The sequence below is a fragment of the Flavobacterium sp. ENC genome, assembly GCF_020991415.1.
In the GTDB taxonomy this organism is placed as follows: Bacteria; Bacteroidota; Bacteroidia; order Flavobacteriales; family Flavobacteriaceae; genus Flavobacterium.
Genome location: NZ_JAJMOY010000008.1, coordinates 1 through 57671 on the forward strand (window position 1 = coordinate 1; position 57671 = coordinate 57671).

General features: G+C 36.2%; 50 protein-coding genes (1 of these 50 running past the window's edge). 16 read left to right on the plus strand and 34 right to left on the minus strand.

Going from position 1 to position 57671, the window contains the following annotated elements; translation table 11 throughout:
* Window positions 1-650: 650 nt before the first annotated feature.
* Entirely contained in the window at window positions 651-1886 is a 1236-nt protein-coding gene (locus tag LPB89_RS17990) for an ABC transporter permease (protein WP_230703073.1), read from the minus strand.
* A gap of 120 nt (window positions 1887-2006) precedes the next feature.
* Entirely contained in the window at window positions 2007-2501 is a 495-nt protein-coding gene (locus LPB89_RS17995) for a YkgJ family cysteine cluster protein (RefSeq protein WP_230703074.1), read from the minus strand.
* Between the two features lie 74 nt (window positions 2502-2575).
* On the opposite strand from LPB89_RS17995, the gene LPB89_RS18000 reads away from it, so the two are divergent.
* Together LPB89_RS18000 and LPB89_RS18005 are read left to right on the plus strand one after the other, a co-directional pair.
* Complete coding sequence (locus LPB89_RS18000; RefSeq protein WP_230703075.1) at window positions 2576-3289, plus strand: bifunctional 2-polyprenyl-6-hydroxyphenol methylase/3-demethylubiquinol 3-O-methyltransferase UbiG; 714 nt, start codon at window positions 2576-2578, stop codon at window positions 3287-3289.
* Window positions 3290-3305: 16 nt separating this feature from the next.
* Window positions 3306-3851, plus strand: coding sequence for a YfiT family bacillithiol transferase (locus LPB89_RS18005; protein WP_230703076.1), 546 nt, complete (start codon window positions 3306-3308; stop codon window positions 3849-3851).
* Window positions 3852-3933: 82 nt separating this feature from the next.
* Here LPB89_RS18005 and LPB89_RS18010 read toward each other — a convergent pair whose 3' ends face one another.
* The 8 genes from LPB89_RS18010 to LPB89_RS18045 form a co-directional block, all read right to left on the minus strand.
* A complete protein-coding gene (locus tag LPB89_RS18010; protein WP_127340431.1) occupies window positions 3934-4566 on the minus strand; it encodes a 7-carboxy-7-deazaguanine synthase QueE in 633 nt (210 codons plus the stop codon).
* Between the two features lie 106 nt (window positions 4567-4672).
* Window positions 4673-6343, minus strand: coding sequence for a tetratricopeptide repeat protein (locus LPB89_RS18015; RefSeq protein WP_230703077.1), 1671 nt, complete (start codon window positions 6341-6343; stop codon window positions 4673-4675).
* A gap of 16 nt (window positions 6344-6359) precedes the next feature.
* Window positions 6360-7283: a PstS family phosphate ABC transporter substrate-binding protein gene (locus LPB89_RS18020; RefSeq protein WP_230703078.1), complete on the minus strand. Its 924-nt coding sequence runs from the start codon at window positions 7281-7283 to the stop codon at window positions 6360-6362.
* 2 nt (window positions 7284-7285) lie between these two features.
* Complete coding sequence (locus LPB89_RS18025; protein WP_230703079.1) at window positions 7286-7516, minus strand: hypothetical protein; 231 nt, start codon at window positions 7514-7516, stop codon at window positions 7286-7288.
* Window positions 7516-8316 carry an energy transducer TonB gene (locus tag LPB89_RS18030; RefSeq protein ID WP_230703080.1) on the minus strand — a complete coding sequence of 267 codons (801 nt, stop codon included), beginning with the start codon at window positions 8314-8316 and terminating at the stop codon, window positions 7516-7518. Before LPB89_RS18030 ends, LPB89_RS18025 begins: the two co-directional genes overlap by 1 nt.
* A gap of 30 nt (window positions 8317-8346) precedes the next feature.
* Window positions 8347-8910, minus strand: a complete 564-nt coding sequence (locus LPB89_RS18035) for a biopolymer transporter ExbD (RefSeq protein WP_230703081.1) — start codon at window positions 8908-8910, stop codon at window positions 8347-8349.
* A gap of 19 nt (window positions 8911-8929) precedes the next feature.
* Window positions 8930-9556 carry a biopolymer transporter ExbD gene (locus tag LPB89_RS18040; RefSeq protein WP_230703082.1) on the minus strand — a complete coding sequence of 209 codons (627 nt, stop codon included), beginning with the start codon at window positions 9554-9556 and terminating at the stop codon, window positions 8930-8932.
* 56 nt (window positions 9557-9612) lie between these two features.
* Window positions 9613-10437, minus strand: coding sequence for a MotA/TolQ/ExbB proton channel family protein (locus LPB89_RS18045; RefSeq protein ID WP_154341446.1), 825 nt, complete (start codon window positions 10435-10437; stop codon window positions 9613-9615).
* A 379-nt stretch (window positions 10438-10816) separates the two neighbouring features.
* Between LPB89_RS18045 and LPB89_RS18050 the strand changes: the two genes are divergently transcribed.
* Window positions 10817-12334: a helicase HerA-like domain-containing protein gene (locus tag LPB89_RS18050; protein ID WP_230703083.1), complete on the plus strand. Its 1518-nt coding sequence runs from the start codon at window positions 10817-10819 to the stop codon at window positions 12332-12334.
* Between the two features lie 53 nt (window positions 12335-12387).
* Here the strand turns inward: LPB89_RS18050 and LPB89_RS18055 are convergent, their stop codons facing one another.
* Window positions 12388-13728, minus strand: a complete 1341-nt coding sequence (locus LPB89_RS18055) for an NAD(P)/FAD-dependent oxidoreductase (RefSeq protein WP_230703084.1) — start codon at window positions 13726-13728, stop codon at window positions 12388-12390.
* Between the two features lie 403 nt (window positions 13729-14131).
* Between LPB89_RS18055 and LPB89_RS18060 the strand changes: the two genes are divergently transcribed.
* The 8 genes from LPB89_RS18060 to LPB89_RS18095 all read left to right on the plus strand — a co-directional run bounded on the left by LPB89_RS18060 (window position 14132) and on the right by LPB89_RS18095 (window position 21717).
* A complete protein-coding gene (locus LPB89_RS18060; protein ID WP_230703085.1) occupies window positions 14132-14725 on the plus strand; it encodes a GNAT family N-acetyltransferase in 594 nt (197 codons plus the stop codon).
* 99 nt (window positions 14726-14824) lie between these two features.
* Window positions 14825-15655, plus strand: a complete 831-nt coding sequence (locus LPB89_RS18065) for an alpha/beta fold hydrolase (protein WP_230703086.1) — start codon at window positions 14825-14827, stop codon at window positions 15653-15655.
* Between the two features lie 335 nt (window positions 15656-15990).
* Complete coding sequence (locus LPB89_RS18070; protein WP_230703087.1) at window positions 15991-16797, plus strand: AraC family transcriptional regulator; 807 nt, start codon at window positions 15991-15993, stop codon at window positions 16795-16797.
* 68 nt (window positions 16798-16865) lie between these two features.
* Complete coding sequence (locus LPB89_RS18075) at window positions 16866-18395, plus strand: beta-lactamase family protein (protein WP_230703088.1); 1530 nt, start codon at window positions 16866-16868, stop codon at window positions 18393-18395.
* Between the two features lie 31 nt (window positions 18396-18426).
* Window positions 18427-18900: a DUF4440 domain-containing protein gene (locus LPB89_RS18080; RefSeq protein WP_230703089.1), complete on the plus strand. Its 474-nt coding sequence runs from the start codon at window positions 18427-18429 to the stop codon at window positions 18898-18900.
* 141 nt (window positions 18901-19041) lie between these two features.
* Complete coding sequence (locus tag LPB89_RS18085) at window positions 19042-20508, plus strand: serine hydrolase (protein ID WP_230703090.1); 1467 nt, start codon at window positions 19042-19044, stop codon at window positions 20506-20508.
* A 117-nt stretch (window positions 20509-20625) separates the two neighbouring features.
* Window positions 20626-21042: a DUF6157 family protein gene (locus LPB89_RS18090; protein WP_230703091.1), complete on the plus strand. Its 417-nt coding sequence runs from the start codon at window positions 20626-20628 to the stop codon at window positions 21040-21042.
* 222 nt (window positions 21043-21264) lie between these two features.
* On the plus strand, window positions 21265-21717 hold the full coding sequence (locus LPB89_RS18095) for a hypothetical protein (protein WP_230703092.1): 453 nt from the start codon (window positions 21265-21267) through the stop codon (window positions 21715-21717).
* Window positions 21718-21843: 126 nt separating this feature from the next.
* Here the strand turns inward: LPB89_RS18095 and LPB89_RS18100 are convergent, their stop codons facing one another.
* Window positions 21844-24231 carry a penicillin acylase family protein gene (locus LPB89_RS18100; protein WP_230703093.1) on the minus strand — a complete coding sequence of 796 codons (2388 nt, stop codon included), beginning with the start codon at window positions 24229-24231 and terminating at the stop codon, window positions 21844-21846.
* A 114-nt stretch (window positions 24232-24345) separates the two neighbouring features.
* Between LPB89_RS18100 and LPB89_RS18105 the strand changes: the two genes are divergently transcribed.
* Both LPB89_RS18105 and LPB89_RS18110 read left to right on the plus strand, forming a co-directional pair.
* A complete protein-coding gene (locus tag LPB89_RS18105; RefSeq protein WP_230703094.1) occupies window positions 24346-25902 on the plus strand; it encodes a hypothetical protein in 1557 nt (518 codons plus the stop codon).
* Between the two features lie 86 nt (window positions 25903-25988).
* The gene (locus LPB89_RS18110; RefSeq protein WP_230703095.1) at window positions 25989-27794 is read left to right on the plus strand and encodes a hypothetical protein; all 1806 of its coding nucleotides are present in this window, start codon (window positions 25989-25991) and stop codon (window positions 27792-27794) included.
* Window positions 27795-27848: 54 nt separating this feature from the next.
* Here LPB89_RS18110 and LPB89_RS18115 read toward each other — a convergent pair whose 3' ends face one another.
* The 19 genes from LPB89_RS18115 to LPB89_RS18205 all read right to left on the minus strand — a co-directional run bounded on the left by LPB89_RS18115 (window position 27849) and on the right by LPB89_RS18205 (window position 54230).
* Complete coding sequence (locus tag LPB89_RS18115) at window positions 27849-28289, minus strand: glycine zipper family protein (RefSeq protein ID WP_230703096.1); 441 nt, start codon at window positions 28287-28289, stop codon at window positions 27849-27851.
* A gap of 98 nt (window positions 28290-28387) precedes the next feature.
* Window positions 28388-29665, minus strand: a complete 1278-nt coding sequence (gene kynU / locus LPB89_RS18120; RefSeq protein WP_230703097.1) for a kynureninase — start codon at window positions 29663-29665, stop codon at window positions 28388-28390.
* 297 nt (window positions 29666-29962) lie between these two features.
* Complete coding sequence (queA, locus tag LPB89_RS18125) at window positions 29963-31012, minus strand: tRNA preQ1(34) S-adenosylmethionine ribosyltransferase-isomerase QueA (RefSeq protein WP_127340447.1); 1050 nt, start codon at window positions 31010-31012, stop codon at window positions 29963-29965.
* Between the two features lie 391 nt (window positions 31013-31403).
* Window positions 31404-32627 carry a 3-phosphoshikimate 1-carboxyvinyltransferase gene (gene aroA / locus LPB89_RS18130; protein WP_230703098.1) on the minus strand — a complete coding sequence of 408 codons (1224 nt, stop codon included), beginning with the start codon at window positions 32625-32627 and terminating at the stop codon, window positions 31404-31406.
* Between the two features lie 134 nt (window positions 32628-32761).
* Window positions 32762-33088: a nucleotide pyrophosphohydrolase gene (locus tag LPB89_RS18135; protein WP_127340449.1), complete on the minus strand. Its 327-nt coding sequence runs from the start codon at window positions 33086-33088 to the stop codon at window positions 32762-32764.
* 2 nt (window positions 33089-33090) lie between these two features.
* A complete protein-coding gene (locus LPB89_RS18140; protein ID WP_230703099.1) occupies window positions 33091-35082 on the minus strand; it encodes a DUF3857 domain-containing protein in 1992 nt (663 codons plus the stop codon).
* A complete protein-coding gene (locus LPB89_RS18145) occupies window positions 35083-37098 on the minus strand; it encodes a DUF3857 domain-containing protein (RefSeq protein ID WP_230703100.1) in 2016 nt (671 codons plus the stop codon).
* A gap of 8 nt (window positions 37099-37106) precedes the next feature.
* A complete protein-coding gene (locus tag LPB89_RS18150) occupies window positions 37107-39014 on the minus strand; it encodes a DUF3857 domain-containing protein (protein ID WP_230703101.1) in 1908 nt (635 codons plus the stop codon).
* Window positions 39015-39077: 63 nt separating this feature from the next.
* Window positions 39078-39530: a D-aminoacyl-tRNA deacylase gene (gene dtd, locus LPB89_RS18155; protein WP_230703102.1), complete on the minus strand. Its 453-nt coding sequence runs from the start codon at window positions 39528-39530 to the stop codon at window positions 39078-39080.
* A gap of 34 nt (window positions 39531-39564) precedes the next feature.
* Window positions 39565-39927, minus strand: a complete 363-nt coding sequence (locus tag LPB89_RS18160) for a four helix bundle protein (RefSeq protein ID WP_230703103.1) — start codon at window positions 39925-39927, stop codon at window positions 39565-39567.
* 44 nt (window positions 39928-39971) lie between these two features.
* A complete protein-coding gene (rsgA, locus tag LPB89_RS18165; protein WP_154341469.1) occupies window positions 39972-40949 on the minus strand; it encodes a ribosome small subunit-dependent GTPase A in 978 nt (325 codons plus the stop codon).
* 141 nt (window positions 40950-41090) lie between these two features.
* Window positions 41091-44393, minus strand: a complete 3303-nt coding sequence (locus tag LPB89_RS18170; RefSeq protein ID WP_230703104.1) for a VIT domain-containing protein — start codon at window positions 44391-44393, stop codon at window positions 41091-41093.
* Window positions 44394-44806: 413 nt separating this feature from the next.
* Window positions 44807-45889 carry a bifunctional 3-deoxy-7-phosphoheptulonate synthase/chorismate mutase type II gene (locus tag LPB89_RS18175; RefSeq protein WP_127340456.1) on the minus strand — a complete coding sequence of 361 codons (1083 nt, stop codon included), beginning with the start codon at window positions 45887-45889 and terminating at the stop codon, window positions 44807-44809.
* 18 nt (window positions 45890-45907) lie between these two features.
* On the minus strand, window positions 45908-46765 hold the full coding sequence (locus LPB89_RS18180) for a prephenate dehydrogenase (RefSeq protein ID WP_230703105.1): 858 nt from the start codon (window positions 46763-46765) through the stop codon (window positions 45908-45910).
* A 229-nt stretch (window positions 46766-46994) separates the two neighbouring features.
* Complete coding sequence (locus LPB89_RS18185; protein WP_230703106.1) at window positions 46995-48140, minus strand: pyridoxal phosphate-dependent aminotransferase; 1146 nt, start codon at window positions 48138-48140, stop codon at window positions 46995-46997.
* 191 nt (window positions 48141-48331) lie between these two features.
* Complete coding sequence (locus tag LPB89_RS18190; protein WP_230703107.1) at window positions 48332-49159, minus strand: prephenate dehydratase; 828 nt, start codon at window positions 49157-49159, stop codon at window positions 48332-48334.
* Between the two features lie 506 nt (window positions 49160-49665).
* Window positions 49666-52068 (minus strand): ribonucleoside-diphosphate reductase subunit alpha, encoded by a 2403-nt coding sequence (locus LPB89_RS18195; RefSeq protein WP_230703108.1) that lies wholly within the window; start codon window positions 52066-52068, stop codon window positions 49666-49668.
* 266 nt (window positions 52069-52334) lie between these two features.
* A complete protein-coding gene (locus LPB89_RS18200; protein ID WP_154341476.1) occupies window positions 52335-53324 on the minus strand; it encodes a ribonucleotide-diphosphate reductase subunit beta in 990 nt (329 codons plus the stop codon).
* A gap of 336 nt (window positions 53325-53660) precedes the next feature.
* On the minus strand, window positions 53661-54230 hold the full coding sequence (locus tag LPB89_RS18205) for a DUF3109 family protein (RefSeq protein ID WP_230703109.1): 570 nt from the start codon (window positions 54228-54230) through the stop codon (window positions 53661-53663).
* Between the two features lie 376 nt (window positions 54231-54606).
* On the opposite strand from LPB89_RS18205, the gene LPB89_RS18210 reads away from it, so the two are divergent.
* From LPB89_RS18210 to LPB89_RS18220, 3 genes are all read left to right on the plus strand, one after another.
* Entirely contained in the window at window positions 54607-55185 is a 579-nt protein-coding gene (locus LPB89_RS18210) for a MarC family protein (protein WP_230703110.1), read from the plus strand.
* 106 nt (window positions 55186-55291) lie between these two features.
* Window positions 55292-55492 carry a hypothetical protein gene (locus LPB89_RS18215; protein ID WP_047778985.1) on the plus strand — a complete coding sequence of 67 codons (201 nt, stop codon included), beginning with the start codon at window positions 55292-55294 and terminating at the stop codon, window positions 55490-55492.
* A 1-nt stretch (window position 55493) separates the two neighbouring features.
* The gene (locus tag LPB89_RS18220) at window positions 55494-56099 is read left to right on the plus strand and encodes an FAD-dependent oxidoreductase (RefSeq protein WP_230703111.1); all 606 of its coding nucleotides are present in this window, start codon (window positions 55494-55496) and stop codon (window positions 56097-56099) included.
* Between the two features lie 305 nt (window positions 56100-56404).
* Here the strand turns inward: LPB89_RS18220 and LPB89_RS18225 are convergent, their stop codons facing one another.
* The 3 genes from LPB89_RS18225 to LPB89_RS18235 all read right to left on the minus strand — a co-directional run.
* The gene (locus LPB89_RS18225) at window positions 56405-56716 is read right to left on the minus strand and encodes a hypothetical protein (RefSeq protein WP_230703112.1); all 312 of its coding nucleotides are present in this window, start codon (window positions 56714-56716) and stop codon (window positions 56405-56407) included.
* 93 nt (window positions 56717-56809) lie between these two features.
* On the minus strand, window positions 56810-57175 hold the full coding sequence (locus tag LPB89_RS18230) for a nuclear transport factor 2 family protein (protein WP_230703113.1): 366 nt from the start codon (window positions 57173-57175) through the stop codon (window positions 56810-56812).
* Between the two features lie 16 nt (window positions 57176-57191).
* Window positions 57192-57671 carry the end of a S41 family peptidase gene (locus tag LPB89_RS18235; RefSeq protein WP_230703114.1) on the minus strand. 1098 nt of this gene lie beyond the right edge of the window, so 480 of the gene's 1578 nt are visible here — the last part of the coding sequence; its start codon lies beyond the right edge, outside the window — the gene reads right to left on this strand; it ends in the stop codon at window positions 57192-57194.

The following is a 57671-nucleotide window of genomic DNA, read 5'->3' on the forward strand; positions in this document are numbered from 1 at the left end:
TTACTGATAACAGAGTTTTTACAAATTAAACAATTTTTCATTTTGTGGGAAAATTCAGGGTGTCATTGCGCTTTTCCTATTTTAAGCTATTAACAACATACCATTTTAAAGACTTTATATCTTAAAGAGTCTTTTATCCTTCTTTTACACAGATTCAATGCCTGTACTTTGTTTTGGGTTTGCAGCGGTTTTTTATTGCTGGCCTGCTCTGCAGGACTTAAATTCAGTATATCATGGCAGTTCATGCAGATTTATTAATTCACGCAAAGACGCAAAGGCGCTAAGTTTCTTTTCTTACCTATACATGAAGTAAATCAATTTTAAAAACTACTGCCCTGGCCCCGATGGAAGTGGAAACCTTTTGCTTTTAGGTGGTTTGCAGAAAAGACACCTTTAAATTCGGTACTCTCATTGGTTCACGCAAAGACGCAGAGGCGCTAAGTTTCTCTTGTTACCTAATATCTCTTTTGAAAAATACTGCCCTAGCCCCGATGGAAGTGGAAATAGCTCCTAATTAAATTCCAAATCTTTAAATTCCAAAGGCTTTGGCTATGCTTAGGTGGACAGGATAATTACCTTATACCTATCAAAAACAAACCCGACAGGTTTTGGAAAACTGTCGGGTTGTAGATTGAAATCTGAATATTCAATTAATCAAAACGAATGGCTTTGACCGGTGATATCTTAGTGATTATATAAGACGGAATGAGAAGCACTACAAAACAGACTGTAATGGTTAGTAAATTTAACAGGACTACATAAACCCAATTAATATACACTGGCGCCTGATTGACATAGTAATTTTCAGGATTGAGCTGAATAACTCCAAAATACTGTTGCACTAATAATAATGAGATTCCGATTAGGTTACCCCAGAAAAGCCCTCGTATAATGAGATAAAATGCATTATACAGGAATATCTTTCTCACCGCCCAGTTGTTTGCCCCTAACGCTTTTAATATTCCGATCATTTGTGTCCGTTCTAAAATGAGCACTAACAGGGCTACTACCATATTAATTGTTGCGACTATAATCATGATTGCAAGAATGACAATAATATTAAAATCGAAAAGCTGCAGCCAGTCAAAAATATAGCTGTATTTCTCTATCATTGTTTTAGTATCTAAACTGGACGATGTTTGCTCATAGATTTTATCGCCTGTTTCTTTAATTTTATCGAAATCTTTTACAAATACTTCGAAAGCCCCAACCTGATTCGGATTCCATTTATTAATTTTCTGAATGTGGCGTATATCTCCTATTATATACGTTGCATCAAAACTCTGGAAACCGGAATTGAAAATTCCAGTTATTTTGAAACGACGGCTGTTCGGCATCTTACCTTGCTCCTCTTTGATAAAAAAGGTATTGAAATTATCCCCAACTTTAAGACCTAAGCGATCAGCCAGAAATCTGGAGATTATCACTTCTTCGTTGATACCTTTAGCATAATCCGGTAATTTACCCTCTACCAAATACTCTTTTATCTTATTCCAATCGTAATCCAGACCAACTCCTTTGAAAATTATACCCTCGAAAGAACTTTCTGTCCTAATGATTCCGGCCTTACTTGCGATTGCCTGTACGTGGGTAACTTCAGGAACGGATTTGAAATTCGGATAAAAATCCTGTTTTTTAGAAATGGGAATTAATGTTACTTCGGAATTATTGTTATCATAATTCGAAATAACAATCTGACCGTTGAAAGCAGAAACCTTTTCACGAATTTTTTGCTGCAAACCAATACCTGTAGCAACAGACACCAACATCATAATGATACCAATAGCTATAGCCGAAATGGCAATTTTTATAATTGGAGCTGAAATACTGCTTTTAAAATCCCTAGCAGTAATAAGTCGTTTAGCAATAAAATATTCTAGATTCAATTTCAGTTATCGTTTATTAGTGTTTTCCTTTTCGCCTGAGTCAAAAATACATTTAAAAATGCAAACATGAATTGTTCCGGAAAACAATTAAACTATATTTTAACGCAGTGAAGGGTTTATTTACAATGGAAGTCGTTTCTTCATCTCTTCAACTATATTATATGCTGCCGGGCAAATTGCAACATTTTTTAAAGTCAGATCTGAAATCTGATGAAACTTTTTACGATCGGTATGCGGAAATTCCCTGCATGCTTTTGGACGCACATCATAAATCATACAATAATTTTCACTATCTAAAAAAGTACAGGGAACACTTTTCAATACATAATCTTTATCTTCGTCAACCTGAAGGTATTGCTCGATAAACTGCTGTGGTTTTTGTCTGAAAGATTTCGAAATTCTTTCGATATCAGCCAGCGTAAATAATGGACCAGTCGTTTTGCAACAATTGGCACATTCCAGACAGTCCGTTTTCTTAAACTCTTTATCATGCAATTCCTGCATAACATAGTCTAAGTTTTTAGGCTGTTTCTTTTTAAGCTTATCAAAATACTTTTTGTTTTCGATATGCTTATCTTTGGCTAACTTATTTAAGTTATTTAAAATTTGTTTCAAGTTTAAAATTTGAAGTTGATGTGCAAAATTAAACAACTTTAAACTTGAAACCTTAAACTTTGAACTAAATTAAAATGAAAGATCTTTTTGGAAAGGCAATGTTCGACTTTCAAACCAATAATTCGCCTGAAAACATTATTACCGAAACTTCGATTTCTGAGGAAGACGAAATGAGTGTTGATTATTTATTTCGCTCTTATAATGAAATGCCAAAAATAGAACAAAAGGCACTACAACTGGCAAACGGAAAAATTCTGGATGTAGGATGCGGAGCCGGAAGCCACAGTTTGTCTCTACAAAACGACCGTAATCTGAATGTTACTTCTATTGATATTTCTGAAAAAGCGATTGCAACATGTAAACTCAGAGGCGTAAAAAACGCTAGGGTTCAAAACCTGCTCGATCTCGAAGAAGAAAAATTTGATACCATTGTATTATTGATGAATGGTGTTGGTATTTTTGGCAAGATGGAAAACTGCAATAACTATTTGTCAAAATTAAAATCGCTCTTAAATCCAGGCGGGCAGATTCTGCTAGACAGCTCGGACATTATTTATATGTTTGATGAAGATGAAGATGAAGATGGTGGAAAATGGATTCCGTCCAGCGGTGATTATTATGGCGAACTTGTTTTTACTATTTCTTATAAAGGAGAAAAAGAAGAACCTTTCAACTGGCTTTACTTAGATTACAATACGCTTCAAAATGCCGCTGTTGCGAATGGTTTAAAATGTGAACTTATTTTAGAAGGCGAGCATTATGATTATTTAGCCAGACTTTGTATTTAATATTAGATTTTAATTTATGGAAAATTCAGATTTAGAAAAATTAAAGTATCCGATAGGAAAATTCATTGCTCCTTCAGCCTATTCAAAAGAATATCTTTCAGGAAAAATTGAAGAAATTGCACAATTCCCGGAAAAACTAAAACACGAAACAATTTATTTATCAGACGAACAACTTGACACACCCTATCGTCCGGGCGGATGGACGGTAAGACAGGTAATTCATCATTGCGCCGAAAGTCATATGAATTGTTTTATAAGGATAAAATGGGCGTTGACAGAAAACAATCCTGTAATAAAAGCTTACGATGAAGTTTTATGGGCTGCGTTACCTGATAATTTAGAAATGCCGATACAACCTACTTTATCTTTATTGGAAGGATTACACTTTAGATTGGCCTATCTTCTAAAAAGTTTATCTGAAACTGAACTTGACAGAAGCTTTATACATCCTGAAAACAATTCTGAAATAAAAATAAAACAAATGATAGCCACTTATGCCTGGCATGGAAAGCATCATTTGGCTCATATCACCACTTTGAAAAAAAATAAAAACTGGAAATAAACAGAAACCGTTTCATTTTTACACACTGTGTATACACAAATACAAAAGCACTTCAATTGAAGTGCTTTTTTGTTTTATAAGATTACGGAATATTCAAATATTTATGTGTCTGAAGTGAAACCCTCCATTTTGGATTATTCATTACATAATCTACAATTAGTGGGGTCATTTCTTCTTTTTTACTCCATTCCGGCTGAAGGAATAAAATAGCATTGTCATTTACCAGTTCAGCCTGTTCCTCTGCGAATATAAAATCATGTTTATTATAGATAATCACTTTTAACTCATGGGCGTTATCGTATACGGTTTGAGTTGGCAATTTATTCTTTTTAGGAGAAAGACAAATCCAATCCCAGGTTCCGGACAATGGATATGCACCAGAAGTTTCAATATGAACTTTTAAATTTCTGTCTTTCAATTGCTGCGTCAACAAAGTCATGTCCCATGTTAAAGGCTCTCCACCCGTAATTACAACAGTATCTGCGTAGGCCGAAGCATTTTTCACAATTAAATCAACACTTGTTGGCGGGTGCAATTCTGCATTCCAGCTTTCTTTCACATCACACCAATGACAACCCACATCACATCCTCCAATTCTTATAAAGTAAGCAGCAGTTCCTGTATGAAAACCTTCTCCCTGAATCGTATAAAACTCTTCCATCAAAGGCAGCATAGCACCTTTATTCACCTCTAATTGTATTTCTTTAGCTAACATTATTTTATTTTAAAGTGCAAAGATAGTCATTTAAATACGGAACATAAAAAAACCGATAGTTCAAAGCGAACTATCGGTTTTTTATTTACTATAATAAAAGCTTAGATTATTTTAAAGCTTTTACAGATTGCGCAGCGTAAGTGTTTGCAGGATCTAAAGCTAAAGTCTTATTGAAATATTCAACTGCTTTAACTTTATCAGTATTAGCATAACTGGCACCAATGCTATTGTAAGCTTCCACTATTTTCTTAACTGTTGCAGGTTTTGCCAATTCTTCAGCACCTTTTGCAGTTGTTTTAGTTACATACTCTTCGTAATTCTTAATGATTAAATCATCTTTTTCAAGCAAGTTATTGATTCTTCCTTTGTATAAGTACGCTTCATCATAAGTAGGAGAAGCAACCAAAACTCTGTCGAAAGCAGCTTCTGCCTTTCCTAATGCTTCAGCATTGGGAGCAGTACCTGCAGGTTTATTTACATTTGCGTAGTAAAGTGAAATACCATAATAAACATTATCATCTAAATAATTTTTAGATTCACTGTTATTAACAGCAAGTTCAAAAATAGTTGCAGCTTGTGCAAACTGTTTTTTACCAAACAATGCTTTTCCTAAATCGGCAAGCTCTTCAACTACTAAAGGCTCTAATTCAATTGCTTTCTTGATATCAGCTACACCGGCATCAAAAGCTGCCTGATCAACTACACCTTCAGCATTTGTTCCTTTTTTAATTTTAGATAAACCTAAGTATAAATAGTCTCTGCCGATTACTTTATTTGAAGGTACTTTTATAAAATCTTCAATAGATTTAATAGCTACATCAACATTTCCGTTTTCGTAAGCAGCATATCCTAAATATCTGTAAATTCTTGGATTCACTTTATCTTCTGCAATCATTTTATTTGCAACAGTCTCTAAAGTTTTGTAATCTTTCACTAAGATTAAGAAATCTGCATGACGCATTTTAGAATCTAAAGAGTAATCTGTAAGACTCAAATATTTCTCATAGTTAGTAATTGCATTTTGCATATTAACTTTGGCAGTAGACGTTTTATTTCTTCCCCATTTGTAGTATGTTTCAGCTAATTCTCTGTAAACAGGACCATAATTAGGATTTAAAGCAATAACTTCATTGAAGGCTTTGATTGCTTCTTCATACGATTTAGCACCTTTCAATAAAACTCCTAATTGCATTTTTGCTCTTAAAAGTTTTGGATCTGCTGTAAATGCATCACGATACGCTTTATACGCATCATTTTGATTACTTGCTCCATAATAAGCATCTCCGATTGCCAAAAGGGCAGAAGGATTTTGAGGTTCGATCGCTAAAGCTTTTTGCAAGCTTGTGATAGCGCTTTTATAATCAGGATTTACTGAATTCATGTAAGCTCTACCAATGTAAATAAATTCATTTACATCTTTACGTTTAATATCTTTTGTTGCTAAAGCAAAATTAGCCTGAGCTCCTGCTGTATTTTTACTATCAAGATCCAATTGTCCTAATCCAATGTAGTTTAGGTTTTTCTTATCAGATGCTTCTAATCCATTTAGGTAATAGATTTTAGCCGAATCCACAACAGATTGATTTAAATATACATTACCTAGTACAAAATTTGCCTCACCGTCAGATGGTTTTGCTTTAATAATTGATTTCAGCAACGATTTTGCTTTTTGAAATTGTTCAGCATCAATTGCTTTTTTAGCTTCGTTGATGTCTTGCGCTTTTGCAACAGAAGCTGATGCAACTAAGGCAAGACTAAAAATTTTAAATTTATTCATCTTTATAGTAATTAATTTATTCTTTATCTTTTATAATTTCTTTCCTAATACTAAGTTTTCTACCCGGAGTCCTAACAGGCAATAATCCTGATTTTAAGACAATACGTTGTCCAATGTCTCCGGACATAAATGAGGCCAGTCCCATTCCTAAACCTGTATATCCCTGACAATTTATAATAAACAAATCGCGTGCCAAAGGGTATTTTAATTCGGCAAGATCATTTTGAGTAGGGCTATAGTACTTATCACTATTCAATCCCTTAACGCTCAAAACATTTATATTCTTAACGACATTAACCATATTTGGCGATGGTTGTGAAAGCCAGTTTACTCCCACGACTCCAATCATACCGTCATTCTCCGAAACGAATTTAATAACTTCATCATTAGTTTTAAAAGAAAAAACACCTTTTGAAGGCAACTCTTTCACTTTTGCCAATTCCTTCATATAACGTACTGTACTAGAATTTGGATTATCAAATACAAGCCCGTCAAATCTGGGATCAGCTTTACCCTGCATGAAATCGATTACTGTCTTCAACGCAATTAATGTATCATTATTACTTTTGTTTGAAATAAAAGCAATAGCATCTGTTGCGAAAGGAGTAACTCTGGGTTGAATTTTACTTTTCTTAAATCTTGCCAATTCTTCTTTTGTAAGATTTCTGGAAGTAACTACAACTTTAGTTCTTTCATTTAATAAATCATTTATTAATTCTGATTCAGATTTAGGTTTTATTGAAATTTTCGAACCATAGTAAGTTCCCTCAAAAACAGCAACCTGATCTTCAACAATCGGTTTTATTGTCTCATCTACGGTAATATCAATTGACCCTTTTAAAATTGTCTCTTTATCCGTTTCATTTTTACTTTTTTGGTTGCACATGGCAAACAAAAAAACAAAAACAACCAAACCTGCAACTTTGCTATATTTCAACATAATTAGTCTGCATTTGAATTAATTAATCTCAAAAAACGAATCCCCGAATAAACGATCAGTAATATTCCAAAAGCATATCTATACTTCGGTTCCATATCCAATGGAAGTTTCTTCCAGAACATAATCATTAAACCCAGTACAAGATATATTAAAAAAAACAGTATTCCTAAAACAAGAAGAAATCGCTCTTTGAGCGATTTCTTCTGAATATTATTAAGCATATCTTTTAACATTATTCTGCAGATTGAATAGTAATAGGAAGAGAATAAAGTACCCTAACTTTTTTACCATTTTGCTCGCCGGGAGTCCATTTCGGACATTTTTTAAGAACACGAATTGCTTCTGCTCCTGTACCGTAACCGATATCCCTTAAAACTTTAATGTCGGTTAATGAACCGTCTTTTTCAACTACAAAAGTAACATATACTTTACCTTTTAAACCTTCTTCTTCCGGAGTCTTATAATTGTTTCCTACGAATTTGTAGAATTTTTCAATACCTCCGGGGAAATCTGGTTTTACCTCGATACCAGCGGTATTATAAACATTATTATCTTCCTGAATGATTTCAGTAACCGGTCCTTTACCAACTGGCTCATCAACAGTTAAAACTGCGTCCGGATCTCCTTTGATAGTTTCGTTACCTACTTTTTTATCCTTAAGATCCACGATTTTTGGCGGGTCTTCAGTAATTTCATTTGCTTTGGCAACCACTGGTTTCACAAACTTCACCTGATCCACTTTTGGCGGCGGTGGCGGTGGTGGCGGCTGGTTGGGCTTAATTTCCTCTTTTTTAGGAACTATCTTTACAGTCGCAATCTTAATATCGTTATTTACCACTTCTTCTTCAGAATCTGGTAACAAGCTTGCAATAAGAGGAGCTGCTACAGCAAAGCTAAAAATAAGCGAACCAATGATAAGCGCTTTTACAGTCGTCTTACCGTTCGATTTTCTTAACTCATATGCACCATATATCTTATTACGTCCTTCGAATACGATATCAAGCCACTGATTTTTAATTATATCTAATTTCATTTTTCTTGAGTATTAAGGATTAAAACAAGATTACTCTGGTTTCTTATCTATCAATTTCGTCTCTTCTGGAGTAAACTCGGGAACAATCGCATAAGTATCTACTCCTGAAATAGCCATCTCATCCAAAATATCAACCAAATTACGGTAATTTGATTTTTTAGTGGGCTTGATAATAACTATAATTCCGTTTTTAGGTTTTCCTAAACCTGCGGAATAAGCTAAAACTGCTTTCTTTTGAGTCAATAATACTTTACGAATTCCTTCTTTACCATAAGTAGCATCCTTCGGTCCAAGTTTAGGAGTTGCAAGCAAACCCATATAGTAAACCATTTTATTATCTGCACCCAACATAACTGTCATCGTACGGTTCTCATCTACTTTAGTATCCTTTGGATCTTTATCATTAGGATCTTTATCTGGCAGAGACAAATCCATCGATTGAGGTTTTGACAACGATGTGGTTAACATAAAGAATGTGATCAATAAGAATGCCAAATCCACCATTGCCGTTAAATCGACCTTAGAATTCTGCTTTTTACTTCTTACTTTACCACCTTTTCCGCCACCACCGTCGCCGGTATTTAATTCAGCCATTTTAGTGTATCTTTTTTAATTAAAAGTTTTTATCTCTCATACCTGTAACTAAGTTAAAGGAATTGATTTTCTGATCTTGTAAAATATCCATAATCTTTTTGATTTGCGGATATTCTTCTTTAGCATCACCTTTTATTGCAATTTGCAATTCTTTGTTGTCAATATCAATTGCAGCTCTTCTTGAAACCAAAAGCCAGTCTTTTAATTGATTGTTTAAAGAATCCATTGGAATTCCAGGTTGATTGGCCTTAGTCCTATCAGATGCTTTCATGTCGATGATTTGCTTTAAATTTGCTAACGGCACACCAAAGTCATCCATCAAAGCAAATTTAGTTTTATCATCTTCAGAAAAAGTCACACCTAATTTTGCGCCCATTCCTTCAAGAGTTCTTTTACGGATCTCTCTTCCTTTAATGTCAAAGAACACTTTACTTTTTCCATCAGCACCTTTACCTATTGTAATAATAGCTAAATCCGTATCAGGTAATTTAGTTTGTGCAACAGAAGAAGGCATATCTACAGGAAGTGCTTCCGGCACTTTAGCAGTAGCCGTCAAAATAAAGAACGTAAGCAAAAGGAACGCAACATCACACATCGCAGTCATGTCTGTCGATGTTGACTTTTTTTTCATTTTTAATTTAGCCATTCTCTTTTATTTTATTTTGATATAAATTAATTGTAATTATTAATATCAAAAATTAATTATTGTTTCAAACTTCCTCTGAATCTTCTGTAAGTGTTTACGATTGTAGTACCAGCCTCATCGATAGAGTAAGTTAAATCGTCAATTTTAGCAGTAAAGAAGTTGTAAGATACAATTGCAAGGATTGAAGTAGAGATACCTGTTGCAGTGTTGATAAGTGCTTCAGAGATACCTGTTGCAAGAGCAGCCTGGTCTGGAGTTCCAGCAGAAGCTAACGCACCAAACGCTTTAATCATACCAGATACAGTTCCTAATAATCCTCCTAAAGTTCCTAATGATACTAAAGTAGAGATAATAGTCATATTTTTTTCTAACATTGGCATTTCTAATGAAGTTGCCTCTTCGATTTCTTTGTGGATTACTTCTGAAGCTTCTTCACTGTTGAAACCTTCTTTTTTAACATCCTGGTATTTAATTAAAGCAGATTTAATTGCATTTGCAACTGAACCTTGTTGTTTGTCACAAGAAGCGATTGCAGCTTCGATGTTTCCTTCTTTAATACTTCCCTGAACGCTTTTCATGAATTTATCCAAATTAGCTTTTCCAGCCGCTTTTCCGATAACGATAAATCTTTCAATTGAAAACACAACAACCATTAAAAACATACCTAATAATACCGGTACAATGAATCCTCCTTTATATACTTGTCCTAATGTATTGATTGGATGTCCAGTTTCAGGGTTTCCTCCCTCAAAGTTAGAAGCATCTCCCATTATTACTTTCCAAATAAACACCCCAACTAAAATACACGCAACAATAATGATCCCAGTAATCATTCCTCCTCCATTTGAAGTGCTTTCTTTTTTAACTTTAACGTTTGCCATTTTTTTAAATTTTAATAGTTTTAAATAATTTTTATTTTTTAGTTATATTTAACTTGTAGAGGAGCAAATTTATACGTTTAGTTTAAATAAAAAAACTTTTTTTAATTTTATTGAAGGAAATTTAACGTCAATTTAAAAAATATCTCATTAAATTGCCGCCGTTGTTTTTTAGATAAAACAAAAAACGAGGCTATTAATGGGAAAATTACAACGTTTTAGTAAATATTCAAACATTCCTTTGATATCTTCTTAAAAAGTTGCGAAATTATTTTTTGTTTTATTTTCAATTGCGAAAAGCTTTTTCCTACTAAAAAAAACTAGGCCAAATTGTTAAAAAACAAAGCAATACTCTTATAATCATCTAAATTACAAATAAAACATGAATAAAAAAGACAATTTCATTCAGGAGATAAACAATGGATATTCATCAAAAGGGGACAGTATTATTCTGGGAGGCGCCATTCTTGACGGAGAACCACTTGCTGAAGCACATGTCAAAATCCCCTTAAAAACCTTAAACAGACACGGACTTATAGCAGGTGCAACCGGTACCGGAAAAACGAAAACGATACAGGTTTTTTCAGAACAATTATCGAATGCCGGAATCCCTGTATTGATGATGGACATAAAAGGTGATTTTAGCGGAATTGCAAAAGAAGGAAAAGAAGAAGATTTTATTACAGAGCGACACAGCAAAATAAACATACCTTATAATGTATCCGCATTTCCGGTTGAACTGATGTCTTTATCCAGACAAAACGGAGTTCGTTTACGCGCCACTGTTTCTGAATTTGGACCCGTTTTATTTTCCCGTATTTTAGACCTGAATGACACGCAGGCCGGCGTGGTATCGGTGATCTTCAAATATTGTGATGACAACCAAATGCCTTTGCTGGACCTGAAAGATATCAAGAAAGTTATCAATTATATTACGGAGGAAGGAAAAGATGAAATTACCGCTTCTTACGGCAAAATTTCGACGGCTACAACCGGAACTATTTTGAGAAAAATAATCGAATTGGAGCAGCAAGGCGGAGATTTATTTTTTGGAGAATTATCGTTCGAAATTGATGATTTGATGCGTATTGATGAGAATGGAAAAGGCTACGTAAACATCATTCGTTTAACGGATATTCAGGATAAACCAAAGTTATTCTCTACTTTTATGCTGAGCTTATTAGCTGAAATTTACCAGCAAATGCCTGAAAAAGGAGATGCCGATCAACCGGAACTGGTTATTTTTATTGATGAAGCCCATTTAATTTTCAATGAAGCGAGCAAAGCACTTTTGGAGCAAATTGAAACCATTGTAAAACTGATTCGCTCTAAAGGAGTTGGTGTTTATTTCGTTACCCAAAATCCAATGGATGTTCCGAGTGGTGTTCTGGCGCAGTTAGGATTAAAAATCCAGCATGCCTTAAGGGCTTTTACAGCAAATGACAGGCAGGCTATTAAAAAAACAGCAGACAACTACCCTACTTCTGTTTATTACAAAACAGATGAATTACTGACCAATTTAGGAATTGGGGAAGCGCTTGTCACGGCACTGAATGAAAAAGGAATTCCCACACCGCTTGTTGCCACTATGATGCGTGCCCCAACGAGCCGAATGGATGTTTTGACTGCCGACGAAATTGCCGATATCAATAGTAAATCAAAACTGGTCAAAAAATACAGTGAAGAAATTGACCGTGAGAGCGCTTACGAAATCTTAATTAAAAAAATAGAAACTGCCAGTCAGGCTGCTGCTGAGCAGCAAGAACAAGCTCCGGCAAGTTCCTCAAAATCGGAACCAAGTACGGCTAGCGTTGTTACTAAATCTGTTTTAAAAGTGGTTACCAGTGCTACTTTTATCAGGGGTGTTTTTGGAGTTTTATCCAAATTTCTGAAAAAGTAATAAAACAACAAACCCGACAGGTTTTAAAAACCTGTCGGGTTTAGTTAAGAATTTTATTTTTCTAACAACTCCAGAATCTTATTATCGATTTCAGGAGTGTTCCAGATGTTTTCAATATTGTCGAGTTTTAAAATTTCTTCCATAATCCCATTCTGAAAATCACCAATAGCCAAAGCTTCCGCATAAGGACGGTCACTGAAGGTTACGCGACTGTATAGCGGAATCCATTTATCCGGATGTCTGTCTGAAAATGCTTTTTCGATTTTCTTTTGCAGCAGAAATTTTTCATCTGCCGTTTTCGTGCTCATTTCCATAAAGTTACGATACGAAAGTTCCGCAATTGCATCGGCGTTTGGTTTACGTGAAATCTGATATTCGGAGAACACTTTTTTCCAGTCATCGCCGTACTTTTCGATCATTTCATTTAAAACCGTAATATCTTCAAAACCAGCGTTCATTCCCTGTCCGTAAAACGGAACAATAGCGTGACAGGCATCTCCGATAAGGGCAATTTTATCTTCATAGGTCCACGGGAAACATTTCATGGTAACGAGCGTACTCGTTGGATTTTTAAAGAAATCTTCTGCCAGCTCGGGAATCACTTCTATCGAATCCGGGAAGTTTTTCTCGAAGAAATCTTCTACCATTTTACGGTCTGTTAAGGAGGCAAATGAATTTTCACCCTCAAAAGGCATAAACAGCGTACAGGTAAAACTGCCATCTAAATTTGGAAGCGCGATCAGCATGTATTCGCCGCGCGGCCAGATATGAAAAGAGTTTTTATCTAATTTATGTGAAGCATCCGAATTGGCGGGAATATTTAATTCTTTATACCCCATATTCAAAAATTCCTGCGAATAGTTGAACATGCTCTGGCGTTGCATTCTGTGCCTGATTCTGGAGAAAGCGCCATCGGCACCAAAAACCATATCAAACTTTTTCTCTTCCCACTCCCCTCTTTCGGTTTCGCCAATATGCAGTGTTGCATCACTCAGTGTAACATCCCAGATTTTCTGCTCGAAGAAAAACTCTGCTCCCGCTTGTTCTGCCAGGTCAATCATCTTCCGGTTCAGGGTTCCTCTTGAGATCGAATAAATCGACTCACCTTCCTGACCGTAATTCTGAAAGTTTAATTTATCGACCAGATGTATGGCACGTTTGTCCATTGGAATTGCGATTTCGCGAACCGAATCCCCAACACCAACGCCATCCAGCGCTTTCCAGCCTCGGTTGGACATTGCCAGATTGATGGAACGTCCTGAAAAGTTTATTTGACGAATATCAGGACTACGATCATAAACATGAACGGTGTGACCTGCTTTTTTAAGATAAATTGCCAAAAGTGATCCTACCAATCCAGAACCGACAACAGCAATTTTAAGTGGAGTTTGCATCAAGAATAATCTAAATAATAAGATCGTAAAAATAAGTAATAATTCTACAAGAGCTTAAAAATAAAGGAAATATTTATGATTTATATGGGCATGACCCGCCGAAAAAAGCGGGTCGGGCTATCCACTATATCTTTTGTGGCTAACAATAGCAACGGGCATTGCCACAAAAGGATGCCGTTATTATCCCTCATGCAACTCTGTTTTTCATAACAAATTCGAAGTGAATTGGATTTATTTAAAGTTTCAAAAAAGTTATTTTAGCGGAAGAAATAATCTCGCAAAGACGCAAAGGCGCAAAGCTTTATATTATCTACAGATTAAAAAAATCTGCCCAATCTGCAAAATCTGCGTGAGACAAAAAAGCTTTTCGTCTTTACCAAGAAATTCCAACCAAACAAAATTTATGAGACCAGAACTATTACAAACAAATATTATTTTAGAAAACGAGAAAGTCCTGCTGCTTCCTTTTGAAAACGAAAGAAACACCGAACTCCAAACTATCATTTTTGATGATGAAATATGGAAATACATGGGCATGTATGTCCGCGATGCTGCTGATTTCGAAAATTATATTACCAATACCTTAAAGCAAAAAGCAGCCGGAATCTGTTATCCGTTTTTGATTATAGACAAAGCGACCAACAAAGTAGCCGGAAGTACCCGTTACGGATATCTAAACCAGGCAAGCGAAAAATGCGAAATTGGCTGGACCTGGTACGGTGCGGCATTTCAGGGAACGGGCTTAAACAAAGCCTGCAAATATGAATTATTGAATTTTGGTTTCGAAAACATTCAATTCAGAAGAATACAATTTAGTGCCGATCTTGAAAATGAAAGATCCCAAAGCGCAATTGAGAAACTCGGCGCCTTAAAAGAAGGGATATTCAGAAATAATTATGTCGATTCTGAAGGGAAAAGCAAAGATGATGTTTATTATAGTATTATTTTGGAGGAATGGGAAAATACTAAACAAGATTATTTTGGTGAATTTATTTAAACCTGAATTTTATATGTCTTAAATTGTAACAAAATTAAACCGAATTAGTCTTTTAACTCATTATCATCCTGTTTTCAAAAATCATCAATCAATCTAATCATGAAAAAATCAATCCTGTTCTTAATCTGTTTCCTGACAATCGGAACCCTAATTGCGCAAACCAAACTTACCACACCTTATGGCGATAATAAGGAAGCCGGAAATTATAAGGAAATCAATGGCATCAAAATGTATTATGAAGTGTACGGAAGCGGAAAACCTTTGGTATTACTTCACGGAAATGGCGGATCGATAAAAGGCCACAGTTACCGAATAGAATACTTCAAACAATTTTTTAAAGTAATTGCCATCGACAGCAGAGGGCACGGAAAATCGGTTGATCCTTCCAACAAACAACTGAATTATGTTGATATGACACGTGATGTGAGTACTTTATTAGATTCCCTGAAAATTGACAGTGCCTACGTTTGGGGGCAAAGCGATGGCGGTATCTTAGGACTTTTACTGGCTATAAATCATCCTGAAAAAGTGAGTAAACTGGCGACTTTTGGAGCCAACTTATTTCCGGGCAAAAAGGCGGTTTATGATGAAATAGATACTATGGTAAAGGAAACATTAAAAACAACCAAAGATCCGCATACCGTAAATCTTTATAATTTACTAGAGTATCAGCCAAATATCACCGACAAGGATCTACACAAAATCAAATGTCCGGTTTTAATTATGTCCGGCGACAGGGATGCGATACGACTGGAACATTCGATTAAGATTTTCGATAATATCCCGAACTCAAACTTTTTTGTAATGCCGGGCGCAACGCATTTTGGTTCTTATGAAAAACCGGATCTTTTTAATATGGTACTCTTAAGTTTCTTTAATGATCCTTTTAAGAAAACCTCAACAGTTGAATTGTTTACAGCTAAAAAATAAGTTTTTTCGATGTTCATTTTCATGAAAAATTCAAGATTTAATGAATTTATTTAGAGACTCAAAAGAGCTGTTTTTCTCTGTCGATATAATCTCGCAAAGGCGCAAAGACGTAAAGTTTTTATATCAATCTACTGATTAAAAAAAATCTGTTCAATCTGCAAAATCTGCGCGAAGCAAAAAAACTAAGCCTTTCCGATGAAATGCCAACCAAACAAAACTTATGAGAACAGAACTATTACAAACAACTATTATTTTAGAAAATAAGAAAGTCCTAATTAGTTTCTTTTAAAAAATCTCTGCACCTTTGTACCTTTGACACTCTGAACCTCAAAAAAATGACCCTATACTCAGAACATTATGTGAGTGAAAAGTGCGAAAGATTCGTCAATAAAATCTGGTGTCTGGATAATAGCACAGGTCAGACATTAATCGAAAATAAGCTGGTTTTACCCAATGGCTGTTTTAATCTGGCGATTGTTACCGGAAATTTCATAGAAGTTCATACCAGTAAAAAGAAGTACGAAATGAGCGAAGGATTTTATTTCTGCTCGCAAATGACGAATAAGGTTTTAGTCAATATACAGCCTGAAACTAAAGTTACGATTATTCAATTGCACGCCTGGACACTTTCGATGTTTCCGAATTATGATTTAAGTAATTTTTCTGATTCGATCCTTACGCTAAATCAGACCGATCTTCCTTTCGATATTAAAATCGAATATGATTTCAGGAACTCCATCTCAGAATTATTACAGGCCGTAAACTCTTATTTTGAGGAGTTGGCCTCTTTACATCCCGCCAAAAACCTTATCGAAAAAATCTGCGAAATCATCAAACTTCACGAGGAAGAAATTACGGTTTCGGAAATTGGAAAAATCTTAGCGCTCTCTCAGCGGTTATTGCAGATTAAGTTTAAAACGGCAACGGGACTTACCATCAAAAAATACATTCAGATTCTGAAATTCAGGAAATCGGTAGATCAGATGCTCACGATGAGCCAGGAAAAACTAAGCCTGACCGATGTAGCGCTTTACAACAAATACTTTGACCAGTCGCATTTTATAAAGAAGTTTAAAGATGTGACGAAAACAACTCCCAAAATGTTCAATTCAAGTTTGTATTTTCTTTCCCAAAAAAGATAATATTCGCATTTGTACAATTTTGTAAACTTTGATAGTGGTATTTTTGTAAATCATCAATCAATCACAAAATGAAAATCAACAAATCAACTTTCCTGTTAAAAGCAATTTTAACGGGAATACTACTTTTCCAATTCCATATTGGATTTTCGCAGGAAGAAAAAAACACTGAATTGTACAAAACAATTATGTCCAGGGACAGCCTGCTCTTTAACATTGGCTTCAATACTTGCGACATTTCACAATTTGAAAACCTTTTGAGTGACAACTTTGAGTTTTATCACGATAAAGACAGTATTTCCGACAAGGCTTTGTTCCTGAAAAATCTCAGAAAGGGTTTATGCGGCTCCGCCGGAACTTATCAATCCAGAAGATATTTGGTACCCAACAGTACAGAAGTTTATCCACTGTACAAAAAAGGCGTTTTGTATGGTGCTTTACAAAACGGAATTCATCAGTTTTATGAAAAATCAGCAGCGAAAAATGAATCCCTTGCCAATGCAAAAGAAAATTTTGGCAGTACTTCCCGATTTACGCACGTTTGGTTATTGGAAAACGGTGTCTGGAAACTGAAACGTTCTTTTAGTTACGATCATCAGAGCGAAAATACGGCAGGAACTAAAGCAAGCATTTTTGACAATGATCCCGAAATTGAAAAATGGCTGAAACAAAATAATATTCCAACGCTTGGAATTGGCGTTATCAACAACGGAAAACTGCAGGAAATAAAAGTATACGGTGAACTCAAAAAAGGAGTTACAGCACCCTACAACACCATTTGGAATGTCGCTTCGTTAACCAAGCCCATAACCGCAATAGTGGCTTTAAAACTGGTCAGTTCAGGAAAATGGGATTTAGACGAACCTGTGTACAAATACTGGACAGATCCGGATATTGCCCATGATCCGAACAACAAATTACTCACGACACGTATTATTTTAAGCCACCAGACTGGTTTTCCGAACTGGAGATTTATGAACGAATCGGGTAAGCTGGATTTTAAATTCAAACCCGGAACTAAATATCAATATTCAGGAGAAGGTTTGGAATATTTGAGAAAAGCGCTCGAAAGTAAATTTCATAAGACATTAAATCAGTTGGCTTCCGAACTGATATTCGATCCTCTAAAAATGACCGATACCCAATATTTCTGGGACAAAAAAACCGATGAATCAAGGTTTGCAACCGGATACGACAATAAGGGAAATGCCTATGAAACCCATAAAAACACAACGGCAAATGCTGCCGACGATTTACTGACTACGATAGGAGATTACGGAACCTTTTTATGCAGTGTCCTGAACGGTGACGGTTTAACCAAAAAAGTTTTTGACGAGATGACTTCCAATCAGGTGGAGTCGGAAAAAGGCAAACATTTCGGCTTGGGTTTTGAAAAATATGATCTCGGAAACGGGGAGTATGCGTTATCGCACGGCGGTTCTGACCAAGGCGTTCAGACTCTTTTTTTCCTATTGCCGAAAACCAAACAAGGCCTGCTTATTTTCACGAATGTGGATGATGGTTACAAAGTGTACGAGAAGTTACTTTTACACTACCTAGGTAAAAACGGAAAAAGACTGATTGATATTGAAACCAAATAATTGAAGTCTTAAAAATTTAAATATGCTACCGATGATAAACATACTAGTTCTCTTTATGCTATTTTTAAGCAGAGAAGCATTAGCCCAGACAAAGAGTGAAGATCTAAAAACAGATCAGCTGAAAACTGAAATTATCAAAATGGACAGCCTGCTTTTTGATGTGGCATTCAATCAGTGCGATGCTGCTCTTTTTAAAAAAATAATAGGTGATGATGTCGAATTTTATGATGACCGATACGGATTTAACATCCCTTATGGCAACGAAATAAAAGCGTTGTCCGAAAATTACACCAGGGCGGAAAACATAAAACGAAAATTAGACTTCTGCACCATCGATAAATTAGGAGATTTTGGCGCTGTACAAGTTGGCGAACATACTTTTTTTACGAATGATATTCCCGAAGGAACCGGAAAATTTATTCATATCTGGGAACGAAAGGGAAAAGAATGGAAATTGAAACGAATCGTTACTTACGGACACAAACCTTTCGAAAAAAACGCTTAGTAAGACTCTTATTCTTATTCCTTTAAAATTAAATAAGAAAAAAAGGACCAACATTGAAACTAAATAAAAAATTAGTCGTCTAACAGATTAGCATACAAGAATATATTTTTTTATTATCTTTAAAACTAATCATCAATCCTTATGAAAAAACAATCAAACCGCTCTTTCTTAAAATCAATTACACTTTGTGCAATTGCATTTTTTACCATCAACCTGTCGTTTGCTCAGGACAAAGCAAAGCAAATCGACCAATTAATGAGCCGATATTCTGAATACGGACAACTTAACGGGTCGGTACTTGTTTCGGAACATGGAAAAGTAATCTTCAAAAAAGGATATGGTCTCGCGAATATGGAATGGAATATTCCGAACCAGCCGGATACCAAATTCAGGCTGGGTTCTATCAGTAAACAATTTACGGCGCTTTTAATTGTAAAGTTAGCGGAAGAAGGCAAATTAAAATTAGATGTGCCGATTACCACTTATTTACCGGAGTACCCAAAAGCAACCGGTGACAAAATTACCATTCATCATTTGCTGACACATACTTCGGGCATACCAAATTATACTTCGTTTCCTGATTTTTTCAAAGATAAGAGCCGAAACCCTTTTACACCGCAGGATTTTGTAAAGACATTTCAGGACTTACCACTTGAATTTACACCGGGTGAAAAATTTAATTACAGCAATTCCGGGTATTTTTTGCTGGGTTATATTATTGAAAAAATCACAGCTAAATCGTACGAGCAATACCTGCAGGAGACGATTCTGAATCCGTTGAAAATGACCAACACTGGCTACGACCACAGCGATGTGATACTAAAAAACAGGGCTGCCGGTTATGAAAAAAGAGGGAAAGCCATTAGTAATGCTTCTTATATCGATATGAGTATTCCGTATGCAGCAGGATCTTTGTACAGTACTGTTGAGGATTTATACCTTTGGGATCAGGCCTTGTATACGAATAAATTACTTTCACCAGCCTCTATGGATTTGCTCTACAAACCTTATATCCGCACGGGTGATGAGGCTTATGGATACGGATGGTTTCTGGGAGAGTTTGCCAACGGTAAGGACAAACTAAAAGTGATCGAACATGGCGGCGGTATCAACGGTTTTAATACTATAATATCCCGCCTTCCGGCAGATAAAAACCTGGTTGTGATATTAAACAACACCGGAGGAACTGTTTTAGGAGAAATGAATGAGGCAATCAGAGCTATTTTATACAACCAGCCCTATCAGCAACCAAAAAGATCCATTGCTTTAGAATTGCTGGATGTTTTTACGACAAAAGGACTGAAGAGCGGGATTGATACCTATCAAAAATTAAAAAATGATCCGACTTACGGCATCAAAGAAGGGGACATCAATAGCGCGGGTTATCAATTGTTGCAAACCGGAAAAACGAAAGAAGCTATAGAAGTATTTAAAATTAATGTTGCTGCTTTTCCTAAATCCGGAAATGTATATGACAGTTTGGGAGAAGCCTACCTGAAAGATGGCAACACCACACTCGCCATCGAAAATTATAAAAAATCTATAGAATTGGATCCGAAAAATGAAAGCGGAAAAAAAGTGCTGGAAGAAATTTCCAAAAAACAATAAAAATAATCGTTAGTTGGTAAACTCCGATAGCAGAGATTCAAACCTCTGTTATCGGAGTTTTTTTATTTGAAAATCATTATTTTAGCATCATTCTATTTTTACTTATAACGAAATACGATGAAAGTTCACACCACCAACTACGAAAACACTTTTATTGAAGTGGCAGAAGATTGTCCTGCTGTGAGCGGGGAAATCCCAAAACAGAAAGCAGAAGTCAGGACGATTGCGGCTATTGAATTTGAAATGATCAGCAAGCATCCTTATCAATACACCTCCGATGATGTTTTGTTTCAGGTTTTTGCAGACAAAAATGATCTGACAAAATCGGAATATGAGGAAGCCCGCGAAAAATTCTTTTCCAAAGGCCAGGCGTGCCTGCGTGCCTCTCCCTTAACCAAACGTTATGGCTGGGGTGTTCATCATAATGAAAAAGGGAAAATTGCCCTTTTCGGAAGGGAAACCGAAGACTATCAAAAGCTGCTAAACGATAAAAATCTGAAAGTGGTAAAGGCAATGCGGTCTTCGAGAAAATAATACAAAAAAGCAATATTCAAATACAGGTAATCGTAATCTTACGAACTCTGACAGTACAAATTAAAAATGTATTTGTCGGAGTTTTTTTTGTCTGAAAGTCATTTTTCAATTGAGCGTTTACAATAAAAAATACTATTTTAGCCGTGCCCGAAAAAACAATTTTATAATCCCGGATCAACCCGATTTACAGCCATAAAAGCTGTAAGTAATTTCGAAAAACCTATGAAAAATTTACAAAAACTTTCCTTTTTGATTTTAATCTTAGTGCTCTTTGTGCCGTCTGTTTGTCTTTCTCAGACTTCTTCTGCAAATGTGCCGCTGCCTTCCCAACAAAACACAATCATAGTCAACAAAATTATTGAAGCCACCAATTACAAAACTTATTTTGTTGATTATTGTTTAGGTAAAATAAACGAAACTGCTTCTAAAGAAAAATGGAACGACCAGAAAACCACGGCCATTACAGAAACCATTAATTTTAAAAACTTTAGGGAAGCCGTTTATAATATGTTTGCTTTTTATAATGAAGTCGAATTAGAGACGTTATTAAAAACATACGAAAAAGACAGCGCCTATCAAACGACAAATGCCATGACAACCAACAAAGTCCTTCTTAATAACCTGGATATTTATGCCAGGGATGTTGCTAAGGGAAAATATTTGCTTTCTAAGTAAAAAAAAGCGGGAAGAAAAGTTTGGCACTTTTCTTCCCGCTTTTTTAAGGTTCTAAGGAGCAAAGGCACATAGGTTCTAAGGTTTTTAAACTTGGAATTTGGAATTTAAACCTTGGAATTTCAAACCTTATTTCCCCGGTTTCAATACCAGTTTGGTTGACGTTTTTATGATTTCCTCTTTGTTCATTTTCATTTTTCTGAATTTGCCGGCGTTATACATTTCGGCCTGATCGTTATAATGTTTGCTGAACTGATTTCCGGATTGTCCTGTTGGCAAAATGCTCCAGCTGTTTTCAATATCAGAGAAATCGACAATTCTTCTGGTGGAAGGTCCGCCTTTTACATAATATTTCCCTTCAGCCGTATAACCAAAAAACTGATTGTTGATTACCTCATTGGATCCCGGATCTGCAAAAGGTCCGACATTAAAGAGTTTGCGCAGAGCGGCTATTTTTCCTAACGGATGTTCATGTTCTACAGTATGTACTTTTCCCCAGTTCCAACCTGAAACCTGATTACCCAACTGTTTTTGAAGCGCCGAAATGGCCTCATGAAATGATTTTGTAACAATCTCATTTCTGGTTTCTTTTTTGTTTTTTGTTTTAATATTATCCCACCACACTGAATTTTCATCGGTGATCTGTTTCGCAATAATTTGCTTTCCTAAATGAGTCCCCAGGAACACATTGAAACTATCCTCTCCTATTTCGTCTTCAAAGGTATTTTTGAGATACAGATAAATCCATTTATTGTAAATTGTTGGTGCAATGTCTTCGGTATTGTGGCTTCCATTCCAGGATTTCAGCGCTGTAATGGCCTGTTTTTCTTCTGCAGAAATAGAATTACTATTTAAACAGGAAATCAGACTTGCAACCGTCACGGGAACAACAGCAGAGGTATTATCGTAGATCATTTTACTAATAGCTTCCTTGTCCCAATCTGATTTTGGTTCTAATAATCCGGAAATTCTTTTCGCACGATCCTCCGGCAGGTAATATCCGGGATACAAATACCCGTCAACTGCTTCCGGCTGATTATTGGCCGAATACACATATCCCCATTTTGGGTTTTCTGCTGATGGATTTTTCGAAAAATCTAAGTATTCGGTGATATCATCTTTACCACTCGCACCATCTAAGATGAAGAATGAGTTCACGCCTTTATTGTGCTTATACAATTTGCCTGTTGCCCACCATGCTACATTTCCTTTGGCATCGCCATACATCACATTCAGTCCCGGAGCGGCAACCAATTGAACCGATTTTCTAAAATCAGCTTTGCTTTTAGCATGAGAAAGTCCATAGATAGCATCCAGAATCTGAATCGGCTGCTGTGTATAAATCCATGACATTGCAATCGGATTTTTGCGGTCTAAATTTTCCAGTACATCATTCATGATTGGTCCGTGGCGGCTTGATTTAAACGTCACCACCACATCTGATGTGTCTTTTACTTTTATGGTTTTTTTTATGGTCTCGTAGGTATTAAAACCCGTTGGCGTCTGATATTGACCGGGGTCTCCCTGTTTGTTTGTTTCTTTATAAAAATCGATATCATCATTTTCGAACATTGTCAGTCCATACGCATAATCGCGGTTGTGTGCCAATAACGGAAACGGCGTTCCGGCAAGATAGCAGCCATATATTTCATATTTTGGCGTTACCAGATGGGCTTCATACCAGGTTCCCGGCTGCGAAAATCCGATATGCGGATCATTGGCAAAAATAACTTTTCCGCTTTTTGTTTTATGAGGTCCTACCACCCAGCTGTTACTGCCCACAAATGGAGGAATCGGAGATTTATCTAACAAGGACGCTACCGATTTTGCAATCGTGTTGTATTCTTCTAAATTTTCTTTCGAACTCTTAATCTGTGTGGTATTAAATTCACCTTCAATTCCCAGATCTTTCAGGTATGCTGCACCATATTTGTTGCGGATGTCCGTCAATAACGGATCCGTTTTTTGAGCCATTGCAAAACTAAAAGACATATATCCGAAAATATTATAAACATCTTTTATAGTGAATTTTTCTTTTTTCACCCCCACCAATGTAAATTCAAGCGGTGTTGTCCCTTCTTCTAAATATTGGTTAATCCCATCTAAATAGGCCATTGTCAACTGATAACTCTGGCTTGTCTTGTCTAATTTGGCAATGGCTTTATCGGATGCTTCTTCAATCCCAATTCCGGAGAAAAGCAAATCATTTTTAAGCGCTACCGATCCGAAAATCTCAGACAATCTTCCCGGGGCAATTCGGCGCAGCAATTCCATTTGCCATAATCTTTCCTGTGCGTGTACATATCCCAAAGCCGTCATCGCATCTTTTTCTGAATCTGCATAAATGTGGGGAACTCCAAAGTCATCGAAGTAGACTGTTGTTTCCTTCTGCAGGTTTTTCAGTTCCAGTTCTCCACCATATTTGGGCTTCAGGTGGAATATATAACCACACAAGCCAATTCCGAGAGCAACAATTAAGATCAATAAAACCAACAGGATTTTTTTAATTTTTCTCATATTCAAAAAAGTATAGACAATGACATTTAATAATGATGTAACTAAAAGGAAGAATCATGTAAGAAACCTTTCTTTTAAAATCCTAAATTTATGTATTAAAACCAATACTTTACAATGTCAATCTATAAAAAAATAATAATCGGTGTAATTTCGGTCTTCCTTTTTGTGATTTTCCTCAATATTGGTCTCAATTATTGGATAAAAAAACAATTACCCGTAATTATTGATGAGAAAAACAACACGGCCTATAACATCAATTATGAGAAAATTGAAGTCTCACTGATGTCCCGAAATATTTATGCAACGACCTTATTAGTACATCCTAAAAATCAGCCGAAAGACAGTAAAAACGGACTCTATGCCAAAATCGAATCGGTTACTATCAAACATTTTAATATTTGGGACCTGGTCTTCCGTGATATTATCCAGGCCGAAAGTATTGTCATAGATCAGCCCCGTGTCATCTTATATAAAAAAGGGGAAAAATTGCTGAATAACAACAAAAGTATTCAGACCCAAATTATTGAACCTTTTCGAAAAATAATAGCTGTAAGGAATATTTATCTTAACGACGGCACTGTAGATGTGGTTTCTTTAAACACCAACAAACCGATTTTTAATGTCAAAAAAATTATCCTGAAACTGGAAGGTATTTTGATTACCGACGCTACCTTAAAAGAAAAGATTCCAATTCAATACGAAAAATACACCTTGGTCTGTGATAGCCTGTATTACAAACCGAGTTCTTTTTACCGAATCGATATTGGCAAAATTATCACCGAAAACAACTTTGTGAAAATCAATAAATTTTCGCTTCTGCCCGAATATTCCAGAAAGGTTTTTGTTCAGAAACTGGAAAAGGAAAAAGACATCTATACCTTAAAAGTAGATTCCGCCAACATCAACAATCTGAAATGGGGCTTCAAAAACGATCGTTTTTTCTTTAATGCTTCTTCGGTTGTTATGGATCATTTTGATGCTAATATTTACCGCAGTAAAATCCCCAAAGATGATTTAAGCAAAAAATACCTGTATAACAATTTATTGAGAAAAATCAAATTCCCAATGAAGATTGATTCTTTGCTGATTCGAAAATCAAAATTGGTTTATGAGGAAGAAATTGATTTTTCCAAAGGTCCGGGGATTTTGACTTTTGATCATTTTAATCTTCAGGCAAATAATCTTCAAAGCGGTTTCGGACTAAAAAAGGCCGCTGATGTAAAAATTGCTATTGACTGCAGGTTTATGAAAACCTCCCCTTTTCATGTGAACTGGAATTTTAATGTCCTGGATGTAAAAGACAGTTTTCATATTCGGGGAAAGATCTCCAATTTTGATGTGGCTGCCATGGCCCAATTTACCAGACCCTATATCAATACTTCTTTCACCGGAACTTTTAAAACGTACAGTTTTGATTTTTACGGAAATGATGTGGCGGCAAAAGGAAATGCATCATTGGTTTATGACGACCTGAAAGTCAAACTTTACAAAAAGAAAAACCCGGAAAAGGAAGCAAAATTAAAAAGTGCTATTGCCAATTTACTGGTGAAAAACGATTCGGATCATAAAGCGAAGAAAGCTGATGTTGAATTAAAACGAATTCCCGAAAAGTCATTTTACAACTTTCTATGGCGCAGTGTAGCCGAATCTCTCAAGAAAATTTTGATCTAAAATTTTAAATCACTCAAAAACCTGATATATGTCAGGTTTTGAGACAATCTTTTTTACAACATTTGCTCTTTTAACTCAAAAAGCAAATGTCAAAAAATAATTTACACACTTTTCATATTCCCGTAATGGGACTTGCTTATACCATTGACAGCCCGATTCGGGTGGCACAATATGGCATTTCCTCCGTAATTTCTATTGCTGATGATGAGTTAATTGAAAAAATGAGACTTTTTTACAGTACAAAATTCAATGAGCCTTATCATGAAATCAGTCAGAAAATACAGGATTACCGTGCGGAACGGATTACTTCTTATCTGAATTTAGTCGATAAAATTGTAAAGCAAAAGTTTGAAAGCTTTAAAATGGAACTGGCCGAAAGCAAAACCGCATTGGAAAATTTCATGGCCATGTTACCCAATACTTCCGATATCAAAAAAGGTTTCCAGAATTTGCTGGATGACGGAATCTCTTTCAGGGATAACATTCAAAATTATATCGAATCCCATCTCTCACCCGGCGCTATCGATGTCAATATCATGACGAAACTTGACAAGGATAATTTTGATAAAAAAACGCCGCTTCCTATTGAATTTAATGATGCCCATGCCGCCTTAAGAGGTTTTGCAAAGAGCAACCTTGATTCATCGGTGGTACTTTCTGCCGGAATGAATCCAAGGCTTTACAGTTATTTTGAAAACTTCAGTGATTTTTACCCGGATGAAAACAATGTATTGAAAAAGAAAATTATTCTAAAAGTAAGTGATTTTCGTTCTGCCATGATCCAGGGAAACTTTTTGGCCAAGAAAGGGCTTTGGGTTTCAGAATACCGAATAGAATCCGGACTGAACTGCGGCGGACATGCCTTTGCCACAGAAGGATTGCTTCTGGGTACCATTTTGGAGGAATTCAGACAAAAAAAAGAACAACTGGTACAATCGTCGCATGAAATGATGATTAAGGTCTTACAGCAAAAAAACATGTTCTTTCCTAAAAAACCCCTGGCCACAAGAATTACGGTTCAGGGAGGAGTCGGAACTGCAGAAGAACATGAATTTCTGTTAGAGACGTACAAAGTAGATTCAGTAGGTTGGGGAACTCCCTTTTTACTGGTTCCGGAAGCAACTTCTGTAGACCGCGAAACGAGGAAATTATTGATAGATGCCAAAGAAGAGGATTTATATCTAAGCCATATTTCACCTCTTGGAGTGCCTTTTAATTCTTTGAGAGGCACCTCGAATGAAATTTTAAAACAAAAACGAATTCAGGAAAACAAAGCGGGAAGTTCCTGTCCGAAACGCTTTCTGGCATTAAGCAAAGAATACGGCCCCGAGGGAATTTGTACTGCCGCAAAAAAATATCAGGATTTAAAACTCGAAGCATTAGAAAACGTAAAACAAACACTTTCTGATTCCGAGTACAGGAAAGCAAAAGATTCCATTACGGAGAAATCGTGTTTATGTGTCGGTTTGGCCAATGCCGCTTACTTAGAAAATAATATCAAAATAAAAGGACAGGCACAGGGCGTGGTTATCTGTCCGGGACCTAACATGGCTTATTTTGATCAGGAGGTTTCGCTGAAGGAAATGGTACAGCACATCTATGGCAACAATTCTGTATTAAGAACTTTAAACCGTCCGAATATATTTGTCAAGGAATTAAAAATGTACCTGGAGTATTTCGGGAATGAAATTGAAAATAGCGCAGGAGAAGTCACATCCAATCAGCTAAAAAAATGGAATACTTTTAAATCCAATCTTTTTGAAGGTATTGACTATTATCAGAATTTATTTGAGTCAACTTCTTATTTTAAACCCGATTTGGAGAATATCAAAGAACAATTCAATCGCTGCAAACTGGAATTGACAGCAATTAAAGTCCCTGAATACTGCTAAAAACGAAAAACCCCGGATTGAATTTCAATCCGGGGTTTTATATTTAAACTACTTCTAGTTATTTTTATTCTTTTTGGAGTCTATAATTGCTCCTGTTCCGGCACCCACTCCGGCTCCGGCCAATCCGCCTATTATAGCGCCTTCACCTTTTTTCTTGCTGACAGCAGCTCCCGTAATGGCTCCGACTCCGGCACCAATTACAGCACCTTTAGCAGCAGAACTCCAGCCTTTCTTTTTGGCTGGTGCAGCAGCGGTCGATGTTCCATCAGCCTGATGATTTACTACCACTACTTTCTGAGCTTCTTTTTGAGCTTCCTCTTTTTCTTTTTCCACTTTAGCCATTTCCACGTTCATTGAATCAATAACTTTTTGTTTATTGATTTCAACTTTCATCGAATCTATGCTAGCTTGTTTCGCTTTGCTGATATCCATCTTATCCTGATTCTGACAAGAAACGATACTCAAGGCTGCTATTATTACAACTATTGCTTTCATGATTTTGGCATTTAAATTATACTGTACAAATTAAAGCGTAATCCAACAAGCATGTGTTACATAATTTCATTGAAACATTACAGAATTCGCTAATTTTTCTATTTTCCGAGAATTCCTTTTTTGAGGATTTGCCCGAAATCATACATGTCTTCATACGAACAATACAATGGAACCGGGGCAAGACGAATTACATTAGGTTCACGCCAGTCGGTAATAACTCCGTTTTTCATTAAATAATCAAATAAACTTCTTCCTTCCCCATGTAAAAAAACAGATAACTGAGACGCTCTTTCTTCCGGATTTGAAGGGGTAATAATTTCGAAATTGCCCTTAACTTCTTTGTCTATTTCATGTAAAATAAATTCCAAATAAGAAGTAATATGATCTCTTTTTGCAATTAGGGCATCCATTCCAACTTCAGCAAACATTTCTACAGAAGCCAGATAGGGTGCTAATGAAAGTACCGGTAAATTACTGATTTGCCATCCTCCCGCTCCGTGAACCGGATCAAACACTGGTTCCATTTTAAAACGGCGTTCTTTATTGTGTCCCCACCAACCTGCAAAACGCGGCAAAGCGGAATCGTTGTGATGCTTTTCGTGAACAAAACAACCCGAGGCATTGCCCGGTCCTGAGTTCATATATTTATAACTGCACCAGGCTGCGAAATCTACATTCCAGTCGTGCAGCTGTAATTTGATGTTTCCGGCTGCGTGTGCCAAATCCCATCCTACTTTTGCACCGGCTTTTTGTCCTGCTGCCGTAATTGTTTTAATATCAAAAACCTGTCCCGTATAGTAGTTTACACCTCCAATTAAAACGAGCGCCAGTTCATCTCCAACTTCCTCGATTTTAGCCAGGACATCTTCCAGGCGAATATTGTGTTCACCTTCACGGCGTTTAATTTCCACAATAGCATCTTCCGGTTTATAGCCATGAAAATCAACCTGACTCTGAAACATGTACTGATCAGAAGGAAATGCTTTCTCTTCGCAGATAATTTTGTAACGTGTTGCTGTTGGCTGATAAAATGAAACCATCAGCAAATGGAGATTTACAGTTAAAGTATTCATCACCGTAACTTCTGAAGGCAAAGCCCCCACAATTTTGCTCAAGGGTTCAGCAAATCTTTCCTGATAATCCCACCATGGTTTCTGAGCATAAAAATGACCTTCAACGGCAAGTTCTGCCCAGTCATTCATTACTTCATCAATATAGGCCTTGGTACGCTTTGGCTGTAATCCTAAAGAGTTTCCTGTGAAATAAATTACACGTTTGTCATTTACTTTAGGAAAAATAAACTGATCCTGATAGTGATTTAATGTGTCTTGCGAATCAAGCTCTCGTGCGAACTCGCGTGTATTTAGAAAAGTCATTGTTTTTGTTTTTGAAGCGTAAAAATAGGGAAATGTTCTTGAAAGTTGTTGTTTTTGTTTCAGGTTTCAGGTTTCAGGTTTCAGGTTTCAGGTTTCAGGTTTCAGGTTTCAGGTTTCAGGTTTCAGGTTTATCCCGGCGCGGAATAGCTTTGCGAACTTTGCGTTTAAATACACAAACTGCATCTACCCTCATTTCCAACCTGAAACCTGAAACCTGGAACAAAAAAACCATTTATAAAACAGAAAACCCGACAGCTTTTAAAAAACTGTCGGGTCTGTTTCTGAGATCAACCCAGATTATAGAATTAACATCGCATCTCCGTAAGAATAGAATTTATATTCTTCTTTGATTGCTTCTTCGTAGGCTCTTTTCATTAAATCGTGACCACAGAAAGCAGAAATCATCATTAACAATGTTGACTTTGGTGTGTGGAAATTTGTGATCATACAATTTGCAATACTAAAATCGTGAGGAGGGAAAATAAACTTATTTGTCCATCCTTCGTAAGGATTTAAAGTATTTTGAGAGGAAACTGAACTTTCGATCGCACGCATGGAAGTTGTTCCCACTGCACAAATACGTTTTTTGTTCGCTTTTGCTGTATTTACGATATCACAGGCTTCCTGTTTGATAATCAATTCCTCTGAATCCATTTTATGTTTAGATAAATCTTCCACCTCAACCGGGTTGAAAGTTCCTAAACCAACGTGTAAAGTCACTTCGGCAAAATTTACGCCTTTGATTTCTAATTTTTTCAAAAGGTGTTTTGAAAAGTGTAAACCAGCAGTTGGTGCCGCTACAGCTCCTTCTTCTTTGGCATAAATAGTCTGGTATCTTTCAGCATCTTCAGCCGTTACTTCTCTGTTGATGTATTTTGGAATTGGAGTTTCTCCAAGTTCTGTTAATTTGTTTCTGAATTCTTCGTATGATCCATCGTATAAGAAACGTAAAGTTCTTCCACGGGAAGTCGTATTGTCAATTACCTCAGCAACCAACGAATCGTCATCACCAAAATAAAGTTTGTTACCAATTCTGATTTTACGGGCCGGATCAACCAAAACGTCCCAAAGACGTTGCTCTGAATTTAATTCTCTTAATAAGAAAACCTCAATTCTTGCTCCTGTTTTTTCTTTGTTTCCGTACAAACGTGCAGGGAAAACTTTAGTATTGTTAAGAATTAAAACGTCTCCGTCATCAAAATAATTGATAACATCTTTAAACATTTTGTGCTCTATAGTTTGTTTTTGACGATCGATTACCATTAAACGGGATTCGTCTCTGTTTTCTGCCGGGAATTCCGCTAAAAGTTCTTTCGGTAAATTAAATTGAAAATGTGATAATTTCATTTGAGAAAGTTATGAGTTATAGATTTCGATCAGGATTATTTGGATACCTGATTTTTAATCGTGTGCAAATATACGACTGTGAGATAGGCGTTGTCAAGTGTTTTGCTGTTTATTTTCAAAAGCCGTTGATTTGCTGCGGTTTGGAGTCACTTAAAAAAATGAATTTCACTACTTTTTTTACCATATCAGAACTATAAGTTCATTTAATCCGGATTTCCTGTTTTTCAAAAATCGAAAAACTCAACTATTTAAACCCGACAGGTTTTTAAAACCTGTCGGGTTTCCTTCATCGTTTGCATAAAAAAACCTCCGGTTAAAACCGGAGATTTTGCAAATTATGCTCAATTCCCTTAAATGAACTTACATCACTTATATGGTTTATTTTTTTTTCCTACAATTCTGAAATTTCGAAATTCAGTTGTTTCAGATCCTCCCAGAAATCAGGATATGATTTGGAGACCACTTCGGCATTTTCGATTATAATGGGCACTTTTAAAGCTAAAGGCGCGAAGGCCATTGCCATACGGTGATCGTTGTAAGTCGCAATTTTTACATTGTGATTGATCTTATCGGAAGCCACCAAGGTCAGGCTATCGTTAGTAACTGAGATATTAGCGCCTAATTTGGTCAGTTCTATTCTTAACGCTTCCAGTCGGTCTGTTTCTTTAATTTTTAACGTATGAAGCCCTGTCAGATGGCAGCCAATTCCCAAACCTAAGCAAGTCACTACAATGGTTTGTGCAATGTCCGGTGTATTGTTTAATTCAAAATTTACTGTTTCGAATTTAAAGTTCTGCTGTTTTACCAAAGTCATTTTGTTGTCCTGAAACGTAGTCTGAACTCCCAATTTTTCATAAAGTGATACTAATTCAGAATCTCCCTGTAAACTGTTTTCTTTATAACTGCTTAATGTGATTGAAGCCTTATCAGCCAAAGCCACCAAACTAAAAAAGTAAGATGCGGAACTCCAGTCTGATTCTACCACCATTTCTTTAGTTACAACCTCTGCTTTCGGATATACTTTGATTACGTTTCCTTCAAAACTGGTCTGAATGTCCAAATCTTTCAGCAAAGCTAAGGTCATTTTGATATACGGAACCGACGTAATTTCGCCTTCTAAACTCAGTTCCAACCCATTTTCGAGTTTTGAAGCTACTAATAAAAGTGCCGAAATATACTGACTGCTTACATTGGCCGCCAGAGTAACTTTTGAAGCCGTTACTTTTTTTCCCTTGATTCGTATTGGCGGATATCCTTCTTCTTTCTGATAGGAGATTTCAACACCTAATTGTGCCAAAGCTTCTACCAAAATCTTTATCGGACGTTCCTGCATTCTGGATGAACCTGTCATTACAACTTCCCGTCCTTCGTTAACAGCAAAATAAGCGGTTAAAAAGCGCATTGCTGTTCCGGCATGGTGAATGTCCACGATTTCATCATTTCCAATCAGGGCTTTTTGCATTACTTCGCTGTCATCTGAGTTTGAAGTATTGGCTAAAGTGATATTTGGAAACAATGCTTTGAGCAATAATAAACGATTCGTTTCGCTTTTTGATCCTGTTACTGCAATTTGTCCTTCTAAATTATGTTGAGTGGTCTGAAGTAGTAAATTCATTATTTTAATTGTAAGTTGTAAATTATGAATTACGAAGGATTAGAAACGTAATTCAGTCCCGCAATTTACCACTCCCCGTTCATAATTCAAAATGCAGCACTCATAATTCAAACCTTATGAGTGATATTTCACAATTATTTTAATTTATCGTTGTTTTTGTGACGATCTTTATCCCTCACTGATTTTAAATCCATTTTTTTATCGAAAGCTGCCTGCAAATCAATTCCGGTCTGATTGGCCAGGCATAGAACCACAAACACCACATCTGCCAGTTCCTCTCCTAAATCTTTGTTTTTATCGCTTTCTTTTTCCGATTGTTCGCCATAACGCCTGGCAATAATGCGGGCTACTTCACCCACTTCTTCGGTAAGCTGCGCCATATTGGTAAGTTCATTAAAATAACGGACTCCGTGTTCTTTTATCCAGTTATCTACGTCTAATTGTGCGTTTTTCAAATCCATTTTTATATTTTTTTAAGAACAATTTTTTCATTTTGACTCACGATCATCTTCTGGAACAGCTCTTTCAATACATTATACTGATCTGCTGCAAAATTACTATTGTTGATTTCTTTTGAACCACTTATCTGGATTTTGTTTCCCTGACTGGCAATATTTAAAAAATAAACAATGTCTTTGTCTTCAGATGTTATTTTAACGGGAGTTGGTAACGATTCTACTGCATATCCTTCGGGGATTTCCAGGCTTAGATTGAATTTTTCCTGGGTCGGATAACTAAAACAAACTGGCATCTGCCTTATTTCCTGATTAAATGGATTCTTAGTTCTGGTAAAAAACAATAAAGGATTGATGAAAATTCTGTCCCCGATAATCTCTATCCTGTTTGTTGAAACTAAAGAGAACACTTCGACAACCGGTTCTGAAGCATTCGCTTTTTTATTCTCCACGGTATAATTTGAAATTTTAATATCCCCGAATTTTTCCTCTAATTTTTCAAGATAATTTTCCTGACTCCTGTTGGCATTTTCTGTTCTAAATACAAATGCGTTATAATCTGTTCTTTGCACTTTAACTTTACCTTCAATTTTACCCAGATTATCGATTTTAGCCAAAATATTCCAAATCTCCTTTGATGTTGTAGTGGGCACGAGATTTATTTCCTTCGAAGTTCCGTCGTTTTTAATCAGTCTTCCTTTCCAGTTCAGCACATTCAATGGCAAAATTCCCGGAGTGGTAAATTTATTTGAAGCATCTAATAAAATTTGATTCCCATCGATTTCAGCAGCTGCAATTACATAATTAAATCCTGTTCTTGTGGGATAAACCGGGACTCCGTTTCCTGCTGTACTGACCAAAACCGGGTTTGCTTCTATTCCGGCCAATTTCAACATATTGATTAAAATAAAATTGATTTCTGCCACATTTCCGGTTTGATCGGCATACGCTTTTACTACACCCTGGTCTGTATAATAATCATTCTTTTCATTCCAGTTCATTTTACTCTGAACGAACTTAAAAATAATTTTTAATTTTTCGGTCGGTGATTCGACACCAGTCAGGATACGTCTGGCGTCTTCCAGCAAAAAGTTTTTTTCACTCAGCTCTTTTCCGAAATTTTTATCTTTAAAAATAGTTGTGGCGACACCTTCCCATGTTATCGCATAATCTTTTACAGGCTGATCGGGATAACGGACTCTTTCTAATTCATGCTGAATGGAACCTTTGTAATTATCCAGATTATCTACATAGGGCTCATTTACTAAAGCAGGAATATCTTTTCCGGTGTAAAAAGCGCTAATTTGTCTGTACGAAATTGTCTTTGACCTATTGTATTCATCTTCGAAACTTTGGCTTTTATCCGTAAACTTTGAATCTGTTTCAATTTTATGACTCCCTATTAAAAGTGTTTTATAAATATAATATTCCGGAATATCGGTTTTATACTCAAAATAGCTGACCGGAATTTCATATTGAAAATCAAAATCCGGCAGTTTTACAATATTCTCCGATTTCAGAATGTACTTGTATTCAATAACAGAACCCACTTTTACGTTGGGCATTGTGATCATTTTCTCATTCCAGAATTTATTTACTTTTTTCTTAAAGGTCCCCTGGTTGTCTAATTTCGTTTTTACAATTGCCCCGTTTTCCAGATTGTATGTTACCGCATTTGAAAACTCTAAACGATCTTCTCCCAAAGTTTCATAACCGATATAAAACCGCACTTTCTGATCGGCCCATCTTAATCCTTCTTTCTTATAAATCTTGATTTTAAATTCATAAACATGATTGGCAATAAACCCTTTATCTTTATTATAGGTAAAAGATGTCTTTGCCTTTTTAAACAAAATGGCAGCCGGTGCTGTTGTATCTTTGGGATTCGATTTTTCTTTTAATTCTGCAATAGTTACTTTTCCAAGCTCATAGCTTTGAGCTGTGGCTTTTGAAAATCCACAAAACAAAAAAGCAACTATTAAGAAATTCTGAAACCTCATTTATATTCTTTTTAAAACTATTTTTTCAGTTTCTTTAGCAATCATCTTTTGATAGTATTCTTTTAGCATTTCGTATTTTTCAACTGACACAATTGCTTCGTTTATCTGATGAAGGATCGATAATTGCAATGAATTTCCGCTTTGAGCAATATTAAATTTAAAAGTTCCCAAATTATCCTCCATGGCTAATATTGCCGGAGCAGGCAATGTTTCTACAGCAAATCCCTCAGGAATTTTAATGGTAATATTGAATCTGTCTGTAAAAGGGAATCCGAAATCTACCGGATATTCGCGGACTTCCTGCTTGAAGGAATTTTCAGTGTTTGTGTAAAACAACATTGGATCGATATAGATTTTACCTCCAATTACTTCCGCTAAATTGTCTCCTTTAAAAGAATAACTTTCTATTGTTGGCAGTAAAATTTCTTTTTCGTTTGTTCTGCTGTACTCGCTAATTTCTATTTTATTATTATCGTTTTCAAGTTTTTCAAGGTATACATCCTCTTTAACTCCGTCTACCTCATTTCTGTAAGACATGGCATTATAGTCTGTATATTGTCTTCTTACCTTTCCATTTACTTTACCTTCGGCATCAATTTCATAATTAATGAAAACATTATCATTGGATGCTTTTTTAGGCATTAAATCAATCGCTTCAGAAGTTCCGTCCTTACGGATCAGTCTTCCCTGCCAGTTCAGAGCTCTGAAAGGCAAAATATTAGGAGATGAATATTTACTTGTGGCATCTACTAAAATAATCCCATTTGGCGTTTCCACGGCAGCAATCACATAATTAAAGGCTGTTCGGTTAGGAAATAAAGCAATCCCGTTAGAACGTGTACTTACTAAAACCGGATTGGCAGTAAGGCCTGCGTTGCGCAACATGGCCGTTAACATCAGATTAATATCGGCAGAATTTCCTGTTTTTTCTTTATAGGCTTTACGCACACCAACATCACAGCCATAGCTGCTGTTACCATCCCATTTAACCGTTGATTTTACATAGTTCAAGACAGTCAGGATTATTTCATCAGTGTTTGTAATTCCGGTCAGGAGTTTTTTTAAATCATCCTCGAAGTAACCTGTTTTGTTCAGTTCCGGTCCAAAATCATCATAATCGTAAATTGTTTTCACCACTGAATTCCAATCTGATGAAAACGATTTAACAGGACTATTGGGCCATTTAACAGCAGACAGTTCAAAAGACAGGCTCGAGGTATAATTATCGATATTATTTACAAAAGATTCGTCTTTTATTGCCGGTAAATCTTCAATAGAATAGGTTGTTTTAACTTCAAAATAATCTGTTTTGTCTGTCGAAAAACTAGTCTGGGTTACTCTGCCTTCGCTTCGTTCTTTCGTTGTCGATATAATCGTTTTTGACTTGGTCTCAACAGTTTTCTTAGGAAAAACATATCCTTTTTGCATTACGTTATACACATAATATTCCGGAATAGAGGTTGCAAATTCTGATTTATTTACCGGAATACTATATTGAAATCTCCAGTCTCTCATCCAGCTCACGAAAGGAGCTCTTACTGTATATTTGAATTCAATAACAGAACCTTCTTTTACATTCGGCAATGAGATTTTCTTCTTCCCGTAAAACTTACTTACCGGCTCATCAAATATTCCGTCACTTTTTAATTTTGTTTTTTCAACTTTCCCCCCAACAAGGTTAAAGGTATTGGCATCGGATATCTGAACACTTTCTTTTGAGTTTCCTGAAATGGAATAACCGATAGTCTGATTCGCAAAATCATATCCTTCTTTTTTGTATATTTTGATACGTGTTTCAACTTCAGTGGTTAAAACAAAACCATTAATTTCATTATAGTCAAAGTAGGAGATTCCTTTTTTGTACAAAATGGCAGCAACTGCAGCGGTATCTTTAGGATGTTTTTTTTCCTCTAATTCGGCAACTGACACTTTTCCAAGTTTAAATTCCTGAGCCGTAAGCTGAAGAAAGGAAAAAAGGAAAAAGAATAAAATAATGGGTAGTTGTTTGATTTTCATTCGTGTGATTAATTCTTTGTTAGTATAATTTTGGCGTTATCATTTTTTGACACCTGTTCCATGAAGAGACGGTATTCATCGTATTCTTTATTCGAATATTTTCCCTTGTTTAAAAACATCGAACGCTTATAAGTCAGTTTGTTGTTTTCTTTTTTGATGATTTCGGTTTTGTATTCCCCGAACTTTCCTTTCAATTCGAAATTTCCCGGAAGAAACTCCACAGTAAAACCTGCCGGAAGGTTAATTTCGATTTCATCAGAATCCAGATAGCCACGCTGAATCTGAAACGGATTTTTCCTGTTTCGGATTCGTTTTACATTCCCATTGCTCCTATTGAATGCATCAACGGCAAAGATCATCTTATTGGCAGAAATAGTCGCATAATTTATGGCACTGATTTCAACATTCTCCGTAAAACGAATATTTTCCTTATCGTTTGTAAAAGTTATTTTTCCTAATTTCAAATTATTGATATTATCCCAGTATTCTTTGTAATGCGCTTCTTTTTCCGTGGGCTGTAAATGCTCCACTCTTGCTTTTGAGTTATATTGAGATCCGCCGGACACTATTGAAACTGAACCTGAAAAATTACCATTTTCATCTATCGTATAGTGGCCTTTATCGGTTTGATCATTGCCTTTATCTTCGTATATTTTAGTTCGTACAATTACACCGCCTTCAGGCTTCACCACCAGTACATCCCTGTCATCTGTAAATGTTCCCTGATAACCAAAAGGATCGTCCTGGCTTGTACATTCAAGCCATGTGTAATTATCCCCTGTCGGAATTGCCAATATCATGTGGTTTCCCTGCATCGAAACAAAATCAGACTGGATATTTCTTTTATAACTATCACCATATAAAATAGTGTTGTATGAAGGAACATCGACAGCTTCCAGAAGGGCTTTTGTATAATTGGTCAGGGCTTTACAATCACCATAACCCAAACGGTCTACATCAGTGGCAAGCATTGGTTTCCATCCTCCGATACCAATCGCAATATTTACATATCTTGATTTTTTCTGAACATAATCATAGATGATTTTTGCTTTTTTAACGGGATCTTTTTCATTACCGACCAGAGCTTTTATTTTTGTTTTGGTTTCTTCCGGCAAAATAGTAGTTCCGGTTAGAATTTTATCACCGTACCATTTACCGAATGCTTCCCATGTTTTTGCTGTTCCATCTACACCTTCCAGATGAAAATTTTCCAGACCCATCATTACTCTTGGAAAAAGATCTGAGAAAGAAGGGCTGTAATCTTCCGGTTTCTGCGCTAAAATGTTAGTTCCGACATAAGATAGCCTGGTATCCGTATCTATTGTTTTTTTGATATTAAGACCGGCAAATTGAAATTCTTTCTTTTTAAATCCGAGGTTGTTCGGGTAAGTAACATTTAAAATGCATTTCTCGACACTCAGATTATAACCGCCCAAAAAGTACCATTGCGGTATAAAGGCCGTATTTGAAGTTTCAGTTTCACTGGTATAAACTACCGTAAAGGGATAGGATATCGGGGTATATTCCAGAAAAAGAATCCGACTGTCTGAAAAAAGAGTGCTTCCTCCTACCGTGCTTTGATCCTTAAAATCTTTTCTTTTGATTTTTTTTAGTTCCTTACCAAAAGCATCATACACTACAGCTTCAATATTTTTTACAGAAGTTGTTTTATCGTAGTTCTGATAGGCATCAATGTCGCTTAGTCCTTTCTCATTAAAAACAGATACGACTCTTTGCGTTTTAATGTTCATGCTGCGTTGCGATTCAATGGTAATATCCATCTGATCTAAACGAACAACTGCATCCGCATTTTCTTTGAGACTGTCAGAAATAGAAATGGTAGTATATTCAGTCTTTTGAGCAAAAGAAATGAAGGAAAATAAGAAAAAAAACAACGCGCAATATGGCTTTTTCATTAACAGGGAATTTCGCCAAATATATACCAATTTTAGAAATCCTTAACATATCTTTAAGAATATTTACACTCTGTTTTTGCTGTCTATTAAAATGGTAACCGGACCGTCATTTAAAAGCCTGACTTTCATGTCCGCACCAAAGATTCCTGCCTGTACTTTTTTATTAAACTCCTTCTCCAGAGTGGTTATGAAGTTCTCGTACATTGGAATAGCAAATTCCGGTTTTGCTGCTTTTATATACGAAGGACGATTTCCTTTTTTGGTAGCTGCATGTAAGGTAAACTGGCTTACAACAATAATGTCACCATCGACATCCTCAACAGAACAATTCATGACCTCGTTTTCATCACCGAAAATCCTCATTTTTATGATTTTCCCAGCCAGCCAGTCGATGTCTTCCTGCGTATCGGCGTCTTCGATTCCGACTAAAACCAGTAAACCTTTTTGAATATCAGCTGTTTTATTTCCGTCAACTGTAACTGATGCTTCTGAAACTCTTTGAAGAACAACTCTCATACTAATTGTGAATTTTGAATGGTAAATTGTGAATTTATTTTGCAGTTAGTTTTTGTTTAGATGTAATAATAATTGACGCTAAAATTTTATTTATTTCAATAATATCCGATTTTATGGATTGGAATTGAGCATCATTCAAATAACCAGACTGAAACAACAATTCTAACCAATAATCTGTTTCATTGGCTTCTTTTTGTGCGATTGCAAGTTTATGAATGAAATCTTTTTTACTTTCTGCTTGTTCAGACTCGCGAACTAAAGCCCCTATTGCTGTTCCACTTCGAAGCAATTGTTTACTTAAAATAAATTCTTTTTTTTCTTCATTCAAAAATTGAAATAATTTAATAATCCTTAAAGCAAAATTAAAAGACTTTGTTTTTATTACATTATCTGCCATAATTCACATTTCACCATTTACAATTTACAATTTACAATTTATCACTATTTCCTCAACTCATCACTTGCTTTTCGGTCTTCGTCATAAGAGTCGGTACGATAATTTTCATCATCGCCTTCGAGGATTTTTAAATAACTATTGTAACGGGACCAAGCGATCTCGTCTCTTTCCAATGCGGCTTTTATGGCGCAATGCGGTTCTTCTTTATGCAGACAGTTATTAAACTTGCATTGGTCTTTTAGTTTAAAAAACTCAGGAAAGTAACCACTGATTTCTTCTTTTTCCATGTCTACGATCCCAAAACCTTTAATTCCGGGTGTATCAATGATTTTGGCATTAAAAGACAAGTCGTACATCTCCGCAAAGGTGGTCGTGTGCTGTCCTTGTTTACTGGCTTCAGAAATGGTTTTGGTTTTAAGATGCAGGGAAGGTTCCATCGCATTAACCAGAGTGGATTTTCCGACACCTGAATGTCCGGAGAACATACTTACCTTACCAATCATCATTTCTTTTAATTCCTCAACCCCTTTCATTTCTGTAGAAGAAACACGAAGGCATTTATACCCGATCTGCTGATACACGTATTGCATGTACAATTGATCTTCCAGCGTTGGTTCGTCAAAAGTATCTATTTTATTAAAAACCAGAATCGTTTCAATATTGTATGCTTCGGCAGTTACCAGAAAACGGTCTATAAAATTGAAGGTTGTCGGCGGATTATTAATGGTAATCAATAAAAACACACGATCAATATTCGACGCAATAATATGCATCTGATGCGATAAATTAACCGATTTACGAACGATGTAATTCTTTCTTTCGTGAATATTAAAAATCGTTCCCGTTACGGCATCAGAAGTTTCTTCGAGTTCATAATCGACAATATCGCCTACAGCAATAGGATTGGTACTTTTGATCCCTTTCATCCTGAACTTTCCTTTCATACGGCATTCTATAAAATCACCTTTTTCAGATTTTACGGTGTACCAGCTTCCTGTAGATTTATAAACGAGTCCTGTCATTCAAATTGTAGATTTCAGATTTTAGATTTTAGATGTATTCTTAAAAACTAAAAAATATTAAAAGGCAAAATTACGTTTTTAGAATTGAACAACGCAACTTCGCCTTTTAAAATTAAAAAACAGCTCCTAAAACGGACTCATTTACCAAATAATTTCGGCCAGAATTTCATTTTCTTTGATTTTCCCTAACTGAATTGTTTTTAAAGTTTTGGAAGTTTTTCCGGCTCTGGTCGTATAAATTTCTACCATAACAGTTGCCGGGCCGCTTTCGGTTAATTCTCTTTCGCCAAAATAATTGGTTTTAATCTGATATTTGCCTTTTATCGCATTTCGGATTAAATATTGTTCCGGCCCGTAGCCTTGTGTAAAATCTTTAGAAAATCGCGCTCCGGCTTGTGTACTTCTGTGTCCGTAAAAACATTCTTCGCCATTAGGTTCAATAATATGCAAATCCAAATCGACATCCATCAGGTTCCAGTTCATAATAATTCGGATATCAACCGGCATTTTATCCAGGTACTTTTTATCCAGCTTACCCGTTTTCAGATTTTTGTGTTCGATCATCAGCCGATTAATATCCATAAGGATGATATCTTCTACACCTTCGTATTGCCCGCTCATTTCTCCGTAATAATTCACTTCCAGTGCTTTAATCAATTGGTCGAAAGCTTCCTGATATTTTCCTGCATCTTCCAGGGCCAAAGCATAATCCCTAAGGCTCTGTGGTTCATGTGCTCTCCATTTTGCAATTTTTCCTGCCGTAAACAAAGCATCATCAAAATCCTTCCATTGACGCAGCGTATAGGTTAAGGTTTTATAAAGCTGATGGTTTTCGAGTCCTAAATCGGCAATGTTGCTAATGATCTGCAATGCTTTTCTGACATCACCCTGGTTGTAAAAAAAGTGCGCCACATCAAAATAAAAAGCAGGGTTTCTTTCCTGTGCATTTCTTAATTCAAAATACAGAGCATATTGTTTTTCTTTCGGCGCAGAAGCCAGCGCTTTTAAATACAAGCGATCCGGATTCCAGGTTTTAGGTTCATTTTCGATTTCATTTGATTCTGCATATTCCACGTCTTCATCTTCGACATCTGAATCTTTTTTAGCATCAGAAATGGCTTCGTTCTCACTGCTGATCATTTGATCACTGGTTACTGATGGCGCTATTTGAACTCCGGCCACTTTACCGGCAAGCGCTACTGGCATACTGGCATTATTAGAAATACTTTCTTGTGAAACCACCTGAGTAGAATACCCAACTGATTTACGTGCTCTGGTAGTGCCCAATGCCGTTACGACCACTTCTTGTAAGTGTTGTGAACTCTCTCGTAACTGAACCCTGATCTGATTGTTTCTGCCCACATTCACCTGAGAAGATTCATAGCCAATGAAGCCCACATTCAGATTACTGTTTTCGGGAGCCTGTATCGTAAATTTACCCTCAAAATCAGTATTCACTCCTCCTCTTTCCCCATTTATACGAACCACAGCTCCGGGTAACGGCAAGCCCTGAGCATCGACAATAACGCCCGAAATAAATCCTGCCGGAACTCTTGTACTTCTGCTGGAACTCACATTTGAACCACTGTTATTCGGTCTTCGGGGATGTCTAACTTTTACCTTTGGCTGCTGTTTTGGAGCTGTATATTTAAGATCTTGCTTCCACCAGGAATTTAATGTGGCAAAATAATCTTCAATACTTTCCCAATTATTTTTTTGTGCGGCCAAATTAGTATCCTGTTCCTGTTTCTTCATTCGATCAAATTCGGCACGCAATTCTGCAGGCGGTACGATATCGTAAGCGATATAATCGCGGATATCTTCCAGAACAATCAGGGAGGTGTTTTTGGTTATAATTCCGTATTTCTTGCCCAGAAGTTCGATTTCATCTGCATTTTTCTCATATTGCAAATCGAGATTGGCTATTTTTTTCTGGGCCCAGAGTTTTTCAATATTGACATCTGCTGTATTTTGAGCAACAGCATCCAGAGAGATTTTTCGCTCCACAACCACAGTATTATTATAACCAAACAACAAGATGATTTCACTTTTCGGATTGAGGGAAATACCGGAAAAACTAAAACTCCCCGAAACCGAAGTACCTTTCATTGGAAATAAATCCGTGATGGTGTAATTTTCCTTTATTCCTAAAAATTTCAAATTATTGTTTACCAGCTTATCTAAAGCATTTGTCTCATTCAATTGATTCAGATTGATAAAATTACCGCCGGTTTTCATGGCAGCAAAATTCAGGAAAGCAAAATCAGAAGAAACAGAAGACGTAATCGTATAAACCGGAATACTTGTTTTCGGCAAAACATTTTCGCTCAAAGAAGATAATCCATCCGAAAAAAACAAAAATTCATCATGGACTGGAAAATTTATTTGTGAAAAACGGGTGCCGCCGTCGTATTTTGTATTTTGTAAAACGGATTTTAATTCCGTCCAGTTACCGTCTGAAATCACAAATTCCTTTTGTTTTTCGAATGTATAATTTAAAAAATATAAGGTTACTTTGGTATTTTTTATTTTTTGAAAATAGGCATCAAGTAAATTCAGTTCCTTTTTTAAATCGCGTGTTTTACAGCTCAAAGAATTATCCCAGACCAAACCAATCGAGGCTGGCGCTTTTTTAGCAACTTTATTTCCTTCTACAAACGTATTTCCGTAAAAATAATATTGACCTCCCAAATTCTGCATCAGTACACTTGGCGCATTTTCCTGTATCGGAATATTAAAAAGTAATTTTTCGGAAGGCTGATAATTTTCTTTTTTGAAAGAAGTCTGAAAAGACTGATTCCATTTTGAAAAAACAATCTGCTCACCAGAGTTTTCATTCACCGTCGGCGAAGCGGCAGTTCCCAAAACGGAAACATTAATTTCAAATTTATCCAGCTTTTTTGGGTAACGGCTCACCAGCTGATACGCAAGATTGTTTTTATCGAAAGCAGAAAGTTCTTCTTCGTAGCCAATAATAACGATTCGTTCGCCATTTGGCATTAAGGGATAAATTCTCGTTCTAAAATTATTTCCATCTACCTTTTCCAACAATCCCGGATCAACGCGACGATGTTCGATCGCTTCGAAAACCTGTTTTCCTTTGTTTTTATTTACCGGAACGGCTTCACGCATTTTCCCGTTGATATCAATGGCATATCTGGAAACCGAAACATTTTCCGGCAACGGAAAAATAAGCTCCGCTTCCATCTGACGGCTGCCCGAATTAAAAAAATGCATCTCAGCAGTGGTGTAAGCAATATTCCCAACCACTTTTACATTGACAATAAGCTGACTCATTCTGACACTTTCCGCGGCATCACCTTTTACAGTCAATTCAGGGCTCTGTGCAAAAGTTTTCGTTCCTGCGAACAATAAAACAAAAAGGAATAATTTCAGGATTCCCTGAAAAATTTCGGGCTTCGATAAACAGATTTTCGATTTCATAACATAGAAGTTAAGGTTGTATATAACTATAGAGTATATAAAATCTAAAAAGGTTGGAATAGATTATAAAAAAAATTAAACCATATAAGGTATATAAGAAATATTAGTTCAGAATTGAAATTAAAAGCCTTGAAAAACATAGCCCAAGGTTTTAACCTTGGGGACAAAGATTCGCGATTCAAAAAGATTGCGAACATTGATTGCATCCCAAGGTTAAAACCTTGGGCTATGTGTATATAGAAAATTCTATTTAACCTTCTATAACCTATATCCTTTAAAACCAAAAAAAATCTCCAAAGCCTTACAGCAATAGAGATTTTAAAATTTTTACCATATAAGTGATATAATAAAATTTATGCGAAACGTTTATAAAACGCAAATAAAATTATATCACTTATAGGATTTAGAAGAAATTAGGCATTGAAAATTTTTTCCTGGTGCCCAATACTTTCCTGGTGAATGGCTTTGAACATTCTCAAAACGAACTCTTCCGTAAGTCCTTTTTTCTCGCCTTCCAAAATCATTTTTCCTAAGATTTCGTTCCAACGGTTGTTTTGAAGAATGGCAACGTTGGCGTCTTTTTTCACCTGACCAATTTCGTCCGCTACCTTCATACGTTTTCCTAATAACTCTAATAAGTTAGCATCCAAAACATCGATGTTAGCTCTTAGTTTCGTCATTTTAGAAGTGTACTGATCTGTCGTATCATCCGTTTTTCTGATCGTCAGATCTTTGATGATTTGTTTAAGGGCATCCGGAGTAACTTGTTGCGCAGCATCCGACCAGGCGTTGTCCGGATCGTAATGTGTTTCGATGATCATACCATCGTAGTTCAAATCCAAAGCTTCCTGCGTTACTTCGAAAATCATTTTACGATCTCCTGTAATATGGGAAGGATCTATGATTAATGGTAAATCAGGGAATTTATTCTGCAATTCGATTGCAATCTGCCATTCCGGGATATTTCTGTATTTTGTTTTTTCGTAAGTAGAGAAACCTCTGTGAATAACTCCCAATTTCTCGATTCCGGCCATGTGTAAACGTTCTACACCACCTAACCATAAAGCCAAATCAGGGTTTACAGGGTTTTTAACCAAAACGATTTTATCTGTTCCTTTCAAAGTATCCGCAATTTCCTGAACGGCGAACGGGTTTGCAGTCGTACGCGCACCCACCCATAAAACGTCGATATCATGTTCTAAAGCCAGTTTACAGTGTGCTGCAGTCGCAACTTCAGTACCCATCAATAAACCAGTTTCTTTTTTAGCTTTTTGTAACCATTTCAAACCAATTTCTCCAACACCTTCAAATCCTCCCGGACGCGTTCTTGGTTTCCATATTCCGGCTCTGAACACACTTACTTTTGAATCTTTCAACTCATGAGCGATTTTCAAAACCTGATCTTCCGTTTCTGCACTACATGGTCCGGCTATCACAAGTGGGTGATTTAAATTGAAATCCTCTAACCACTTTCTCATTTCTTTCTTATTTTCCATCTTTTTTTTAGTTTATTTTTATTTTTTAATTGTTAATCCGTTTAATATCTCTTTAATTTTATTCGTGCTTTCCATTTCTTCAAAAATGGCATTGTAATTTTCTTCTTTTAACAAATCCCTAAACCGACTGAGGTTTGAAATATATTCTTCTAATGTTTCAATGACATGTTCTTTGTTTTGCTTAAAAATCGGTGTCCACATGGCTGGCGAACTCTTTGCTAAACGAACGGTGCTTTCGAAACCACTTCCCGCCATATCAAAAATATCCTGTTCGTCTTTTTCTTTGTTCATTACCGTTTTTCCGAGCATAAAGGAACTAATGTGCGACAAATGCGAAACGTAAGCAATGTGTTTGTCGTGTGAAGTCGGATCCATATATCGAATCCGCATTCCGATTTCGCTAAAAAGCTTCAATGCCTTTTCCTGCAATTTGAAAGTGGTTTTTTCCACCTCACAAATAATATTCGTTTTCCCCTGAAACAATCCTTTTATCGCTGCCGATGGTCCGGAAAATTCTGTTCCTGCAATGGGATGCGTTGCGATAAAATTTCTTCTTTTCGGGTGACCCGCCACTGCATCACAAATCGGTTTTTTAGTAGATCCCACTTCAAAAACAATGGTTTTATCACCTACCGAATCCAGTACTTTTGGCAAAATGGTCAGGGCAACATCTACGGGAACCGAAACAATCACAAAATCAGCTTCAGCCAATGCTTCGAAACTTCCAGCCTGATCAATAACACCTAAATCAATCGCTTCCTGCAAATGTTTTTCGTTACTGTCTATTCCAAAAATAGTCGCGTCCGGATGTTTTTCTTTGATGTCCAGCACCATCGATCCGCCTATTAACCCTATTCCTATTACGTATACTTTCATATTTATTTTTATTAGAAGCTATTTCCTGCTATCCGCTATATCTTTTCCGCCGAAACCCGGCACAAAAGGATGCCGCTTCTATCAGGGCTAGGGCTTCTCGTTTTTTCCAAGACCTTTTTGATTTAAGTGTCACCCTGAGCGAAGTCGAAGGCTTATAAAACCAGAACGGGCTTCGACTTCGCTCAGCCTGACAGTCCATATCAAAAATCTTTATTCTTTATTCTTTATTCTAAAACCTATCTATCGCTTCCTGTACTTTTTCTTCTTTCACACACAACGAGAATCTGATGTATCCTTCCCCATTGCTTCCGAAGATGGTTCCCGGTGTAATGAAAATATGTTTCTCGTATAATATTTCGTCAATGAACTTTTCTGCCGATTCGATTCCTTCCGGCAATTTCGCCCAGACAAAAAGTCCTACTCCCTCTTTATACACTTTGCAGCCTAATTTTTCGGCTAATTTTTCTGTTAATTCTCTACGGCGTCTGTAAATTTTGTTTTGGTCTTCGAACCAGGATTTGTCACAATTCAAAGCCGCGATTGCCCCTTTCTGAATTCCGTAGAACATGCCGCTGTCCATATTGCTTTTTACTTTCAGGACTGCATCGATAATTTCAGGTTTCCCTAAAACCATTCCGACTCTCCAGCCGGCCATGTTGAACGTTTTGCTTAATGAATTCAGTTCTAAAGCCACTTCTTTTGCCCCTTCCACCTGCAATAAACTCATCGGATTATCATTCAGAACAAAACTATACGGATTATCATTTACCAGTAATATGTTGTGTTTTTTAGCAAAGGCAACCAATTTTTCAAATAACGCTAAACTTCCTCTGGCTCCTGTTGGCATGTGCGGATAACCCAGCCACATGATTTTTACTTTCGATAGATCCAGTTTTTCCAAAGCTTCGAAATCCGGTTCCCAGGCATTGGCTTCTTTCAGATCATAATAAACCGGAACCGCTCCTACCAGATTAGTTACCGAAGTATAGGTCGGATAACCCGGATTCGGAATTAAAACGTGATCATCTTCATTTAGAAATGCCAGTGAAATGTGCATAATTCCTTCTTTCGAACCCATCAGCGGCAAAATCTCATTATTCGGATTCAACACAACACCAAACTGATCCTGATAAAAATCGGCCATTCCCTTTCTCAATTCCGGTAATCCCTGATAACTCTGATACCCATGCCCGTTTTCATCCAGAATTGCCGCAGCTACTGCTTCAATTACTGCTTTTGACGGACTCAAATCAGGGCTTCCGATTCCCATGTTGATGATCGATTTTCCTTCAGACTGCAGTTGACGCACTTCTCTCAATTTCGAGGAGAAGTAATATTCTTCAACTGTATCTAATCTTTTTGCTGTTGTAATCATTTGTATTTTTTTATTAAAAATGCTTTAGGCTTTAGGCTATATGCTGTATGCTTTTTTTTACCTCTAAACTTCTTTCACCCTGAGCGAAGTCGAAGGCTTTTGAAAACTAAGGGGGCTTCGACTTCGCTCAGCCTGACAATCATTATTTTAAACCTTTGGAATTTGGAATTTCAAAAAATTGGAATTTCACTCTACGGTTTTGTATTCTTATATTCTCCCAGAACTTTTAAATATTCTGCCATAATATTCAGTAATGCTTTGGCTTTTGCAAAGTCTTCGTATTTCTCGAATGTTACATCTACGAAAAACGAATATTTCCAGGGGGTCTCAATTTTTGGAAGCGACTGGATTTTTGTTAAATTCAGTTTGCAATCGCTCATGACATTGAGGACCGCCGCTAAACTTCCTCTTTTATGGTCCAGTTCAAACTTGATCGAAGCCCTGTTGATTTCGGTTTCAGGTAAAAATGAATTCTGTTTTTTAATAATCACGAAACGGGTCATGTTATTTTTGATCGTCTGAATTTCCGGTGCCAGAATTTCCAAATCATACATTTCAGAAGCCGTTTTACTCGCAATGGCAGCGATTCCGGTTAACTGTTTTTCCTGGATTCTTCTGGCGGTTTCGGCTGTATCTTTATCTTCAACCAATTTGATGTTTGGATATTTTTTTAAGAAATCCATACATTGCAACAGTGCCATCGGATGCGAATGAACTTCTTTTATATCCTCCATTTTCTGACCTTTCAGGGCCATTAAATTTTGGTGAATGCTAAGGTAATGTTCTCCGATAATGTGCAGATTATTCTTGTCGATCAACGCATAATTCGGGATAATTGGCCCTGCAATCGAGTTTTCAATTGCCATTACCGCCTGATCCGATTTTCCGGAAAGCAGGCTGTCAATTAATTCTTCAAAGGACAAACACTCATCAATAGCCACATTTTCAGAGAAATACTCCTTTACGACCTGATGGTGGAAAGAACCTTTTATACCTTGTATTGCAATTTTCGTTGTCATATATTCAAAAAAAAATCCTGATTTTCATCAGGATTGTATATTAGTTTTATTTGTCTTTTTTAATTTTCTCAAATAACCATAGCACAATCCTTACTTCTACTAAAGAAGAAATAAAAAGAGTTGCTAAAATAAAAACGGTTATTGGACATTTTGTTTGTGTTTTTCAATAAATTCTCTGCGAATGTATAAATTATTTTCACTGCACCAAAAAAAATATTGCATTTTATGAAACAAAAAAGAATTTCTTAACAAATTACCTGCCTTTTGTAGGATATATGAATAAATCGGCCTTAAAATGCGATTTAGGCAATTGGCTTTGAAGGAGCTGCTTAGATTCTGAGGCACTAAGGTTATGAGAGCCTAACTATATGCTTACTCTTTTGGACCAATTTTTAGGAGAGCGGGAAGTATGAAAAAACAAAAAAAGCAGCTATCATTACAATAACTGCTTTTACTTTAAGAATAAATCTATTCTCTATAATCTATTTTCTTTATTCTAAAAAGAATTAAGACCCACACATTTCACAATCCTCAGGATCAGCTGCTTGTGCTTTTAGCAACATTGCTTTGTAATCCTCAACACTGATTGGTTCTGTTTCCGGAACTAAAGTTGCTGATGCTGGTGTTGCTTCTTCTTTTTTATCGTTGTTTAAGGTGAATTTGATTGCATCTACCGCAGATTTTGTTCTTAGGTAGTACATTCCTGTTTTTAAACCGGATTGCCATGCGTAGAAGTGCATAGACGTTAGTTTAGAGAAATTAGCATCCTGCATAAACAAATTCAATGATTGCGACTGGTCAATAAAATAACCTCTCTGACGTGACATATCCAAAATATCTTTCATAGACATTTCCCAAACTGTTTTATACAATTCTTTGATATCGTCCGGAATTCCGTTAATGTTCTGAACAGATCCGTTATGACGCATAATTTCCTGTTTCAATGATTCATTCCAGATTCCTAATTTCACTAAGTCTTCCAGTAAATGTTTGTTTACCACGATGAATTCTCCTGAAAGCGTTCTTCTTGTGTAGATGTTAGAAGTATAAGGCTCGAAAGCTTCATTGTTTCCTAAAATCTGAGAAGTGGATGCAGTTGGCATCGGCGCTACTAGTAAAGAGTTACGAACTCCGTGCTCTACTACTTCCTTACGTAAGGAAGCCCAGTCCCAGCGTCCTGACAATTCTTCATCTTTCATTCCCCACATATTGTATTGGAATTCTCCTTTTGACATTGGAGATCCTTCAAATGTAGAGTATGGCCCTTCTACTTTTGCCAGTTCCATAGAAGCGGTAACAGCAGCAAAGTATAACGTTTCGAAAATTTCATGGTTCAGCTGTTTTGCTTCGTCACTTGTAAAAGGCATTCTTAACATGATAAAAGCATCTGCAAGACCCTGAACTCCCAAACCAATTGGTCTGTGACGTACATTGGAGTTTTCAGCTTCTTTTACCGGGTAATAGTTTCTGTCAATTACTTTATTTAAGTTGAATGTCACACGTTTGGTAACATCAAATAATTTTTGGTGATCAAATTTCCCGTTCTCCACAAACATTGGCAATGAAATCGAAGCCAGGTTACAAACCGCAACTTCATCCGGAGACGTGTACTCGATAATTTCAGTACATAAATTGGACGAACGGATTGTTCCTAAATTCTTTTGGTTCGATTTACGGTTAGCCGCATCTTTGTACAACATGTACGGAAGTCCTGTTTCTACCTGAGATTCCAGGATTTTTTCCCAGATTTCTCTCGCTTTAATCGTTTTTCTTCCTTTTCCTTCTGCTTCATAACGTAAATACAAAGCATCAAATTCTTCACTGTGTACTTCTGATAATCCAGGGCATTCGTTAGGACACATTAAAGTCCATGTTGAATCTTCCTGAACTCTTTTCATGAATAAATCCGGAATCCACATTCCAAGAAATAAATCACGGGTTCTCATTTCTTCCTTACCGTGGTTTTTTCTCAAATCAAGGAAATCAAAAATATCAGCATGCCACGGCTCGATGTACATGGCGAAACTTCCTTTACGTTTTCCTCCGCCCTGATCTACATAACGGGCTGTCATGTCGTATACACGAAGCATTGGAACAATTCCGTTTGAAGTTCCGTTAGTTCCGCTGATATAAGAACCGGTAGCTCTAATATTGTGAATTGCCAAACCGATTCCTCCCGCTGATTGCGAAATTTTGGCCGTTTGTTTTAGAGTATCATAAATACCATCAATACTGTCATCTTTCATGGTTAACAAGAAACAAGATGACATTTGAGGTTTTGGTGTTCCGGCATTAAATAATGTTGGTGTAGCGTGCGTAAAGAATTTTTTAGACATCAATTCATACGTTTCAATCGCAGAAGCAATATCATCTTTGTGAATTCCGATAGAAACACGCATCAGCATGTGCTGTGGTCGCTCTACAATCTTTCCGTTTAATTTTAACAGATAAGAACGCTCTAATGTCTTGAATCCAAAATAATCGTAGTTAAAATCACGATTATAAATAATAGTGGAATCCAGAACCTGAGAGTTATTCTTAATTACTTCGTAAACATCATCTGCCAATAGAGGAGCTTCTTTTCCTGTTCTTGGATTAACATAATGATACATATCCGACATCGTTTCCGAGAACGATTTTGTAGTATTAGAATGTAAGTTAGAGATAGCAATACGCGCGGCTAACTGGGCATAATCAGGATGGGCAATAGTCATAGAAGCAGCTGTTTCGGCAGCAAGATTATCCAATTCTGAAGTAGAAACACCATCATACAATCCTTCAATAACCCGCATGGCGACTTTTACAGGATCTACAAGTTCATTAAAACCGTAACACAATTTTTTGATTCTGTCTGTAATCTTATCAAACATTACCGGCTCTTTGCGTCCATCTCTTTTTATTACATACATAAGCTTACTTTTTTATTGTTATTGAAAAAATGAAAGACACTGGAATAACGGATTCCAGTACTTAAACATTGTGTGTTTTATTGTTTTTATTTTGAGAATTACAGGATTCTCAATAGTTACCCGGTTCCAGTTTGAAAAACAAATTGAAAATGAATTAAAATAATTGAATCCGCGATTTGGGATGAGATTCAATCTGAAAATATTGTGTTATAAATTGTATTCTTTTTAGTGCTTTTTGGGGCAATCACTAAAATATTCCTACTGCGCTAAAAATCGGCATCAAAGCTAATTTTCTGAGAATCGCTGTCTCCGCCTGAGCCACTGTTCATTACTCCGGCTTTTTGATATTCTGAAACTCTTTTTTCAAAGAAATTGGTTTTTCCCTGTAAAGATATCATATCCATAAAGTCAAATGGATTTGCAGATCCGTAAACACGGTCACATCCTAACTCTACCAATAATCTGTCTGCCACAAACTCCAGGTACTGAGTCATTAAAACAGCATTCATACCGATTAAACTTACCGGAAGAGATTCCGTCACAAATTCTCTTTCAATATTTAAGGCATCAACGATGATTTCTTTAATTCTCTCCTTCGGAACTTTGTTTACTAAATGATGATTGTGCAAATGCACTGCAAAATCACAATGTACCCCTTCATCACGGGAAATTAATTCATTAGAAAATGTTAAACCTGGCATTAGTCCACGTTTTTTCAACCAGAAAATTGAACAGAAAGCACCTGAGAAAAATATACCTTCAACAGCCGCAAAAGCAATAAGTCTTTCAGCAAACGAATCAGAATCAATCCACTTCAAAGCCCATTCTGCTTTTTTACCGATAGCAGGAAAAACTTCCAGTGCATTAAACAGTTCCGCTTTTTCCGCTTCATCTTTAACATAGGTATCAATAAGAAGGGAATACGTTTCACTGTGAATATTTTCCATCATGATCTGAAAACCATAGAAAAATTTCGCTTCGGCATACTGAACTTCGTTTACAAAGTTTTCTGCAAGGTTTTCATTTACAATTCCGTCAGAAGCAGCAAAAAAAGCTAAAATGTGTTTTACGAAATAACGTTCGTCATCTGACAGCTTATTATTCCAGTCATTTAAGTCCTGGTGCAAATCAATTTCTTCTGCAGTCCAAAAGCTCGCTTCCATCTTCTTGTACCAATCCCAAATATCATGGTGTTTGATAGGAAAAATTACGAAACGATTCTTATTTTCTTGTAAAATTGGCTCGACTTGTGACATGGCTTTTATGTTTATTTTTTGTATTGAATTTTTGCTGATTCAGTAGAGTACAAAGATTGTCATTTGTTGGCGAAAATAAAAGCCAAACTTATTCACAATTGGTCGTAGTTTTTAACAACGGACAAAAAGTATGATATTTTTCAGACAATAATTAAATATTTGTAAATGAGTACTTTAATATTGTCATTACTACCTTAACCCCCCGTAAAATATAGACTTTTTACAATAAAAAGCAAGAAATTTTTAATTGTTTTTAAAAGTTTTTTTTTTGAGTTAAAACTTTATTTTTTGAGTTAAAATATACCCTTTTAAAGTCGTAACTAGAGGCTCCGGATTTTACGATTTTTTGAGTTCTTCGGCTACTTTTTCAAGTTCCATATACCAGTCCTGACCGAAACGGCGAATCAGGGCTTCTTTGACAAATTTATATACCGGAACTTCTAATTCTTTACCCAAAGAACAGGCATCATCACAGATATCCCATTTATCATAATTGACTGCCGCAAACTCCGTGAAGTCTTTTACACGAATTGGATACAAATGACAGGAAACTGGTTTTTTCCAGTCCACGATGCCTTGGTTGTAAGCCTGCTCGATTCCGCAAAGTGCTGTTTTCCCGTCAAAAATAACGTAAGCACAATCTTTATTGTCTATTAATGGTGTTTCAAGATCACCATCTGTTCCTTTTACCCAGGTGCCCTGCGCTTCAATAGCGGCAATTCCCTCTTTTCTTAAAAAAGGTTTGACCTTTGGATAAATTTCTTCCATGATTTTAGTTTCTGCTTCACTCAAAGGTGCACCGGCATCTCCGTCAACACAGCAGGCTCCTTTACAAGCTGACAAGTTGCACACAAATTCTTTTTCAAGAATATCTTCTGAAATAATGGTTTTTCCTAGTTGAAACATGATATTAAAATACTGAAATTTATAAAGTGCAAAGATAGGCAAAGAAAACAGATGAAAGGAGATTAAATTCTAACCACATCATCGTTGGAGTCTAACCGCAAAGAGCGCAAAGTTTCCCGCAAGGATCGCGAAGTTTTATCATCAACAAGAAACTAATCTTTATAGCGCTACAAACTATTTGATTCTAAGCCGGTGCCCTTTGCGAAAAATCTTTGCGAATCTTTGTGGTGAGAATATCATTTTGTTATAAAAATCATTATTTTAATCTGTATTACATGTTTTTATAACAAAAATACAAGACGGCTGATTTTATCAAAAAAAGGCCTGACTTTATTATCTACCTTTGCATATCTTTAAACACTAAATAGAAAAAAGTATGTTAGAAATTGATTTTAAGGAAATTATCACTGTTGGAATGGTACTTTTTGCAGTAATTGATATCGTTGGATCTATTCCGATCATTGTAAACCTAAGAGCAAAAGTGGGCCACATCGAATCTGAAAAAGCTTCTATTGTAGCCGGACTGATCATGATCGTTTTTCTTTTCGTTGGAGAAGGTTTTTTAAGTCTTATCGGTATCGATGTGCATTCGTTTGCCGTTGCAGGTTCTTTTGTATTGTTTTTTCTGGCTTTGGAGATGATTCTGGGAATCCGGATTTATCGTGATGAAGAACCTGGATCCGCTTCTATAGTTCCGTTAGCATTTCCGTTAATTGCCGGAGCGGGAACTATGACTACTTTACTTTCCCTTCGTTCTCAATTTCATACTATTAATATTATTATCGCCATATTATTAAATATCATTCTGGTTTATGTAGTTTTGAAATCCTCAAAAAAAATCGAAACTTTATTAGGAGAAAACGGACTTGGCGTGGTGCGCAAGACATTTGGAGTAATACTTTTAGCAATTGCTGTTAAATTATTCGCTGCTAATGTTAAAGGTTTGTTCGTCTAACGGATATTTTTATAAATTTACCCCATAAAATTTAAAAAATACAATTTTGCGGCAATCCCTGCCGGAAGAATTTTACTTTACTATTTTAGACAAACAAACAGCCATTATGAAAATTTTCACTTCAATCTTAGTGCTTTTAGCATTAGCTTTAATTGTTTTTAATATTACGTTGCTTGACTTTAAAAACCCTTTCCAGGGTGACAGTGCAGTAGCTTTTATTGGAATAGCAGCTTCCTTTTGCGCCGTTTTGATTCTATTGATTTTTAGAATTTCCAAAAAAATAGAAGAAAAAACAAACGGCAGATAATATGTTTGACATTTTAATTATCGGCGGAGGCGTTTCGGGCATGTCTTGTGCTCTTGTTTTAGGTTCGGCCAAAAACAAAGCTTTTGCAAGCGATAAAAAAATCGGAATTTTTACGCATCAGAAAAATTCTTCTTTACAGGAAGCAATTTTCTACAATGCTTATGGCATAACGCCAGGCAAACTGGGTTCGGAATTACTTTCTGAAAGCACACAGGATCTGGCAGTAACGTATCCGCATATTACGCAGATTGCGAATGAAAAAGTAATGAAAGTAGAAGGCTCTTTTCCTGAATTTACGGTTACGACTAATAAAAACTCCTATAAAACAAAAAGCATCGTCATTGGAATTGGCTCTGCGAATACTTTTGACATTGAAGGTTTGATGCAATATATTGAACCTCATAAAAAAGCACTACCGGAAAAGCAACGAATTCAGCTGAAAAATGACGATCATAAAGTAGCAGAGGGCATTTATGTAATCGGAACCCTAGCAGGCTGGAGAAGCCAACTGGCTATTGCTGCCGGAAGTGGTGCTGCTGTAGCAACAGATATTCTTACTTTATGGAACAACGGTGTGCAGACTCATTCACATGACAGTATTCGATAATAAAAAAAACATATAACCCATTATTGGGTATAATTCCCTGCAACTCCTATTTATATAAAAACAGATAGCTAAAAGTATAAACTTGAGTAAAATGTCTTTATTCTTTTAGAAATCATTGTCATCCTGAGCGAAGTCGAAGGCTTTTTACGTGGAAAGAGCTTCGACTTCGCTCAGCCTGACATCATTTGAATTACACCCAACGTCGTAGTTTTATATAATTAAAAACCATTAAAAGAGTAAGGCCGTTAAGTTTTGAAGCTTAATTTTCTTAATCTTTTAATGGTTTTTTTAATTCCCTTAAGTTGTTACTTCACCGAAACAATCTCTTTTACCTTGATATGTTTCTCTGTATCTGTTTTCCAGAGTTCCCCTTTTAAAGAAACCTCATCGCCTTGTTTTAATACTTTATAATTTTGCGGACCACCCACATTAACAATACTGATCGTTGCAAAATAAACTTCATTCTTGTCTGTATTAATTTTAGCGGTATAACCATCCTTACCGAATTCAACAGATTCTACTTTTCCTGAAACCGTGTTTTTATCTTTCATACAAGCACAAGAGATTACAAAAGTCATCAAAACAATCAGAGCACTTATTCTTTTTAAATTTTTCATATTATAATTATTATTTTACTGTAAAGTTCGCTACTGTGTAAGCGAAATCCGTTACATCCTGTTTTAAAAAATTATTATTATTTACTGTAGTTTTTACCTCAGTTCCGCACAGCTGCCTGCAATCACTTTGAGGTCTTCGCCAAATTGTTTCCAAACCCGGATATAACGGAGTGTTGTGTCTATCGGATTATTGTCGTAGTTGCCTTTTAATGAAACCGCAACACTAACAATGGCTGTATCTCCGATACAATTGATGATTTGATCTGAAGCTTCAAGGAAATCAATCTTCATTTTACCGGAACGATATGTATTCAGATCAAATTCTTTGGTGATCGTTTGTCCGTCGGGTAAGTTAAAAAGTAAATCATCATGCAGCATTTTTTCCAATACTGAAACATCCGCATATTTAATTGCAGTAAGAAGTTCTATTTCTGCATTTACAACACTGCTTTTTTCCATGATAAAAAAGTTAAAATTATTTTTTAGGATTCAAAATTGCTTTAACCATCGCATCATCTTTCAGAATTACATCGTAATAATACAATTCACCATACAACTGTCTGGCAAACTCAGCATTAATATAGCGATTAACCAAAGCTTTGGTTTTATCCAGTTTCAGGTCTAAACCGGTCATTAAAATATAGTTCCTGAACTTTTTGAAATACACATCCGAATTTTTCATCCTGGCCTGAAATTCACTAAAATTGAGACCATCAAATGCGTCCCGGTTTTTATCGAGTTCTTCAAAAACAAAATGGCCCACTATTCCGGTCTGCATCAGATAAGCAACATTTTCATTTCCGTGTTCCGCTTCCATTGGCACAAAAACATCCGGAACAATTCCGCCTCCGCCGTAGACGATTTTCCCTTTTGGTGTTTTAAATTTTAGAGAATCTGCTACTTTTATGCTGTCTTTCGCATAAAGTTCGCCTGATTTAATGCGGTCTTCGGATTC

Excerpts from the sequence above, each read along its gene's own strand:
- LPB89_RS18000 (WP_230703075.1), top strand. The coding sequence starts at position 2,576 with ATGAAAGATCTTTTTGGAAAGGCAATGTTCGACTTTCAAACCAATAAT.
- LPB89_RS18005 (WP_230703076.1), top strand. The coding sequence starts at position 3,306 with ATGGAAAATTCAGATTTAGAAAAATTAAAGTATCCGATAGGAAAATTC.
- LPB89_RS18010 (WP_127340431.1), bottom strand. The coding sequence starts at position 4,566 with ATGTTAGCTAAAGAAATACAATTAGAGGTGAATAAAGGTGCTATGCTG.
- LPB89_RS18015 (WP_230703077.1), bottom strand. The coding sequence starts at position 6,343 with ATGAATAAATTTAAAATTTTTAGTCTTGCCTTAGTTGCATCAGCTTCT.
- LPB89_RS18020 (WP_230703078.1), bottom strand. The coding sequence starts at position 7,283 with ATGTTGAAATATAGCAAAGTTGCAGGTTTGGTTGTTTTTGTTTTTTTG.
- LPB89_RS18025 (WP_230703079.1), bottom strand. The coding sequence starts at position 7,516 with ATGTTAAAAGATATGCTTAATAATATTCAGAAGAAATCGCTCAAAGAG.
- LPB89_RS18030 (WP_230703080.1), bottom strand. The coding sequence starts at position 8,316 with ATGAAATTAGATATAATTAAAAATCAGTGGCTTGATATCGTATTCGAA.
- LPB89_RS18035 (WP_230703081.1), bottom strand. The coding sequence starts at position 8,910 with ATGGCTGAATTAAATACCGGCGACGGTGGTGGCGGAAAAGGTGGTAAA.
- LPB89_RS18040 (WP_230703082.1), bottom strand. The coding sequence starts at position 9,556 with ATGGCTAAATTAAAAATGAAAAAAAAGTCAACATCGACAGACATGACT.
- LPB89_RS18045 (WP_154341446.1), bottom strand. The coding sequence starts at position 10,437 with ATGGCAAACGTTAAAGTTAAAAAAGAAAGCACTTCAAATGGAGGAGGA.
- LPB89_RS18050 (WP_230703083.1), top strand. The coding sequence starts at position 10,817 with ATGAATAAAAAAGACAATTTCATTCAGGAGATAAACAATGGATATTCA.
- LPB89_RS18055 (WP_230703084.1), bottom strand. The coding sequence starts at position 13,728 with ATGCAAACTCCACTTAAAATTGCTGTTGTCGGTTCTGGATTGGTAGGA.
- LPB89_RS18060 (WP_230703085.1), top strand. The coding sequence starts at position 14,132 with ATGAGACCAGAACTATTACAAACAAATATTATTTTAGAAAACGAGAAA.
- LPB89_RS18065 (WP_230703086.1), top strand. The coding sequence starts at position 14,825 with ATGAAAAAATCAATCCTGTTCTTAATCTGTTTCCTGACAATCGGAACC.
- LPB89_RS18070 (WP_230703087.1), top strand. The coding sequence starts at position 15,991 with ATGACCCTATACTCAGAACATTATGTGAGTGAAAAGTGCGAAAGATTC.
- LPB89_RS18075 (WP_230703088.1), top strand. The coding sequence starts at position 16,866 with ATGAAAATCAACAAATCAACTTTCCTGTTAAAAGCAATTTTAACGGGA.
- LPB89_RS18080 (WP_230703089.1), top strand. The coding sequence starts at position 18,427 with ATGATAAACATACTAGTTCTCTTTATGCTATTTTTAAGCAGAGAAGCA.
- LPB89_RS18085 (WP_230703090.1), top strand. The coding sequence starts at position 19,042 with ATGAAAAAACAATCAAACCGCTCTTTCTTAAAATCAATTACACTTTGT.
- LPB89_RS18090 (WP_230703091.1), top strand. The coding sequence starts at position 20,626 with ATGAAAGTTCACACCACCAACTACGAAAACACTTTTATTGAAGTGGCA.
- LPB89_RS18095 (WP_230703092.1), top strand. The coding sequence starts at position 21,265 with ATGAAAAATTTACAAAAACTTTCCTTTTTGATTTTAATCTTAGTGCTC.
- LPB89_RS18100 (WP_230703093.1), bottom strand. The coding sequence starts at position 24,231 with ATGAGAAAAATTAAAAAAATCCTGTTGGTTTTATTGATCTTAATTGTT.
- LPB89_RS18105 (WP_230703094.1), top strand. The coding sequence starts at position 24,346 with ATGTCAATCTATAAAAAAATAATAATCGGTGTAATTTCGGTCTTCCTT.
- LPB89_RS18110 (WP_230703095.1), top strand. The coding sequence starts at position 25,989 with ATGTCAAAAAATAATTTACACACTTTTCATATTCCCGTAATGGGACTT.
- LPB89_RS18115 (WP_230703096.1), bottom strand. The coding sequence starts at position 28,289 with ATGAAAGCAATAGTTGTAATAATAGCAGCCTTGAGTATCGTTTCTTGT.
- kynU (WP_230703097.1), bottom strand. The coding sequence starts at position 29,665 with ATGACTTTTCTAAATACACGCGAGTTCGCACGAGAGCTTGATTCGCAA.
- queA (WP_127340447.1), bottom strand. The coding sequence starts at position 31,012 with ATGAAATTATCACATTTTCAATTTAATTTACCGAAAGAACTTTTAGCG.
- aroA (WP_230703098.1), bottom strand. The coding sequence starts at position 32,627 with ATGAATTTACTACTTCAGACCACTCAACATAATTTAGAAGGACAAATT.
- LPB89_RS18135 (WP_127340449.1), bottom strand. The coding sequence starts at position 33,088 with ATGGATTTGAAAAACGCACAATTAGACGTAGATAACTGGATAAAAGAA.
- LPB89_RS18140 (WP_230703099.1), bottom strand. The coding sequence starts at position 35,082 with ATGAGGTTTCAGAATTTCTTAATAGTTGCTTTTTTGTTTTGTGGATTT.
- LPB89_RS18145 (WP_230703100.1), bottom strand. The coding sequence starts at position 37,098 with ATGAAAATCAAACAACTACCCATTATTTTATTCTTTTTCCTTTTTTCC.
- LPB89_RS18150 (WP_230703101.1), bottom strand. The coding sequence starts at position 39,014 with ATGAAAAAGCCATATTGCGCGTTGTTTTTTTTCTTATTTTCCTTCATT.
- dtd (WP_230703102.1), bottom strand. The coding sequence starts at position 39,530 with ATGAGAGTTGTTCTTCAAAGAGTTTCAGAAGCATCAGTTACAGTTGAC.
- LPB89_RS18160 (WP_230703103.1), bottom strand. The coding sequence starts at position 39,927 with ATGGCAGATAATGTAATAAAAACAAAGTCTTTTAATTTTGCTTTAAGG.
- rsgA (WP_154341469.1), bottom strand. The coding sequence starts at position 40,949 with ATGACAGGACTCGTTTATAAATCTACAGGAAGCTGGTACACCGTAAAA.
- LPB89_RS18170 (WP_230703104.1), bottom strand. The coding sequence starts at position 44,393 with ATGAAATCGAAAATCTGTTTATCGAAGCCCGAAATTTTTCAGGGAATC.
- LPB89_RS18175 (WP_127340456.1), bottom strand. The coding sequence starts at position 45,889 with ATGGAAAATAAGAAAGAAATGAGAAAGTGGTTAGAGGATTTCAATTTA.
- LPB89_RS18180 (WP_230703105.1), bottom strand. The coding sequence starts at position 46,765 with ATGAAAGTATACGTAATAGGAATAGGGTTAATAGGCGGATCGATGGTG.
- LPB89_RS18185 (WP_230703106.1), bottom strand. The coding sequence starts at position 48,140 with ATGATTACAACAGCAAAAAGATTAGATACAGTTGAAGAATATTACTTC.
- LPB89_RS18190 (WP_230703107.1), bottom strand. The coding sequence starts at position 49,159 with ATGACAACGAAAATTGCAATACAAGGTATAAAAGGTTCTTTCCACCAT.
- LPB89_RS18195 (WP_230703108.1), bottom strand. The coding sequence starts at position 52,068 with ATGTATGTAATAAAAAGAGATGGACGCAAAGAGCCGGTAATGTTTGAT.
- LPB89_RS18200 (WP_154341476.1), bottom strand. The coding sequence starts at position 53,324 with ATGTCACAAGTCGAGCCAATTTTACAAGAAAATAAGAATCGTTTCGTA.
- LPB89_RS18205 (WP_230703109.1), bottom strand. The coding sequence starts at position 54,230 with ATGTTTCAACTAGGAAAAACCATTATTTCAGAAGATATTCTTGAAAAA.
- LPB89_RS18210 (WP_230703110.1), top strand. The coding sequence starts at position 54,607 with ATGTTAGAAATTGATTTTAAGGAAATTATCACTGTTGGAATGGTACTT.
- LPB89_RS18215 (WP_047778985.1), top strand. The coding sequence starts at position 55,292 with ATGAAAATTTTCACTTCAATCTTAGTGCTTTTAGCATTAGCTTTAATT.
- LPB89_RS18220 (WP_230703111.1), top strand. The coding sequence starts at position 55,494 with ATGTTTGACATTTTAATTATCGGCGGAGGCGTTTCGGGCATGTCTTGT.
- LPB89_RS18225 (WP_230703112.1), bottom strand. The coding sequence starts at position 56,716 with ATGAAAAATTTAAAAAGAATAAGTGCTCTGATTGTTTTGATGACTTTT.
- LPB89_RS18230 (WP_230703113.1), bottom strand. The coding sequence starts at position 57,175 with ATGGAAAAAAGCAGTGTTGTAAATGCAGAAATAGAACTTCTTACTGCA.